Annotated in this window: 46 protein-coding genes, 2 tRNA genes, 3 rRNA genes and 3 pseudogenes (2 of these 54 cut by a window edge); 19 read left to right on the top strand and 35 right to left on the bottom strand. The window is 34.1% G+C overall.

Features of this window, described 5'->3' with window-relative positions:
- A protein-coding gene (locus tag EL082_RS04180; RefSeq protein ID WP_002466099.1) for an aminotransferase class I/II-fold pyridoxal phosphate-dependent enzyme crosses the window boundary here: on the top strand, window positions 1-1,253 show its 3' portion. It extends 34 nt beyond the left edge of the window; the window shows 1,253 of its 1,287 coding nt (coding positions 35-1,287); the start codon falls outside the window, past its left edge; it ends in the stop codon at window positions 1,251-1,253.
- Window positions 1,254-1,322: 69 nt separating this feature from the next.
- On the opposite strand, the gene EL082_RS04175 is transcribed toward EL082_RS04180, so the two are convergent.
- The 4 genes from EL082_RS04175 to groES form a co-directional block, all read right to left on the bottom strand.
- Complete coding sequence (locus EL082_RS04175; protein ID WP_002466124.1) at window positions 1,323-1,631, bottom strand: hypothetical protein; 309 nt, start codon at window positions 1,629-1,631, stop codon at window positions 1,323-1,325.
- 68 nt (window positions 1,632-1,699) lie between these two features.
- Window positions 1,700-7,675, bottom strand: a complete 5,976-nt coding sequence (locus EL082_RS04170) for a SasC/FmtB family protein (protein WP_126474882.1) — start codon at window positions 7,673-7,675, stop codon at window positions 1,700-1,702.
- Between the two features lie 328 nt (window positions 7,676-8,003).
- Complete coding sequence (gene groL, locus EL082_RS04165; RefSeq protein WP_002466275.1) at window positions 8,004-9,626, bottom strand: chaperonin GroEL; 1,623 nt, start codon at window positions 9,624-9,626, stop codon at window positions 8,004-8,006.
- Window positions 9,627-9,679: 53 nt separating this feature from the next.
- The gene (gene groES / locus EL082_RS04160) at window positions 9,680-9,967 is read right to left on the bottom strand and encodes a co-chaperone GroES (protein ID WP_002451577.1); all 288 of its coding nucleotides are present in this window, start codon (window positions 9,965-9,967) and stop codon (window positions 9,680-9,682) included.
- Window positions 9,968-10,141: 174 nt separating this feature from the next.
- On the opposite strand from groES, the gene mroQ reads away from it, so the two are divergent.
- The gene (gene mroQ, locus EL082_RS04155) at window positions 10,142-10,885 is read left to right on the top strand and encodes an intramembrane glutamic endopeptidase MroQ (protein ID WP_002466265.1); all 744 of its coding nucleotides are present in this window, start codon (window positions 10,142-10,144) and stop codon (window positions 10,883-10,885) included.
- Between the two features lie 60 nt (window positions 10,886-10,945).
- On the opposite strand, the gene EL082_RS04150 is transcribed toward mroQ, so the two are convergent.
- Window positions 10,946-12,562, bottom strand: a complete 1,617-nt coding sequence (locus tag EL082_RS04150) for an SdrH family protein (protein ID WP_002466266.1) — start codon at window positions 12,560-12,562, stop codon at window positions 10,946-10,948.
- Window positions 12,563-12,759: 197 nt separating this feature from the next.
- Between EL082_RS04150 and EL082_RS04145 the strand changes: the two genes are divergently transcribed.
- Window positions 12,760-13,386, top strand: coding sequence for a nitroreductase family protein (locus EL082_RS04145; RefSeq protein ID WP_002466261.1), 627 nt, complete (start codon window positions 12,760-12,762; stop codon window positions 13,384-13,386).
- Window positions 13,387-13,502: 116 nt separating this feature from the next.
- Complete coding sequence (locus tag EL082_RS04140; protein ID WP_002466274.1) at window positions 13,503-14,288, top strand: carbon-nitrogen family hydrolase; 786 nt, start codon at window positions 13,503-13,505, stop codon at window positions 14,286-14,288.
- 413 nt (window positions 14,289-14,701) lie between these two features.
- Here the strand turns inward: EL082_RS04140 and EL082_RS04135 are convergent, their stop codons facing one another.
- Entirely contained in the window at window positions 14,702-14,779 is a 78-nt protein-coding gene (locus EL082_RS04135) for a delta-lysin family phenol-soluble modulin (RefSeq protein WP_015364841.1), read from the bottom strand.
- Window positions 14,780-14,843: 64 nt separating this feature from the next.
- Here EL082_RS04135 and EL082_RS12020 point away from each other — a divergent pair.
- From EL082_RS12020 to agrA, 4 genes and pseudogenes are all read left to right on the top strand, one after another.
- Window positions 14,844-14,954, top strand: a pseudogene (locus EL082_RS12020) (accessory gene regulator AgrB); the annotation flags it as partial.
- Between the two features lie 4 nt (window positions 14,955-14,958).
- Window positions 14,959-15,099, top strand: coding sequence for a cyclic lactone autoinducer peptide AgrD (gene agrD / locus EL082_RS04125; RefSeq protein ID WP_002466272.1), 141 nt, complete (start codon window positions 14,959-14,961; stop codon window positions 15,097-15,099).
- Between the two features lie 29 nt (window positions 15,100-15,128).
- Window positions 15,129-16,418, top strand: coding sequence for a quorum-sensing sensor histidine kinase AgrC (gene agrC / locus EL082_RS04120; RefSeq protein ID WP_002466247.1), 1,290 nt, complete (start codon window positions 15,129-15,131; stop codon window positions 16,416-16,418).
- A gap of 12 nt (window positions 16,419-16,430) precedes the next feature.
- A complete protein-coding gene (gene agrA, locus EL082_RS04115; protein ID WP_002466277.1) occupies window positions 16,431-17,147 on the top strand; it encodes a quorum-sensing response regulator AgrA in 717 nt (238 codons plus the stop codon).
- A gap of 58 nt (window positions 17,148-17,205) precedes the next feature.
- Here agrA and EL082_RS04110 read toward each other — a convergent pair whose 3' ends face one another.
- The 7 genes from EL082_RS04110 to EL082_RS04080 form a co-directional block, all read right to left on the bottom strand.
- Window positions 17,206-18,162 (bottom strand): carbohydrate kinase family protein, encoded by a 957-nt coding sequence (locus tag EL082_RS04110; RefSeq protein ID WP_002466260.1) that lies wholly within the window; start codon window positions 18,160-18,162, stop codon window positions 17,206-17,208.
- Window positions 18,159-19,643 carry a sucrose-6-phosphate hydrolase gene (locus tag EL082_RS04105; RefSeq protein WP_049416233.1) on the bottom strand — a complete coding sequence of 495 codons (1,485 nt, stop codon included), beginning with the start codon at window positions 19,641-19,643 and terminating at the stop codon, window positions 18,159-18,161. Before EL082_RS04105 ends, EL082_RS04110 begins: the two co-directional genes overlap by 4 nt.
- Before the next feature lie 300 nt (window positions 19,644-19,943).
- Window positions 19,944-20,894, bottom strand: a complete 951-nt coding sequence (locus EL082_RS04100; RefSeq protein WP_002466257.1) for a LacI family DNA-binding transcriptional regulator — start codon at window positions 20,892-20,894, stop codon at window positions 19,944-19,946.
- A gap of 140 nt (window positions 20,895-21,034) precedes the next feature.
- On the bottom strand, window positions 21,035-21,259 hold the full coding sequence (locus EL082_RS04095) for a sulfurtransferase TusA family protein (protein WP_002466256.1): 225 nt from the start codon (window positions 21,257-21,259) through the stop codon (window positions 21,035-21,037).
- A gap of 12 nt (window positions 21,260-21,271) precedes the next feature.
- Window positions 21,272-22,360 (bottom strand): YeeE/YedE family protein, encoded by a 1,089-nt coding sequence (locus EL082_RS04090; RefSeq protein ID WP_002466270.1) that lies wholly within the window; start codon window positions 22,358-22,360, stop codon window positions 21,272-21,274.
- A 170-nt stretch (window positions 22,361-22,530) separates the two neighbouring features.
- Window positions 22,531-22,836 carry a hypothetical protein gene (locus tag EL082_RS04085; RefSeq protein WP_015364839.1) on the bottom strand — a complete coding sequence of 102 codons (306 nt, stop codon included), beginning with the start codon at window positions 22,834-22,836 and terminating at the stop codon, window positions 22,531-22,533.
- Between the two features lie 26 nt (window positions 22,837-22,862).
- The gene (locus EL082_RS04080) at window positions 22,863-23,507 is read right to left on the bottom strand and encodes a redox-sensing transcriptional repressor Rex (RefSeq protein WP_002466252.1); all 645 of its coding nucleotides are present in this window, start codon (window positions 23,505-23,507) and stop codon (window positions 22,863-22,865) included.
- 258 nt (window positions 23,508-23,765) lie between these two features.
- Between EL082_RS04080 and abc-f the strand changes: the two genes are divergently transcribed.
- Both abc-f and EL082_RS04070 read left to right on the top strand, forming a co-directional pair.
- The gene (gene abc-f / locus EL082_RS04075) at window positions 23,766-25,700 is read left to right on the top strand and encodes a ribosomal protection-like ABC-F family protein (RefSeq protein WP_049416229.1); all 1,935 of its coding nucleotides are present in this window, start codon (window positions 23,766-23,768) and stop codon (window positions 25,698-25,700) included.
- 350 nt (window positions 25,701-26,050) lie between these two features.
- Window positions 26,051-27,674: pseudogene (locus tag EL082_RS04070) on the top strand (MutS-related protein).
- Window positions 27,675-27,727: 53 nt separating this feature from the next.
- Here EL082_RS04070 and tsaD read toward each other — a convergent pair.
- The 4 genes from tsaD to tsaE are packed head-to-tail and all read right to left on the bottom strand — an operon-like array spanning window position 27,728 to window position 30,300.
- Window positions 27,728-28,765: a tRNA (adenosine(37)-N6)-threonylcarbamoyltransferase complex transferase subunit TsaD gene (gene tsaD, locus EL082_RS04065; RefSeq protein ID WP_002466263.1), complete on the bottom strand. Its 1,038-nt coding sequence runs from the start codon at window positions 28,763-28,765 to the stop codon at window positions 27,728-27,730.
- Window positions 28,758-29,222: a ribosomal protein S18-alanine N-acetyltransferase gene (gene rimI / locus EL082_RS04060; RefSeq protein WP_049416226.1), complete on the bottom strand. Its 465-nt coding sequence runs from the start codon at window positions 29,220-29,222 to the stop codon at window positions 28,758-28,760. The genes tsaD and rimI overlap by 8 nt, the downstream gene beginning before the upstream one ends.
- Window positions 29,195-29,857, bottom strand: a complete 663-nt coding sequence (gene tsaB, locus EL082_RS04055; protein ID WP_002466271.1) for a tRNA (adenosine(37)-N6)-threonylcarbamoyltransferase complex dimerization subunit type 1 TsaB — start codon at window positions 29,855-29,857, stop codon at window positions 29,195-29,197. The genes rimI and tsaB overlap by 28 nt, the downstream gene beginning before the upstream one ends.
- On the bottom strand, window positions 29,854-30,300 hold the full coding sequence (gene tsaE, locus EL082_RS04050; RefSeq protein WP_103286358.1) for a tRNA (adenosine(37)-N6)-threonylcarbamoyltransferase complex ATPase subunit type 1 TsaE: 447 nt from the start codon (window positions 30,298-30,300) through the stop codon (window positions 29,854-29,856). Before tsaE ends, tsaB begins: the two co-directional genes overlap by 4 nt.
- Before the next feature lie 442 nt (window positions 30,301-30,742).
- Here tsaE and ilvD point away from each other — a divergent pair, with 442 nt between their 5' ends.
- From ilvD to ilvA, 9 genes are all read left to right on the top strand, one after another.
- Complete coding sequence (gene ilvD / locus EL082_RS04045; protein WP_049416224.1) at window positions 30,743-32,431, top strand: dihydroxy-acid dehydratase; 1,689 nt, start codon at window positions 30,743-30,745, stop codon at window positions 32,429-32,431.
- A gap of 37 nt (window positions 32,432-32,468) precedes the next feature.
- Window positions 32,469-34,244: a biosynthetic-type acetolactate synthase large subunit gene (gene ilvB, locus EL082_RS04040; RefSeq protein ID WP_103286365.1), complete on the top strand. Its 1,776-nt coding sequence runs from the start codon at window positions 32,469-32,471 to the stop codon at window positions 34,242-34,244.
- The gene (locus EL082_RS04035; RefSeq protein ID WP_002452024.1) at window positions 34,244-34,486 is read left to right on the top strand and encodes an ACT domain-containing protein; all 243 of its coding nucleotides are present in this window, start codon (window positions 34,244-34,246) and stop codon (window positions 34,484-34,486) included. The genes ilvB and EL082_RS04035 overlap by 1 nt, the downstream gene beginning before the upstream one ends.
- 132 nt (window positions 34,487-34,618) lie before the next feature.
- Window positions 34,619-35,623 carry a ketol-acid reductoisomerase gene (gene ilvC, locus EL082_RS04030; RefSeq protein ID WP_049416218.1) on the top strand — a complete coding sequence of 335 codons (1,005 nt, stop codon included), beginning with the start codon at window positions 34,619-34,621 and terminating at the stop codon, window positions 35,621-35,623.
- A 21-nt stretch (window positions 35,624-35,644) separates the two neighbouring features.
- Window positions 35,645-37,180 carry a 2-isopropylmalate synthase gene (locus EL082_RS04025; RefSeq protein ID WP_002466264.1) on the top strand — a complete coding sequence of 512 codons (1,536 nt, stop codon included), beginning with the start codon at window positions 35,645-35,647 and terminating at the stop codon, window positions 37,178-37,180.
- A complete protein-coding gene (leuB, locus tag EL082_RS04020) occupies window positions 37,177-38,220 on the top strand; it encodes a 3-isopropylmalate dehydrogenase (RefSeq protein ID WP_049416216.1) in 1,044 nt (347 codons plus the stop codon). The genes EL082_RS04025 and leuB overlap by 4 nt, the downstream gene beginning before the upstream one ends.
- Window positions 38,221-38,235: 15 nt before the next feature.
- A complete protein-coding gene (gene leuC / locus EL082_RS04015; RefSeq protein ID WP_015364836.1) occupies window positions 38,236-39,606 on the top strand; it encodes a 3-isopropylmalate dehydratase large subunit in 1,371 nt (456 codons plus the stop codon).
- Window positions 39,607-40,176: a 3-isopropylmalate dehydratase small subunit gene (leuD, locus tag EL082_RS04010; protein WP_002466253.1), complete on the top strand. Its 570-nt coding sequence runs from the start codon at window positions 39,607-39,609 to the stop codon at window positions 40,174-40,176. It abuts the gene before it with no gap.
- Between the two features lie 12 nt (window positions 40,177-40,188).
- A complete protein-coding gene (gene ilvA / locus EL082_RS04005) occupies window positions 40,189-41,457 on the top strand; it encodes a threonine ammonia-lyase IlvA (protein ID WP_002466255.1) in 1,269 nt (422 codons plus the stop codon).
- 501 nt (window positions 41,458-41,958) lie between these two features.
- On the opposite strand, the gene rrf is transcribed toward ilvA, so the two are convergent.
- The 18 genes and pseudogenes from rrf to EL082_RS03910 all read right to left on the bottom strand — a co-directional run.
- Window positions 41,959-42,073 (bottom strand): 5S ribosomal RNA (gene rrf, locus EL082_RS04000).
- A gap of 70 nt (window positions 42,074-42,143) precedes the next feature.
- Window positions 42,144-45,065: ribosomal RNA gene (locus EL082_RS03995) — 23S ribosomal RNA — on the bottom strand.
- 378 nt (window positions 45,066-45,443) lie between these two features.
- Window positions 45,444-46,996 (bottom strand): 16S ribosomal RNA (locus EL082_RS03990).
- The 16S, 23S and 5S rRNA genes sit together here with 2 tRNA genes alongside, the layout of an rRNA operon.
- A gap of 118 nt (window positions 46,997-47,114) precedes the next feature.
- Window positions 47,115-47,188, bottom strand: a tRNA-Gly gene (locus EL082_RS03985).
- Window positions 47,189-47,211: 23 nt separating this feature from the next.
- Window positions 47,212-47,297 (bottom strand) — tRNA-Leu (locus EL082_RS03980).
- 274 nt (window positions 47,298-47,571) lie between these two features.
- Window positions 47,572-48,030 carry a SprT family protein gene (locus EL082_RS03975; protein ID WP_002466780.1) on the bottom strand — a complete coding sequence of 153 codons (459 nt, stop codon included), beginning with the start codon at window positions 48,028-48,030 and terminating at the stop codon, window positions 47,572-47,574.
- Window positions 48,023-50,173, bottom strand: coding sequence for a Tex family protein (locus EL082_RS03970; protein WP_015364835.1), 2,151 nt, complete (start codon window positions 50,171-50,173; stop codon window positions 48,023-48,025). The genes EL082_RS03975 and EL082_RS03970 overlap by 8 nt, the downstream gene beginning before the upstream one ends.
- Before the next feature lie 206 nt (window positions 50,174-50,379).
- A complete protein-coding gene (gene sigB / locus EL082_RS03965) occupies window positions 50,380-51,150 on the bottom strand; it encodes an RNA polymerase sigma factor SigB (protein WP_002451621.1) in 771 nt (256 codons plus the stop codon).
- Window positions 51,125-51,604, bottom strand: a complete 480-nt coding sequence (rsbW, locus tag EL082_RS03960; protein ID WP_049414624.1) for an anti-sigma B factor RsbW — start codon at window positions 51,602-51,604, stop codon at window positions 51,125-51,127. The genes sigB and rsbW overlap by 26 nt, the downstream gene beginning before the upstream one ends.
- 1 nt (window position 51,605) lies before the next feature.
- Complete coding sequence (locus tag EL082_RS03955) at window positions 51,606-51,932, bottom strand: anti-sigma factor antagonist (protein ID WP_002466754.1); 327 nt, start codon at window positions 51,930-51,932, stop codon at window positions 51,606-51,608.
- A 93-nt stretch (window positions 51,933-52,025) separates the two neighbouring features.
- Window positions 52,026-53,026: pseudogene (locus EL082_RS03950) on the bottom strand (SpoIIE family protein phosphatase).
- A gap of 322 nt (window positions 53,027-53,348) precedes the next feature.
- Complete coding sequence (locus tag EL082_RS03940) at window positions 53,349-53,711, bottom strand: type II toxin-antitoxin system PemK/MazF family toxin (protein WP_002451625.1); 363 nt, start codon at window positions 53,709-53,711, stop codon at window positions 53,349-53,351.
- Window positions 53,708-53,878 (bottom strand): type II toxin-antitoxin system antitoxin MazE, encoded by a 171-nt coding sequence (gene mazE / locus EL082_RS03935; protein WP_002451626.1) that lies wholly within the window; start codon window positions 53,876-53,878, stop codon window positions 53,708-53,710. Before mazE ends, EL082_RS03940 begins: the two co-directional genes overlap by 4 nt.
- A 91-nt stretch (window positions 53,879-53,969) precedes the next feature.
- On the bottom strand, window positions 53,970-55,118 hold the full coding sequence (gene alr / locus EL082_RS03930) for an alanine racemase (protein ID WP_015364834.1): 1,149 nt from the start codon (window positions 55,116-55,118) through the stop codon (window positions 53,970-53,972).
- Between the two features lie 51 nt (window positions 55,119-55,169).
- Window positions 55,170-55,544: a holo-ACP synthase gene (gene acpS / locus EL082_RS03925; protein ID WP_002466788.1), complete on the bottom strand. Its 375-nt coding sequence runs from the start codon at window positions 55,542-55,544 to the stop codon at window positions 55,170-55,172.
- 26 nt (window positions 55,545-55,570) lie between these two features.
- The gene (locus EL082_RS03920; protein WP_015364833.1) at window positions 55,571-56,074 is read right to left on the bottom strand and encodes a PH domain-containing protein; all 504 of its coding nucleotides are present in this window, start codon (window positions 56,072-56,074) and stop codon (window positions 55,571-55,573) included.
- The gene (locus EL082_RS03915) at window positions 56,061-57,587 is read right to left on the bottom strand and encodes a PH domain-containing protein (RefSeq protein ID WP_164553444.1); all 1,527 of its coding nucleotides are present in this window, start codon (window positions 57,585-57,587) and stop codon (window positions 56,061-56,063) included. Before EL082_RS03915 ends, EL082_RS03920 begins: the two co-directional genes overlap by 14 nt.
- Window positions 57,580-57,671, bottom strand: partial view of a PH domain-containing protein gene (locus EL082_RS03910; protein WP_002466763.1) — the 3' end only. The gene runs 382 nt beyond the window's last position; the window shows 92 of its 474 coding nt (coding positions 383-474); its start codon lies off the right edge, out of view; it ends in the stop codon at window positions 57,580-57,582. Before EL082_RS03910 ends, EL082_RS03915 begins: the two co-directional genes overlap by 8 nt.

Raw genomic sequence — 57,671 nt, 5'->3', positions numbered from 1 at the left:
TAAAACAATCAAATCCTGAAATCTTTTCAATGCTTTCAGATTTAGGGCAAAATATGTTTTATCCAAAAGGTATACTTTCTCAATCTGCTGAAGCAAAGAGCACTAAGTATAATGCAACAATAGGTATGGCAACCAATGATAAAGGTAAAATGTATGCCAATGCTCTAAATCAAATGTTTAATGAACTATCACCAGATGAAATTTTTCCATATGCGCCACCTCAAGGTGTTGAAGAATTGCGTGATTTATGGCAGGAAAAAATGTTAAAAGATAATCCTGATTTAACCAAAGAAGTCATGACAAGACCAATTGTTACTAATGCACTCACTCATGGACTTTCACTTGTCGCTGACCTATTCATTAATTCAGGAGATACTATTTTATTACCTGAGCATAACTGGGGGAACTATAAATTAGTATTTAACACACGACACAATGCAAATATTGATACTTATCCAATATTTGATAAAAATGGTCATTATACTACAGAAGCTTTAGTTAAATCTTTAGAATCTTATAATAAAGATAAAGTCGTAATGATTCTAAATTATCCAAATAATCCTACTGGGTATACACCTAATAATGAGGAAGTACAAACAATTGTCAAAGCTATCGAATCATTAGCAGCAAAAGGAACACAAGTTGTGGCAGTTATTGACGATGCATACTATGGATTATTTTATGAAGATGTCTACACTCAATCTCTATTCACTGCTTTAACAAATATTCACTCTAAAAATGTACTTCCAGTGAGATTAGATGGTGCAACTAAAGAATTCTTTGCGTGGGGATTCCGTGTAGGATTTATCACATTCGGTGTTGAGGACACACCTACTAAAGATGTTTTAGAAGCAAAAACTAAAGGACTAATACGTAGTAATATTTCAAGTGGTCCACTACCATCTCAAAGTGCTGTTAAACATGTCCTAAAAAATAATGATCAATTTAATAAGGAAATTGAACAAAATATAACTACATTACGAGAACGATATGAAGTAACAAAATCAGTCGTATATGCCGACCAATATCAATCTCATTGGCAAGCCTATGATTTTAATTCTGGTTACTTTATGGCAATTAAAGTTAAAGACGTAAATCCTGAAACATTACGTCAACATTTAATTGAAGAATATTCAATCGGTGTCATCGCATTAAATGAAACAGATATAAGAATCGCATTTAGTTGTGTAGAAAAAGATGATATTCCACATGTTTTTGATTCAATTGCTAAAGCAATTGATGATTTAAGATAATAAAACAAAAAGGTTAGACCACAAATTAAGTTGGTCTAACCTTTTTTTATACTATTTATATAATGAACTTTAGATAAATAGTAATAAAATAAATCCTATAATTGCTAATGAAAATGGTCCATAAGCTTTTAAGTTATCTTTAATTTTTAATCCTATAAAACCATCTATCAATTGAACTAGTGCCATTAAAAATGTCATAGCAAATAGAAACTGATGATTTATAAAGAATAATGTTGCAACGCATAATAATGCTATTGAAAAACTTCTAGCAAACGCATAAAGCGCATTCACTTGTTTAGTTTTAATACATGCATCGATTGCATAAAATAAACTTACTAACGAACTAATACTAGTAAAGATTGCGATAATAAAATACATAATAACTCCTTAAATTCTCTTTTTTAGTCAACATGTTATTAATATATTTTATTATATACCCTTTTATACTATAAGTCTTTTCTTTTCAAATTTAATTTACAAAGTATTAACCCTAAAAGTAATAAAACAATACTAGCGTTTCCTTTTTCATCGGTTTGTTTCTTTCCAGTATTCGGTAATTCTATTTTGCTTGCTTTCACCTGTTTCTTAATTACAGATTGCTTTTTAATATTTTCATTTTCAAATTCATAAACTGTATTTTCTTGTTTGTTGTAATTATCTAGGTCATAAACTAAACCTTTAAATTTCGGAATTATAAAATGAATAATTTCACTTTCATCGCTATTACCGAATTTACTACTTACTAGTAATTCTTTGAAATTTTGGGACATTCGATAATCAATTGTAACTATACCAGTTTTACGATCTATTTGAATTCCATTCATTTTCTTATTAAGTTTCCACTGATTAACAACTTTTGTCGCAATAAGTTCTTTATCAGTATTATTAGCCGAACTTATAATTTGTATTTTCATCTTATCTATTTTCCCATTTGGTTTAATAGAAACTGATTTTTTCTCTCTATCCCATGTGATTATTGGCGACATAGGTTTACTTTGTTTCACAGGGACATTAGTCACTATTTTTTCACTTGGATTACTATTACCATGGGTTTCACTCGCACTCACTTCACTACCGTTTTTGACGCCTTGGTAATTGACTGTTACTGTTCCACTTGTATTATCGATACTAATACCTACTGGCGTTTCACTTAATGTCCACTGATCGCCTGTTTTTGTTGCGATTACTTCTTTTGGATCGCCGTTTGGCGCAATATAATGCACTGTCATCTTATCTGCATTACTTTCTGGTGTAATTGTTACACTTGCGCTCGCTTCATCAGTTATGATTATTGGTGCTTTTGGTGTTGCTTCTTTCACCGGTACATTCGCTTTCTCTTCTGTACTTGCATCACTATTACCGTGACTCTCATTAGCTGTAACTTCACTTCCATTTTGAACGCCTTGATAATTCACTGTTACTGCTCCACTTGTATTATCGATACTGATACCTGTTGGGGTGTCATTTAACGTCCATTGGTTTCCTACTTTAGTTGCGACAACTTCCTTCGCTTCTCCATTTGGCGCTACATAATGAATTGTCATTTTATCTGCATCACTTTGTGGTGTAACTGTTACACTTGCACTCGCTTCATCTGATGTTATCACTGGTGCCATCGGCGTCGCTTCTTTCATTGGTACATTCGCTCTCGCATCTGGACTTGTGTCACTATTACCGTGACTCTCATTAGCTGTAACTTCACTTCCATTTTGAACACCTTGATAGCTTACTGTCACTGCTCCACTTGTATTATCGATACTGATGCCTGTTGTTGTCTCGTTTAGTGTCCATTGATTGTCTTTCTTTGTTGCGATTACTTCTTTTGAATCACCGTTTGACGCAATGTAATGCACTGTCATCTTATCTGATTCACCTTGCGGTGTTACAGTTACACTTGCATTTGCTTCATCTGGTGTTATCACTGGCGCCGTAGGCGTTGCTTCTTTCACCGGCACGTTCGATCTTGCTTCTGTACTCGCATTACTATTGCCTTGACTCTCATTAGCTGTAACTTCACTTCCATTTTGAACACCTTGATAGCTTATTGTCACTGCTCCACTTGTATTATCGATACTGATACCTGTTGGGGTGTCATTTAACGTCCATTGGTTTCCTACTTTAGTTGCGACAACTTCCTTCGCTTCTCCATTTGGCGCTACATAATGAATTGTCATTTTATCTGCATCACTTTGTGGTGTAACTGTTACACTTGCACTCGCTTCATCTGGTGTTATCACTGGCGCCATCGGCGTTGCTTCTTTCACTGGCACATTTGCTCTCGCTTCTGGACTTGTGTCACTATTACCGTGACTCTCATTAGCTGTAACTTCACTTCCATTTTGAACACCTTGATAGCTTATTGTCACTGCTCCACTCGCACTATCGATACTAATTCCTGTTGGGGTTTCATTTAATGTCCATTGGTTCCCTACTTTAGTTGCGATTACTTCCTTCGCATCTCCATTCGGTGCCACATAATGGACTGTCATCTTATCCGCATCATCTTGTGGTGTGACTGTTACACTTGCACTCGCTTCATCTGGTGTTATAACTGGCGCCACCGGCGTTGTTTCTTTCACTGGCACATTTGTTTGTACTTCTGGACTTACATCACTATTGCCATGTGTTTCACTTGCGCTTATTTCACTTCCATTTTGAACGCCTTGATAATTCACTGTCACTGCTCCACTTGTATTATCGATACTGATGCCAGTCGGTGTCTCATTTAATGTCCATTGGTTACCTACTTTAGTTGCGATAACCTCTTTTGGATCGCCATTTGGTGCTACATAATGGACTGTCATCTTATCTGAATCGCCTTGTGGTATGACTGTTACACTTGCACTCGCTTCATCTGGTGTAATTGTTGGCGCCGCTGGCGTCGCTTCTTTCACCGGTACATTTGCTCTTGCTTCTGGACTTGCATCACTATTACCATGTGTTTCGCTTACGCTTACTTCGCTGCCATTTTGAACGCCTTGATAATTCACTGTCACTGCTCCACTCGTATTATCGATACTAATTCCAGTCGGTGTCTCTTTTAATGCCCATTGGTTACCTACTTTAGTTGCGATAACTTCTTTTGGATCTCCATTTGGCGCAATATAGTGCACTGTCATCTTATCCGATTCACCTTGTGGTGTGACTGTTACACTTGCACTCGCTTCATCTGATGTTATCACTGGCACCATCGGCGTTGTTTCTTTCACTGGCACATTTGCTCGCGCTTTTGTACTTATGTCACTATTACCATGCGTTTCACTCGCACTGACTTCGCTGCCATTTTGAATACCTTGATAGCTTACTGTCACTGCACCACTCGCATTATCTATACTAATTCCTGTTGGCGTCTCATTTAATAACCACTGATTACCTGTTTTTGTTGCGATAACCTCTTTTGGATCGCCATTTGGTGCTACATAATGGACTGTCATCTTATCCGAATCACCTTGTGGTGTTACCGTTACACTTGCATTTGCTTCATCTGGTGTTATCACTGGCGCCATCGGCGTCGCTTCTTTTAATGGCACGTTTGCTCTTGCTTCTGTACTCGAATCACTGTTGCCATGACTCTCATTAGCTGTGACTTCACTTCCATTTTGAACACCTTGATAGCTTACTGTCACTGCTCCACTTGTATTATCTATACTGATGCCAATCGGTGTTTCATTTAATGTCCATTGGTTCCCTACTTTGCTTGCGAGAATCTCTTTTGGATCGCCATTTGGTGCTACATAATGGACTGTCATCTTATCCGAATCACCTTGTGGTATGACCGTTACACTTGCATTTGCTTCATCTGGTGTAATTGTTGGCGCCGCTGGCGTCGCTTCTTTCACCGGGACATTTGCTCGTGACTCTGGACTTGTATCACTATTTCCGTATTTTTCTGTAGAAATAACCTCGCTACTATTTTGAATACCTTGATAGCTTACTGTTACTGCTCCACTTGTATTATCTATACTGATGCCAGTCGGTGTCTCATTTAATGTCCACTGATCGCCTGTTTTTGTTGCGATTACTTCTTTTGGATCGCCATTTGGTGCTATATAATGGACTGTCATCTTATCCGAATCACCTTGTGGTGTTACCGTTACACTCGCGTTCGCTTCATCTGGTGTTATCACTGGCGCCAATGGTGTATCTTGTTTTAAAGGAACATTTTTTCTTACTTCATCACTTGGATCACTATTCCCGCTTGTATCATATGCGGAAACTTCACTACCGTTTTGTACACCTTGATAATTGACTGTCACTGAACCGTTTCTATTATCAATACTAAAACCTGTTGGGATGTCATTCAATCTCCATTGATTTCCTGCTTTAGTAGCAATAACTTCTTTCGCATCTCCATTCGGACCAATGTATTGCACTGTCATTTTATCAGTATCTCCTTGTGGAGTAACCGTTAAACTTGCATTTTCTTCATTAGTAGTCATTACTGGTATAGAAGGCGTAAGCCGTTTAAGTTTGATTTTTTCATGTTCAATTTCAGTAGTAATTTGATTGATAAAATCTTGGTTTTTTCTATCAGCCATTGGCACATTATTGTTTGCTTCATCTAAAATAGCTTTTGCTTCATCAAGTTTTAATTTTAAATTATTAACTGAAACTGTTGTATAATCGGCTTCATTAATTGTATCCAAATATTGTTTCGTATCATTATATTTGTTTCTTAAGTCTTCTTTATACATTAATATCGCAACTTGTTGTTGTTCTACTTCATCTATACCTGATTTTTGTCTATCATCTCCTCGAAATGAAGCATCTGTTCTATAAGTTACATTTCCATCTAAATCTACAATACTTGGTTTCACAGCTGGAAAATCAACTGTATACGATATCGTTTTAGTAGTTCCAGCTGATACTTTTCCTGCATTAAGAGTTAATATACTCGTTGCCTCATTATAGTTTGTACTTGCGTTTGTTGCAGAAACAAATTTTGTTCCTTGAGGTAACGTTACTCGATAAATAGTTTCATTTGAGCTTGTATGGCCTTTATTTTCAAGGATTACTGTAATCGTGCCACGTGCATAATTTGAAGTTGATGAATCACTCGTAAAATCGTATTTGACTTCAGTTACTCTAGATACAACATAAGCACCACTATTAACATTAACCCTACTAACAGCACCACCATACATGTAATTTGGATTATCTCCAAAACCATACGCACTACTAGTTTGGTTAGAAGTTAATGTGTATGAATTTGAAATTGGAATAAAAGATAGTCTTACTCTATCAACATCACTCGGTATATTAATCATGAGATTAAGTTTTCCAGTTGGGTATTTACCCATACCATTTATTTGTTTATCAAATAATACTCGATTACCGTCTGGTGTAGTAATTTTGGCTTTAACACCAGGCCAAGCATTTATTGTTGCCAAAGCTGATGATATGAAATCTACGACTAATTCTGAATTATGTGCAACATCAATATCTTGATAAATACCAGCTACTCTAGGATCAGGTACACGTCTTTCAAATCCATCTGTAGTTCTTGCTAGTACGACACCATAAGGAGCAGAACTATCACTCATAAATGTTGGGTAGTTTCTAACTCTAGTAGTCATTACAATTGGAAATTCTTTATCTGGATCTGTAGATAAACTCGTCCATCCTATAACATCTTTAACAACCGTTAAGCTTGTATTTTGATTGGGCAAATTCCCTCCAGATACTTGATCAAAGTGTCCGTTAATGACACCTGTATTAGTTTCATTGTATTTTAAAGGGTCATTACTGTTTTGATTAGGTACAGCCCTAAAACTTGTACCTCTTGGTTGTCGAACTACTTGAGAATGTTGATTATTGCTTGATGGCTCTGAATTGGTTGCAGGTACACCTTTATTGGCATTTTGCTTTTTAATAGTAAGAACTTGATCGTTATTCTTTTTTCTTTTTAATTTAGATGCACTGTTAATAAAATTTCTGTAATAGCCATCTATTTCTGCTTGAGTAGATTGCTTTTGTAAAAATTGTTCAGCATTAGAAATATCATGATTAAATTCTTTTATTGATTCATCTGTTTTATCATCTAAATTTATTTTTTTATACTGTTGAATTAATTGTTTTAATTGTTCATTATTTCCACTTATTGATTGTTCAGAAGTCACCTGTTTATCATCCATTATTGGCGTTGCTTCATTGTTAGTATTATTTGGTATTTCATTTATTATTTCGCTATTTTGATTAAGTTGTTTCTCATCTTGCTTATCTTTAACTACTTTACTATTTGTATAATTAAATTCTATTTCATTAGGTTGATTGATTTCTGCTGCATTTGCAATATTGGAATGTCCAAATAGTAAATACAAAGAAGCTATAGTTATACTTGTTACGCCATACCCTTTTAATTTTCTAATGGAAAAATAGTTTATTTTTTTATTTTCTTGGTTGTCTTTTCTAGGGTGTTTCAATTATGACTTCCTCCTTATTATTTGATTGTCAAAAAAGAATTATGCTCTAATTCAAGCCAACACATTGCTGATGAATTAAAACATTTATTTATAAAAATCACAATAAATAATATAACATTTAAGAAGTGGTGTCACAACTATTTTATTCTATGTGTTTTTTTGCTATTTTATTTGAAAAAGTTGTTATTATTTTTAATAACTAGCTTGAAAACGCATAATTTTTGATAAATAAAAAACTTTCTAGTGGAAGTTATCACTAGAAAGTTTTTATTATCATTATGTCTAATTTATGAAGGTTTTATCAATCGATCTATGCGATGGCGTGAACTTACATCATACCAGGCATGCCGCCACCCATTCCAGCTTGATCTGATTGATCTTTTTCTGGAATTGTTGCTACTACAGCTTCAGTTGTCAAGAACATTGCTGCTACACTTGCTGCATGTTGTAATGCTGAACGTGTTACTTTGGTAGGGTCTACAATACCTTCTTCTAGCATATTAACCCATTCATTTGTTGCTGCATTGAATCCAATGCCTGCATCTGCATTTTTAAGACGTTCTACAATAATGGAACCTTCTAAGCCCGCATTTTCTGCAATTTGTCTAACCGGTGCTTGCAATGCTTTTAAGACAATATTAACGCCTGTTTCAACATCGCCAGTTGCATCAATTTCGCTTACTTTTTTATAAATATTTACTAACGCTGTTCCACCACCAGCAACGATACCTTCTTCAACAGCTGCTCTAGTTGAGTTTAAAGCATCTTCAATGCGTAATTTGCGTTCTTTTAATTCAGTTTCACTAGCAGCACCTACTTTGATGACTGCCACACCACCGGCTAATTTAGCAAGACGTTCTTGTAATTTTTCTCTATCGAAGTCAGAATCAGTTTCTTCAATTTGTGCTTTGATTTGGCTAACTCTTGCATCGATATTATTTTCATCACCGTCTCCATCAACGACAGTCGTATTATCTTTAGTTACTTCAACTTTATTAGCGCTACCTAACATATCAATTGAAGCATCTTTTAATTCTAATCCTAAATCATCTGTAATGACTTGTGAACCTGTTAAAATTGCTAAGTCTTCTAACATTGCTTTACGACGATCACCAAATCCTGGTGCTTTAACTGCTACTGCTGTAAAGGTACCTCTCATACGGTTTAATACAATATTAGTTAATGCATCGCCTTCTACTTCATCTGCTACAATTAAAATTGGACGATTAGATTGAACCACTTGTTCTAATAAAGGTAAAATATCTTGGAAAGAAGAAATTTTCTTATCAGTAACTAAAATATATGGGCGTTCTAACTCCGCAATCATTTTATCTGAGTCAGTGACCATATATGGTGACTGGTAACCTCTATCAAATTGCATACCTTCTACAACTTCCAATTCAGTATTAAAGCCACTAGATTCTTCTATAGTAATAACACCATCATTACCCACTTTTTCCATAGCTTCTGAAATATATTTACCAATTTCTTCATCTGCTGCAGAAATGGCACCTACTTGAGCAATTTCATTTTTATTTTCTACTTTTTGAGAAATTTCATGTAAAGCTTCAACTGCTACTTGAACTGCTTTATCAATACCTTGTCTTAAACCTACAGGGTTTGCACCACTAGTTACGTTTTTTAGACCTTCTTGAATCATTGCTTGTGCTAATACTGTTGCAGTTGTAGTACCATCACCAGCAATTTCATTTGTTTTGTTAGCTACTTCTTGAACTAATTTGGCACCCATATTTTCATACGGATCTTCTAATTCAATTTCTTTCGCAATTGTAACACCATCATTTGTAATTAATGGTGCTGTATATTCTTTATCTAATACAACATTGCGTCCTTTTGGTCCAATTGTCACTTTCACAGCATTTGCCAATTTATCTACACCACGTAACATTGCTTGACGTGCGTCTTCTGAGAATTTTAAATCTTTAGCCATTATGTCTAACCTCCAGTATTGTCAATCTTCTTACTTTTTATAATACGTTTATTTTATGCTTCAATAATTGCTAAAATGTCGTCTTCATTTAATACGATGTATGTTTCATCGCCACGTTTAACTTCTGTTCCTGCATATTGTTGGAATACAATTGTATCCCCTTCTTTTACTTCAGGAGCAACTCTAGAACCATCGTCTAATAAGCGACCTTTTCCAACTGCTTTAACGATGCCTTCATTTGATTTTTCTTTAGCACTATCTGTTAATACGATACCACTTTTAGTTGTTTGTTCTTGTTCTTTTCTTTCAATAATCACACGATTTCCTAATGGTTTAAGCATGATTGTTCCTCCTTGTTGAGTACGAATTTTAGCACTTAAACTTTTAGAGTGCTAAACTACTTTTATAATAATCAAATTTGGTCAACATTTCAAGCAGGACGTCTTTGAATTTATTTTGTACATAATGATTTTTTACGATAAAATAAACTATAAACAGAAAATCGGAGGTCCAATATGAAAAGATTTTGGGTGTCATTATTAACAGTATTAATTTATGCCTTAGCTCAATTTTTACCAGGCATGTTATTACGAAGTGGATTAATCCATCCAGAAAAAGGTATGGAAACAACTCAATTTATGATATATACACAAGTATCATTATTTATTATTGCTGCTATATTAATCATATTAATTAACTTATATATTAAAAATCCCACTCGATTGGAAGCAGGTCATAAAGAACCTAAACGATACATCATCAGTTGGGCATTACTTGGATTTTGTATCGTCATGGTATATCAAGTTGTTGTGAGTTTAATTTATACACTTGTTTTAGGACAACAACAACAAAGTCCTAATACTGAGCGATTAATGGCTATTGCTAAACAAATGCCAGTCTTTATTATATTAATTTCAGTTGTTGGTCCAATTTTAGAAGAATATGTATTTAGAAAAGTACTTTTTGGTGAATTATATAACGCTATCAAAGGTAATCGTATCGTTGCCTTTCTAATAGCTTCCATTGTGAGCTCACTTCTTTTTGCATTAGCACATAATGATATTAAATTCTTACCTATGTATTTCGGTATGGGAATGTTATTCTCATTAGCTTATACATATACAAATAGAATCGCTATACCAATCGGCATTCACATGTTACAAAACGGTACTGTTGTTATTATGCAAGTCTTCGGTGGTGACGCGCTTAAAAAAGTACAAGAACAAGCCAACTTTATCATCCATCTTATATTTAATTAAATATAAATTAATAGAGCCAGTCACTCACAAAGTGATTGGCTCTATTTTATTAATATCATTTTATTGAGCACCTTCATCATGCTTACGACGTTTTAGAAGAAATGCAATGATTACACCAATGAAGATTGCAACCATACTTCTACCTAACGTCATTAGTAATCGATTCGTTTTCTGCTCTTTTTGATAACTTTCTTTCTGTTGATTTGACGTACTTATTTTATCATCACTATGATTTTTGAAAGCACTTTTATCACTTGATTCTTTATCTTCAGGTTTCTTCAAATCAGGCATAGATCCTATATCACCTGTAATTAAAGCTAAAACTTGATCATCTAAGTTTTTATAATATTTCTTTGAATCTAATGGATTAAAATATTGAAATCTAAAATAATTCGATGACTGTTGTAATGAATTTAAATATTGATTTCCACTAAAAGTTTCTTTTCTAAAAATATTGTAAATGTCCTTATCTGAAACAGCACCATTAGAGTTATCAAGTCGATGAATTTGATTAATCACAAATGGATTATATTTGTATGAACCTTCGGCTAAAGAGTTAAATCTTCTTATTAAAGATTGTTGATTTGATGTATGCTCAAAGCCTTTTTGATTGTTGAAAATCGTATCCGGTCTTTGCCACATAAAACGATTGCTATCATAATTAGGTGTATTAGATTGTGACTGATAATGTGAATTTGATTTTCTCACAGGACCTAAAACTTGATTTTGAGAATCGTATCGAGGCATTAATTGAACTGAATTATGATTAGAATTCTGATATTGATCATTTTTAATATTTTGGTTATTTGTATTTTGCCAATGATTGGGTCTTTGATAATTTGGTTGCCCTTGATGCGTAGAACCTGGTCCATTAGTTTGATGCGTTGAATTATCTACACCAGGATATTGTGAGTTTCCATCTTGTGATGACTGGTGACCATGATTTGTAGGCGGTTGATGATTGCCTGGTTTAGATGGTTGATGATTATTTTGGCCTGAACCCGGTTGCCTGTTCGAATTGCCATCATTTTGGTTAGATCCTGGTTTATCTGTATTGTTAGAGCCGTTAGGTTTGTCTTGTCCATTTTGATTTGAATTATTACCATCAGTTGTTCCATTATCATTATTATCTTTATCATCTGGCTTTGAACCCGGTTTATCTTGGTTTGAATTAGAATCTTGATTGCCATCTGCCCCATCATTCTTGTCATCATTAGGTTTATCTTGACCATTATCGGTCTGATCCTGACCATCTTGATTTCCAGGGTTGTCGTTGTTATCAGCAGAGCCACCGTTTGAATCAGAGTTATCATTTGAATTAGAACCATCATCTTGTCCTGAATTTTGATTATCATCTTTACTACCGTCTGAAGTATTATTATTTGGATTATTTTGATCTTGGTTAGATGGATTTGAATCATCTTGATTAGAATCAGAAGGTTGAGATGTATCCTTTTTATCATCAGTTGATGGTTCATTATTGTTACTATCATTTGTTGTATTATCAGTATTATTCTGATTATTGTTATTCTGATTTGAATCACTTGTTTGAGTTGTATCTGATTGAGGTGGCTTATTTGAATTATCAGCAGCAAAAACTGACGGATTTAGAAATGATGTGCTTAATATTAATGCAAATCCAGGTAACATTAATTTATGTTTTAACTTTTTCTGCATCAAAAGTCACCTCCTATTATTATTTCTTTACTAAACTAAGTATATATAAAGTAATCAAAGAATGCATTGATATATGTTTATTGATAAAAAATATTAATATTTTTGAAATTTTCCAGTAATTATTAGTTTATTTTATCGAGTATAATATTTATACTTAAGATATAAATAGTTATTAACTATAACAAAGGAGATTGATTATGGGTTTATTTAATAAAAAGAACAATGACGTTTCATTTAATGACGCTATGGAGCAAAGACGCACAATATACAATTTAGAAAGTACTATTTCAATTGACGATTCAGAGTTAGAAGAGTTAATTGCACATGCAGTTAAACATGTACCTTCAGCATTCAATTCTCAATCTACTCGTATCGTTTTATTATTAAATGATAAAAATGAAAAATTCTGGGAAAACACAAAAGCTATTTTAAAAGAAACAATGGGTCCAGACCGTGATTTTGAACCTACACGTCAAAAAATTGATAACTTCAAACATTCATACGGAACGATTCTTTACTATGAAGATCAAGATGTTATTACAGGATTACAAGAAAAAATGCCAAACTTCTATGACAATTTTGAAATTTGGTCTAATCAAACAAATGCTATGCATCAATATGCTATATGGACTGCATTAGCAACTAAGGGCATCGGTGCTTCATTACAACATTATAATCCAATCGTTGACGAAGCAACTGCAAATGAATTTGGCATTCCTAAAACATGGAAATTAGTAGCTCAAATGCCATTTGGTAATGTACGTGAGCAAGCTGGCGAAAAAGATATTAAACCAGTTGAACCTCGTTTCCTTATTAAAAAATAATTGAATCATTAAAACTCTGAGTGGGTGTAATTTTCGTACAGAAATTACCCCACTTTTTTGCTATCTATAATTAATTTTAGTATCTTATAATTAATCATTTAAGAGGAGTGATATATATGAAAGTTCAACTATTTCAAATATATATCGAATATGGACAATCTGAGAAAAATATGGCAAAAATTGAACAATGGTTTGAAGATAAATTAGAAAGCGACACAGATGTTGTAGTTATCCCTGAAATGTGGAACAACGGCTATGCGTTAGAGAAATTAAATGATTTAGCAGATGAAAACCTAAGAAATAGTTTGCCATTTATTAAGAATCTAGCTCAAAGGTATCAAGTTGATATTGTTGCCGGCTCTGTATCAAATAAAATTGATCGAAATATTTATAATACAGCCTTTACAGTATCATCAAGTGGTAAATGTATTAATCATTATAATAAAATTCATTTAGTTCCAATGTTAAGAGAACCTGATTTTATGTCACCCGGTGTGAATGTTCCTGAACCTTTTGCATTATCTGATGGGACTTTGGCGACTCAAATTATTTGCTATGACCTTAGATTTCCAGAATTACTGCGATACCCTGCTCGTAGTGGCGCAAAAGTAGCATTTTATGTTGCACAATGGCCAACAGTAAGATTAAATCATTGGCTCGCTTTACTAAAAGCACGCGCAATTGAAAATGACATGTTTATTATAGGTACAAATAGTTGTGGTAACGACGGACAAACAGATTATGCTGGGCACTCTATTGTTATCAATCCTAATGGTGAAGTCATTGGAAGTTTAGAAAGTGAAGAAGATGTTCTAAGTGTAAATATAGATATTAACGAAGTAACAAAACAACGACAATCAATTCCAGTATTTGATAATCTTAAACTTGATTTATATAAGTAATAAAAGAATCATTCCCACTCGATGAGACTCATTGAGTGGGTTTTGTCACATATAAGAATAAGCCGTGAGCTTGGGAGGGGCTCACGGCTTTTGATAACTTATTATTAAGGGAATGTTTTTACAGTTATTTTTTCAATCTATTTTTTTGGGGATGTTATTAATTATGAAAAAATTTTAGTGAATTTATCTCTTTTTATAATGATAAATTGAATGTTGTTTTACGATAGCTTACATGTTAGAAAAATACCTAATTAAAGGTAGCTAAGAATAATACGTAACACTGAGTCCAAGGAAAACTACAGTCATATTAGTAAATGTTTGGTCACCTACTAATGTTGCAAGTTATTAAGTTGGGATGGCTTAATAACTCACCTTTTATACGAAGAAAACAAAGTTACAATGAATTTCTACTATTATTTAGTGAATTTTTTTACTGTATCTAAAATCCATTTTACAAAATCACCAATTGTTGAAATGATATCTGCAGTCATTGAAATCACTCCTTCCATTTGAATTATTGTAAATCCTAAATACTCATCTGTAGTTTACATGTTATTAGTATTAATATCGTTTATAATTAAAGAGCCATATTCACAATTAATTTTATTTGGAATTATTGTTGAATCAATTACATTATTACCTATCTTTTTCCCTAAGGAGGATTAACATTATGGAATTTTTAGTCAATTTATTTTTTAAATTTTTCACTTCAATCATGGAATTTGTTGGTTTTGTAGCTGGTTATAGTCCTTGTACTAACTTCTTTGATGAGCCAGAAGTACCTAGCGAATTAACTAAGATATACGAATAACATCATTTAATTTAGAAAGCGTGTATTAAATGGAATTAATCAATAATATACCGTTTGCTATTTTGCAATTAATTTTATACTTTTGGGTTACAAAATTAATATCGTTTATCAAATATACAAGAAGAGATTATTTTATCATCATAGGGATTATAATCTCTTCTCTTGTATTATACGAATTATTTGGTACGAAATCTTTACTATTTGTAGTAATATCTAGCCTAATTTTCTTATATAGGAAAATTAAATTTTATTCTATTTTGGCTGTTTTAATTACTTCATTGATAATGTATTTGAGCAACTTCACTACTTTAGTATTGTACGTAACAGTTTTAGATAAAATCACTGATACATATATACTACTTACAATATACATGCTAGTATTTTTTATAGTTTCTTTGATAACTTCTCTAGTTCTGAGATTTTTATTACAAAAACTAAAAACATCATACCTTTCAATGAATAAAACATATAATATTATCATCGCCTTAGTATTAGTAATATCGTTTGTATTTTTTTACTCTTATTCTTTAGTTAATACTTCTGCATTCGAAAGCTTAAGAAGTTATGGAATTATTTTTGTTGGTTTAATTATCTTTTTAAGCATCATTATTTTCATTCTTTCAATGTTCACTTTACGTGAAATGCGTTATAAACGTAATCTTCAAGAGATTGAAACGTATTATGAATATACTTTGAAAATTGAATCTATTAATAATGAAATGCGTAAGTTTCGACATGACTATGTCAATATTCTTTCTACGATGTCCGAATTTATTCGTGAAGACGATATGCCAGGCTTACGTCAGTATTTCAATGAACAAATTGTACCGATGAAAGATAACTTAGAAACACGTTCACTTAAACTTAACGGTATTGAGAAGCTTAAGGTCCGTGAAATCAAAGGTCTTATTACGACGAAGATTCTTCAAGCTCAAGAGAAAGAAATCGCGATTAGTATTGAAGTGCCCGATGTGATTGAACGCATTGATATGAATACGATAGAATTAAGCCGTATTATTGGTATTACATTGGATAATGCGATTGAAGCATCAGAATCATTAGAAGATGCCCTTATTCGTATCGCCTTTTTCAAAGAAGATGAATCAGTAACGCTTATTATCATGAATAAATGTAAAGATAGCATTCCTCGTGTGCATGAACTATTTGAAGAAGGTTTTTCTACAAAAGGTGATAATCGAGGTTTAGGTTTATCTACACTTAAAGAAATCACTGATAATAATGATAATGTATTATTAGATACAGTCATTGAAAATGGCTTTTTTATTCAAAAAATAGAAATAATCGATAAAGAATCATAAGGATGTGAAATCATGAAAATATTCATTTGCGAAGATGATCCAAAACAACGAGAAAATATGGCTTCAATTATTAAAAATTATATTATGATTGAGGAAAAGCCTATGGAGCTTGCTCTCGCAACTGATGATCCTTATGAAGTGCTTGAGCAATCCAAAAATATGAATGACATCGGTTGTTATTTCTTAGATATTCAACTTGAAGCTGATATAAATGGTATTAAATTAGGTAGTGAAATTCGAAAACATGATCCTGTAGGTAATATCATTTTTGTAACAAGTCATAGTGAATTAACGTATCTCACTTTCGTTTATAAAGTGGCTGCAATGGATTTTATATTCAAAGATGATCCTGCAGAACTGAAAACACGTATTATCGATTGTTTAGAAACAGCTCACACAAGACTTAAATTATTATCTAAAGAAAGTAATGTAGAAACAATAGAGTTAAAGCGTGGTAGTAATTCAGTTTATGTACAATATGACGATATTATGTTTTTCGAATCATCTAGTAAATCACATCGTTTAATTGCACATTTAGATAATAGACAAATCGAATTTTATGGTAACCTTAAAGAATTAAGTCAATTAGATGACCGTTTCTTTAGATGTCATAATAGCTTTGTGATTAACCGAAGAAATATTGAGTCAATTGATTCTAAAGAACGCATTGTCTATTTTAAAAATAAAGAGCATTGTTATGCATCAGTTCGTAATGTCAAAAAGATATAATTCCATTATTAATATAAATAAACAACCATCCGTCAGTGTAAAACGGATGGTTGTTTTATTACGCGTTATCAATTTCTTCTAATGTAGGAATACTTTCAATGGCACCATATTTTGTCGTTACTTTTGCTGCAACAAGGTTACTAAATTGCAAGATTGATTCACCCTGTTGTTTAAATAATGACTCTATCGCCATATCTTGTTGTATTAATATTTGGCTTATTACAGCACCTATAAAGGCATCTCCAGCACCAGTAGTATCGATAGCTTTGACTTTAAAGCCTTCATGATGTTTAACTGTACCATCTTTCAAATAGATTGAGGCTCCCTTAGCGCCTCGAGTATAAATTACCGCTTCAACATTGCCTACAAATAGCGATTCAATCGCTTTAGATTCATCTTGCTCTCTCGTAATAAATTCAATTTCTTCATCTGAAACTTTAACGACATGTGCTTTAGGTATAAATGTCAATATAGCGTTACGACAATCCTCTTTATTATCCCATAAAGGTAAGCGAACATTAGGATCAAAAACAATGGTTCCTTGATGTTGATTAAATTTCTCGACCATTGCCAAATGTGCTTGTTTCATAGGGCTATCTACTAAATCAACCGAGCAGAAATGTAAAACATCACCCTTACCCACGTCTAAATCTTCAATATTTTGAGCTTCATATAACATATCTGCAGATGGTTTCCGATAAAATGAAAAGTCTCTTTGTCCGTCTGCCTTTAAACTTACAAATGCGAGTGCTGTATTCGCCTCATCTGTTCTCTTAATATAATCAGTACCAACACCAATTTGATTCAGTGTCTCAACGATAATATCTCCAAATGCATCATTGCCAAGTTGCGTTATCATTTCAGCTTGTGCACCTAACTTTTGAACTGTACAAGCAACGTTGCAAGGTGCACCTCCTACTTGACGAGAAAATTGTTCAACGTCTTTAAGTGCAGTATCAGTTACTGTTGGCATAAAATCTATTAACGCTTCACCTATTGCGAATAAACGTCTCATGAAAGATCACCTTTCAACTTATATTTTGTAAATTGTAGATAGACTTGTCCTGATTCTGTCGAAGTCTTAATACCAGTTGCTTCCTCTGAAGGGAATATTCTTGATGTTAAGACACGTTCACCGTCATTACAAAAAATCTCTATACTAGAGGTATCAACAAAGATTCGTAATTGTGTTAAGGTTGAATCCAGTTTTGTACTACGTGTTGTGCCTTCTACATTGCCTGGTAATACACCGCTATCAGTTCGATCAAGTGTCACTTTATTGTCTCTTTTATTATATGAAATCATTGTCGATTGATATCTTGATGTTCTTAACTCAAAATAAATTTCAGATGCATCATTTTCCAAAATATCAATGATTAATTCGTATTGTTTACCCTCATATGGATGTAACTTGGTTGTAAATTTATTAGCGTAACCTAAAGCTGTTTCTTTGTTATATCTTAATTTTTCTAAGCTTTGAATAGGTCTTTGTTTCAACTTACCATTTTCAATATTTAATACTCTTGGAATAGTTAAACAATGTGCCCAACCTTCTTCATCTGTAGGATATGTTGTGTCTGGTAATCCCATCCAACCAATTAAGATACGTTGACCATTTTGGTCGAGAAATGTTTGTGGCGCATAAAAATCAAAACCTCTGTCCAATTCTAAAAATGATTGATGATCAAATTCTAACGTATCTAGATTTAAATCACCCATAATATAGCCAGATTGATAAATATTACGATACTTATCTTCATCACTATCAAGACCTTGTGGACAAAACATGATGACATCATGGCCATCTAGTTCAAAGTAATCAGGACACTCCCACATATAACCAAACTGATTTAATGATGTTTTAATTTCTCCTTGGAAATGCCAATTCACAATATCTTTCGAACGATATAATAATAATCTACCAAATTCATCCATAGTTTGCGCACCTAAAATCGCATAAAATTGATCCTCAACTTGAAATACTTTTGGATCTCTAAAATGACTTGTATAGCCTTCCGGTTGTTGGCTAATGACAGGTTTAGGAAATTTCTCTACTGATCCGTCAGCTTTCATTCTAGCAATCATTTGGGATGAATGTCTTTGCCATGCATGATCACGGTGATTTCCAGTGTACATATAATATAAATGGCCCTGATATTCAAAAGCACTTCCGCTATAAACGCCATGACTATCGAATTTAGTATCTGGACTTAGTATCACACCTTGTGGTTCGAAATGAACCAAATCGTCACTTGTATAATTAAACCAATACTTTAAACCATGTACCGCACCTAAAGGGAACCATTGATGTGACACATAATATTTTCCATCAAAATAAATTAAACCGTTGGGATCATTTAATAAACCCGTTTCTGGTTGAATATGAAAAGTTTGTCTATACGGAGATAGTTTTACTTGTTGTTTTAAATTTAGTAATTTATCGCTATCAGCATCTTCTATTCGTTGATAGCGTTCTTCTTTAGTCCATTCAGTCATTCATATCCCCCTATTTTATAGTAATCTTTTAAGTATATGGGGTTAAGTTTATTCATAATAAAGTGCCACTTATACATGTAATTTTGTTCAATTATAAATATTAAACAAAAGTCGAAACTATATGCTAAGTCATATGCGTTTCTAAAAATGTATGTCTTTATCATTGTCTTCCCCAACTTGCATTGTCTTTAGAATTCCTCATCGAAATCCTTTATACTTGGGCTACTTGAGCCGGTAAGAATGATGCTTCTATTTTATCATTTCTACTGGTATCGGTTCCATATAATTTGAATATATTCTTCATAATTTCACTGGTATCACAATGGTTTCTTCAATAGCTTCACCCTTTATCAATTGTCTAACTTCAAGCATGGCACGTTGTCCCGCTTCAAAATAATTAAACTGTATCGTTCGAATAATTGGTGAAACTATTTGTGTCATAGGGTCTCCACCAAATCCATGAATCATTGTTGGTTTTAATAATTGATCTGAATTAAAACTATATTTATGAATAGCCAATGCAATCGCATCGGTCGCACCTATAATGACGTCAGCATCATTGATCTTTGTTAACGTTTGTTCAATGTCTTGTAATGCTTCTTCATATTTAAAAGAGGTTTCAAATATATCTGGTTCAATTTGATATTTTGATAAGCCGTCGACTAATCCATTTCTTCTATGTACACCCACTGCAATGTCTTTCTCAGTAACACTAAAAAATACAACACGTTGTGGTTGGTTTTGACCTACCCACTCACCCACTTTTAATCCTGCTTGATAATCATCATGCGTGATGCTATGTAATCCAGGGTATTCTTGTCCAACTATAATGACAGGTACATTAGCTTTATCAATTACTTCCAAGTGTTTATTAGTAATATCGGTTGCCATTAAAATGATTGCATCCACTTTACTTCGAGATAAAGTTTCAATTGCTTCTATTTCCGCATCCATATGTAAACCAGTGTAGTTTAGTAGTAATTGATAGTTATGTCGTTGGCATTGATCTACTATACCTTTGACTGTTTCATCAACAGCGTAAGAGTTCATCCTTGGAATAATTGCACCTATAATACGTGTTTGAGTCGCTCTTAGACTTTGTGCAAACTGATTCGGTTGGTAGTCATGTTCATTAATAATTCTACTTAATTTTATACGCGTCTTTTGACTTACAGATCCATTATTTAAATACCTAGAAACTGTACTTTTAGATACACCTGCTAATTTTGCGATATCCGATATATTTTTCATAAAAGTTACTCACCCATCATATTTTGGAAAACTTATATTTATTCTATCATACATGTAATCGCTTTAAATACTATTTTCTAGTTCTTTGAAATGAAAAAGAGCACCCTATGTAGGATGCTCTGTCTATATTTATCAGTACTTTACGCTTTTTGAACAGTAATTGTCCAAGATGCATCACCGAGTTGTTCATAATTAGTAACAGGGTAACCATTTTCTGCCGCCCAATTAGGGATTGCCTCAGTTGCCTGTGTACAATCAAAATCAATTTTTAATTCATCGCCAAGATCTAATTCAGTCATTTTCTTTTGTGCTTCAATTAATGGGAAAGGACAAACCATCCCAACTGTACCTAATTCATATACCATTATAAATCCTCCTTACGTCGTTTGCGTTTGTTGTTTAACTGTTGTTTGTTGTTTTTTAGTCGATTGTTGTAATTGTTTCATAGGTTTAATAAAAATAAAGTAACTCATAAACCATACACCTAGAATCATTGAACCTAAGCCAATCCAACCTTGCCAACTCATTGTTGCCGTTTCAACTAAACCGTTACCGATTGAGCAACCACCTGCAACAGAGGCTCCAAAGCCCATTAAAATACCACCTATTGCACTATTTCTAATTGTTTTCTTATCTGGTAAACGCCATTTGAATTCTTTTGAACCTTTAGCAGCAATGTAGGAACCAAGGAATATACCTACAACTAAAAATGCGCCCCAATCAATGAGTTGAGTATTTCCAGTAATTAAGAAATTAACAATATTTGCTGAAGGCGTCGTAATTCCTAATCCATAATCTCTACCAGTAGAACTACTCATTGGCCAAGCTAATAATGCGATTAATCCAACTGCAATTGCTGCTACAAATGGATGATACCTTCTTTCAAATAAATAATGTCTTAAACCTGTATACTTTTGTTTTAATTTAGGAACTGCTACTTTAGGTTTTTTAAGTGTTTTAGTCACCAATATTAAAGTAATAATCGTTATAAGAATGACTAAAATCCAATTTGGAATATGCAATGTATCTGCCATACTAGCATTTTCATTTGTAGGTTGGTTAATTACTTTTAGAACTGGTGATAAAATACCTGTCTTAGTCATAGCACTTGTTAATGCATATAAAATAAGTGCAATCCAACTACCTATTAAACCTTCTCCTGCTCTATAATATGTTCCAGTAGCACAACCGCCTGCTAATACGATACCTATGCCAAAGACAAAAGAACCGATAACTGTACCAACAATTGGAAATGTATGTGCTGGAACATTAACTAAGCCTAAACTTGTTAAAATGAATAAACCAATACTTTGAACTGTAATCGCAACAAGCAAAGCATAAAACATTTTATTACTTTTTTGTACATACATATCTCTAAAACCGCCTGCTAAACAAAAGCGAGTTCGTTGCATTACGAATCCTAATAGTACACCGACAATCAAACCGCTTATAATCATCCAAACCATATTTTCACCCTTTTCCGATATAAATACTAAGTTATTTTACAGGATAAAGTGTTATATTTCAAGTTCACTATCTAAATTAGTTCTCCCAATGCATATCTTTATTGAATGTAGTTTTCACTTTACTAAAAAATAGTACACCTCTTTAAGATGTACTATTAAATATCGCTATTTTAAAGCGCTTGTATTTCATTTATATGATGAACTAACGTTTGTATGTCTTTTGATTTAAAATGACTGAATTTATACCAAGTTTGGTTATAATAAATAAATAATTTATGTCCTAGTAATCCCTTACGTACTTGGTAACGAATTATTTTTTTTACATCAATATCTAAATTTAAAGGATTATGATTTGTATAATATGACTTGAATATTAGTGTATGCTCGTTCAAAACCAATTGTCCGGGAATGTATATCAATGTAGGTAAATGAGCTTTATACATACAACTTACTTGAATCAAAAATTTACCATTCATAAAGAGTCCCCCTAATGACCAATATGCTATTTCATTGATTCATCATAATTTCTCATAAAGAATAGTAAGGACTGTAATTCAATACCTAAATCAATATGATGTACTTGAACATCATTTGGTGTACTTACTCTTGCTGGCGTAAAATTCATAATTCCTTTAATACCAGATTCAACAAGTTCGTCTGTAACACTTTGAGCAACATGTTCAGGAGTAGTGAGAATGACTACATCAATATCTTGTTTTGATAACGTTTGTTTTAAAGTCTTGCTATCTTTAACAACTACACGGCCTACTTGTTCACCGATGACATCTTGATTCACATCAAATGCTTCTGTAATTGTCATTTCATCGTGAATTGAAAAGTTATATGTTAATAATGCTCGACCTAAGTTACCTACACCAACAATTGCAATTTTAATATCATTACTACCACTAATTTCAGCTTTAAAAAATTCAATTAAACTATCTATATTATAGCCATAACCTTTTTTACCTAATTCGCCAAAATATGAAAAATCTCTACGAATCGTAGCTGAATCTATTTGTAATGCTTCGCTAATAGCTTTAGAATTAACACGGTCAATACCTTTAGTTTTTAGATTACTAACAAATCTATAATATAACGGTAAACGTTTTAAAGTTGCTCGAGGAATTTTAACGTTACTTGCCATTTTATTTGTCTCCCTTCGACACTAAACGGTTTCAATTTAATTTTATGTATATATGTTTGCAACAATAAAAATCCAAATAATTGTTTACAATGAATACTTGCTAATTATACATTAATAAAATTTAAAAATAAATATCCTAGTTTCAAGACACAGCTTAATACTGTAAAATAAATATTAATATGATAAACAAATATTTAAACATATCAAACTATATGTATAGTTTATAATGATATCGCATATTTAGAAAGGTGAAGTCGGATGATACTTTTACAACTTAATGACATCTCTAAATCGTTCGTTGGTGAAGATATCTTTACTAACGTTGATTTTGAAGTAAAAACAGGCGAACGTATAGGTGTTGTTGGACGAAATGGTGCCGGTAAATCAACACTTATGAAAATCATTGCTGGCGTTGAAGATTATGATAGTGGTCATATTTCAAAGATTAAAAATCTTAAGATGGGCTATTTGACACAACAAATGACACTAGACTCTAACGCCACTGTATTTGAGGAAATGTCAAAACCATTTGAACATATAAAAAATATGGAATTATTAATCAAACAAGAAACCGATTGGTTAGCTGCACATGCAGATGCGTATGATACCCCTACTTATCAAGCACATATGGAAAAATATGAATCTTTATCAAATCAATTTGAGCAACTAGAAGGTTATCAATATGATAGTAAAATTAAAACAGTTCTTCATGGGTTGAATTTTAATGAAGATGACTTTAATAAACCTATTAATGACTTCAGTGGTGGTCAAAAAACAAGATTATCACTGGCACAAATGTTGTTAAATGAACCAGATTTATTATTACTTGATGAACCTACCAACCATCTTGATTTAGAAACCACAAAATGGTTAGAGGATTATTTACGCTACTTTAAAGGTGCAATTGTCATTATCAGTCATGATAGATATTTCTTAGACAAAATCGTTACACAAGTTTATGACGTCGCTTTAGGTAGCGTCAAACGATATATTGGTAATTATGAACAATTTATTCAACAAAGAGATAAATATTATGAAAAACGTATGCAAGAATATGAAAAACAACAGGAAGAAATTAAAAGATTAGAAACATTTGTAGAAAAAAATATTACAAGAGCTTCAACAAGTGGCATGGCAAAAAGTCGTCGTAAAACCCTAGAAAAAATTCAACGTATAGATAAACCTATGATTGATGCAAGAAGTGCCAATATCCAGTTTGGATTTGATAGAAATACCGGAAATGACGTCATGCATATCAAACAATTAGAAATTGGTTATGATGATACCCCTATTACTAAACCTATTAATATGGAAGTATCCAAAGGCGATCACATTGCAATTATAGGGCCAAATGGTGTCGGTAAAACCACTTTGATTAAAACCATTGCTCAAAGACAACGTCAACTCGGTGGCGAAGTCACATTTGGTGCTAATTTGAAAATTGGTTACTATGATCAAAAACAAGCTGAATTCAAATCAAATAAAACCATTCTAGATTATGTGTGGGACCAATATCCAAATATGAACGAAAAAGATATTCGAGCAGTATTAGGACGCTTTTTATTCGTACAAGACGATGTCAAAAAAATCATCAATGATTTATCAGGTGGTGAAAAAGCAAGACTACAACTAGCCTTGTTAATGTTACAACGTGATAATGTACTTATTTTAGATGAGCCTACCAATCACCTCGACATAGATTCAAAAGAAATGTTAGAACAAGCTTTAGAGCATTTTGCAGGTACTATAATATTTGTATCCCATGATAGATATTTCATCAATCAATTAGCCAATAAAGTATTTGACTTAGATCATGATGGTGGCAAAATGTATCTTGGTGACTACCAATATTATATTGAAAAAACAGAAGAAGCTGCTGCTCTAAAAGCTAAAGCGGAAAGTGAAATTGAGTCTACAAATAACCCAAGCACCAAACAGAGATCGACATCATCATATGAAAATCAAAAACAACGTCGTCGCGAACAACGCAAAATAGAACGTGAAATCGAGCAACGTGAAGCTATCATCGAATCATGTGAAGCAAAGATCGAAGACATTGATTATCAACTTACACAACCTGATGTTTATAGTGATCCTATTAAATCCAATGAATTAGCGGAATTAAAATCAAACACCGAACAAGAATTAGAACAAGCAATGATGGAATGGGAAGAATTACAAGAAAAATTATAAATAACTATTATTTTACTAGACATTAAAAAGTAGAGTTTCTACTTTTTAGTGCCTTTTTTCTATCGTTTTATTGATTATTATTAACAATGATTATTGCCTATATGAAAGCTATCCACAGAGTTATCCTAGTTATCCACAAGTAATATGTAACTATTTTTAAAAGTTATTCAGATGAAAATATACTATATCCACAAAAATTAACACCACTTATCCACAAGTTGTGCACTTATTGTTGATAAGTACGCATGTTCCCTATTGACATAACTTCTAACTTCTCATTATTATCATTGATTGTTTCATATTAAATGATATGAAATAATTAAAATAACTATACATAAAGGAGTTTTTCAATGGACGATGTACAGTTATTTTTATTATTTGTATTAGGCGTTATTATTTTAACCACCGTCGTTAGTATTATTACATCAATCGTCAATAGAAGACAGTTCATTAATAAAATTAACGGCTTATGGCCTAATCAAGAAAAGATAGAAAAATTTATTAGGCCAAATGCGAAATATGATTATCAATTTCAAACTTATAGTGATCATTATAATGAACATCAACTTGTCGATGACAAAACTTGGTCTGACTTAAATATGGATGCCTTATTTCAAAGTATGAATTTCAATTTCACAGCACTTGGTGAAATGCGTTTATATGCTACTTTACGTAGGATGTATAAAGTAAACAATAAAATATTACTTAAACGTTTTAAAGAAGATACATCGTTTAGGAATCAAGTTTCATTACGGTTAGGTTTAGTAGGTAAAAGTGTTTATCCCCATTTTCCCGATCAACTCACACCTATTAAGTGTCAAAAAATATTTATGCTAGCACCATTATTACCGATTATCGCTTTAATTTATACATGCTTTGATGCGTCAAATGGCATTCTGATATTCGTCATAGCTTGCATGATCAATATCATTTTATCGGTCAGTTTAAAACGAACATTTGAACAAGATTTAAAAACCATTTTTTATACTGCTTATATTTTAAAACAGTGTTAAAAATCTTACTGAGATAGAGGGAACACCACAAGTAGACGTCAATTTCAATCACTTTAAAACTGCACGTTATTTGAGTGGTATATTAGCCAAAATCGAAAGCGTAGACTTAGCATCAGCCTTTGTTTTATTGATTAAAACTATATTTATGTTAGATTATCTAATTTTCCATACTATTCAGCATAGTTACTATAAATACATAAATGAAGTATTAAAATGCTATGATTATATAGGCCATTTAGATAATCATTATGCCATTGCTTTATATCAAGAGACATTGCAAGAATATTGCGAACCAGAAATCATTCAATATAGTAATACTCATCAACAATTATGTAAATTTAATCAACTTGTACATCCATTAATCAACAATGCTATTCCAAATGATTTAAATCTCAATCGAAATATTTTATTAACAGGCTCGAATGCGTCTGGTAAATCAACCTTCATGAAGACTGTTGCACTTAATCTTATTTTGGCTCAAACAATTGACACTGCGACAGCCTCTCAATTTAAATATGTGCCTGGATTAGTATATACATCAATGGCTAATGCTGATGACGTCTTATCAGGAGATAGTTATTTTATGGCTGAACTAAAATCAATTCGTCGTTTATTCAATATTTCTACGGAGAATCAAGTATACTGCTTCATTGATGAAATATTTAAAGGAACCAATACTACGGAACGTATTGCCGCTTCCGAATCAGTATTAACCTATTTATCTCATCTGCCTAATTACTACGTATTAGCAGCAACTCATGATATTGAATTATCAAATTTATTAAATATATCTTTTACAAATTACCACTTTAATGAATCAATTAAAGATGATTCCATTGCGTTTGACTTTAAAATCAAACCGGGTAAAGCTAATACAAGAAATGCAATCGAATTGTTAAGACTGACACAATTTCCTTCTGATATTTATGAACGTGCCAAACAACAAGTTAAGGATATATAATAAAAAGTCAGTAGTACGAGAATATATTTAATCTCGCACTACTGACTTTTTAATTATGATAAGGTTTCAATTGAAAAATCTTCAATATCAATGTTATTTTTTCCGTTCATTGACATATCACTACGAATGCCTGCTAAATAAAGATAATGACCTGCTGCACCAATCATCGCTGCATTGTCAGTACATAATTTCGGTGTAGGTATGGTTAATTGAATTTGATTGTCTTCACATTGTTTAGCAATACTTTCTCTTAGCCCACGATTACTTGCCACACCACCAGCAACGATTAATCGTTTAACATTATACGCTTTGCAAGCATGTATAGCTTTAGTCGTTAACACTTCAACAACACTGTTTTGGAAGCTTGTAGCAACATTTTCTGGTACAATCTCTTGTCCTTTTTGACGTTGATTATGCAATTGATTAATAACTGCGCTTTTTAGCCCACTAAAACTAAAATCATAACTTCCCTTTTCTAACCAAACTCTAGGAAATTGATACGTATCTTCACCTTTAGCTGCTAATTGATCAATTTGAGGTCCACCTGGATAGGGTAAATCAATGGTACGTGCTACTTTATCATATGCTTCACCTACAGCATCATCTCTTGTTTCACCTATGACTTCAAAATTTAAATGATTCTTCATATAAACCAATTCTGTATGACCACCAGAAACGATTAAAGCCATCAATGGAAATGTTAACGGTGTTTCTAAATGATTCGCATAAATATGTCCTGCAATATGGTGAACTGGTATTAACGGTAAATCATATGCAAATGCAAGTGCTTTTGCCGCATTAATACCTATGAGCAACGCACCTATAAGTCCAGGCCCTTGAGTTACAGCAATAGCATTGATATCATTCATAGTCACATTTGCAGTTTGTAAAGCGGTATCTATTGTCGTCGTAATCCCTTCGACATGGTGACGACTAGCAATTTCAGGTACTACACCGCCAAAGCGCTTATGACTTTCAATTTGGCTTAACACTGTATTAGATAATATTTCTGTACCATTTTTTATAACACTTACACTTGTTTCATCACAACTTGTCTCTATTGCTAAAATTAATGTCTGTTGCTTATTCACGTAAATTCACCCACATGACTAATGCATCCTGCCCTTCTCCATAATAATTTTTTCGTTTTCCACCAAATTGAAAACCTAAATTTTGATAAACATGTTGAGCGACTGTATTATCCACTCTTACTTCTAAACTCATTACATCACATTGATGACTTGCATAATTCATGACATATTTTAATAACAATTGTCCTAAACCATATCCTCTAAAATGCTCTGAAATGGCAACTGTTGTAATTTGTGCTTGATCAATAACAACCCATAACCCTAAATATCCAATAATCGCTTGATTAAATTCTATAACAAAATAATTAGCAAACTCATTCTTTACGATTTCATGATAAAATGCATCAATTGACCACGAACTATCATTGAAACTGCTTCTTTCAATGTCAAAGACTGCTGGAACATCATCTTTATTCATTCTTCTAATATTTAATTGTTCTTCTGTTGGTCTATCCAATTTCTTTCCGCCTCAGTTATTTTATGATATTTAGGAACAAAACTATGGATATCAGTGGGCTCGGTAATTAAATTTTTCATGACTGACGCTTGTGGTAATTGATTAATCCCCTCACCATCTATTAAATGTGCTAATTTAACTGTATCTTCACCGATATATACATAGGGTTGATTAAGTTCATGTAATTTCTGCTTCAAGTCATTAATTGAAATATATTGATCATCTAATACAGTTTCTAATAACCCATTTTTTTGTTGATATATCCCTGCATATACCGCTTCACGTCTTGCGTCAAAAATGGGTACTAAAAGTTTGTTATTCTCGTTAATAGTTGCTGCCAAAGCTTTTAATGACGAAACGCCATATAATTTACAATTTAATACGTAGGCAAGCGTTTTAGCAGTCGTCACACCAATTCTTAATCCAGTATATGAACCAGGACCTTCAGCAACTACGATACCATCGAGATCATTTTTTGACATACTACTTTCATTAAATAAACGTTGAATCATAGGCATTAGTTGCACTGAATGATTCGTCTTTGTATTGTTGGTAATTTCAGCAAGAACATCATTGCCGTCTGTTAATGCGACAGACAAAGGCTGATTGGACGTATCTATCAATAACAATTTCATTGTTCTAACGCCTCCTTCATAACTTCATAATGTTCTCCTTTAGCTTCTATCTTGATGTGCCGACTTGTTTCATCAATCACTTCAATATTTATTGTCAGTGATTCATTAGGTAATAAATCCTCAATAAATTGGCTCCATTCAATTACTGTTAACGCATCATCTTCAAAATATTCATCAAACCCTAAATCTTCATCCGAATCTTCGAGTCTATAGCAATCCATATGGTGTAACTTTAAATTTGTACCTTTGTAAGATTTAATAATATTAAATGTAGGTGAATTGATTGTTCGTTTAACACCCAAAGCTTCACCTATAAATTGAGTGAATGTTGTTTTACCTGCACCTAAATCTCCATTAAGTAAAATTAAATCTCCAGGTTGAACTAGTGCCACCAATCTTTTAGCAAATTGTTTCATTTCATTTTTATCTTTAATACTAATCATAGGTCATTCTCCTATTTTCTTTTTAACTACTCAAGAAATATATTAACTTAATTAGTGTAACAAATTTTGTCTTATATTTCTTCGTAAATATTTTTAACAAAATAGATTTAGAATTGTAAGAAAATTCTAAATTATCATTGACATCATTTTCGGCTTATAGTAAATTAAGTTTATAAATTTTAAAACAATTCAAACTATTTAGAATAAATAACCATTCAACGAAAGGAGTATAATAAAATGAGACATTATACAACTCAACATTCAACGACAACTTCAAATATTATTATTTTATTATACTCTCAAGGGCTCGAACTTTAGTAATTATTTCATTTACTAAATGTTTAAGTCCTATTTGTAATTGAATGGGACTTATTGAACGTCCCAATAACCATTGGGACGTTTTTTATTTTCTTATAGTACAAAAAATACGGGGGAATTTATTATGCGAAGCGACATGATCAAAAAAGGAGATCACCAAGCTCCAGCAAGAAGTCTTTTACATGCTACGGGCGCTCTTCAAAATCCAACAGATATGAACAAACCTTTCGTAGCTATCTGTAATTCATATATTGATATTGTTCCTGGACATGTTCACTTAAGAGAATTAGCTGATGTTGCAAAAGAAGCTATTCGCGAGGCAGGTGCCATTCCATTTGAATTTAATACCATTGGTGTAGATGACGGTATTGCGATGGGTCATATTGGAATGAGATATTCTTTACCTTCAAGAGAAATTATTGCTGATGCTGCAGAAACTGTCATCAATGCCCACTGGTTTGACGGTGTATTTTATATTCCAAACTGTGACAAAATCACACCAGGCATGCTACTAGCAGCTGTTAGAACTAATGTACCTGCAATTTTTTGTTCAGGTGGTCCAATGAAAGCTGGTTTATCTGCTCAAGGTAAAGCATTAACATTATCTTCTATGTTTGAAGCGGTTGGTGCATTTAAAGAAGGTTCTATTTCTAAAGAAGAATTCTTGGATATGGAACAAAATGCTTGCCCTACTTGTGGTTCATGTGCAGGAATGTTCACTGCTAATTCAATGAACTGCCTCATGGAAGTACTTGGTTTAGCATTACCTTATAATGGTACGGCCTTAGCTGTTAGTGACCAACGCCGCGAAATGATTCGTCAAGCTGCATTTAGATTAGTAGAAAATATCAAAAATGATATTAAACCTAGAGATATTGTTACCAAAGAAGCGATAGATGATGCATTTGCACTTGATATGGCTATGGGTGGTTCTACAAATACTGTATTACACACATTAGCAATTGCTAATGAAGCCGGCATTGAATATGATTTGGAACGTATTAATGAAGTCGCTAAAAATACACCTTACTTATCTAAGATTGCTCCAAGTTCTTCATACTCAATGCATGATGTACACGAAGCTGGTGGTGTACCCGCAATTATCAATGAATTAATGAAAAAAGAAGGTACATTACATCCAGATAGAATTACAGTAACCGGAAAAACTTTAAGAGAAAATAATGAAGGCAAAGAAATTAAAAACTTTGATGTTATCCATTCACTCGAAAATCCATACGATAAAGAAGGTGGTTTATCTATCTTATTTGGTAATCTGGCTCCTAAGGGTGCAGTTATCAAAGTTGGTGGTGTTGATCCTTCAATTAAGACATTCACTGGTAAAGCGATTTGCTTTAATTCACATGATGAAGCAGTTGAAGCCATTGATAATCATACAGTAAGAGAAGGTCATGTGGTCGTTATCAGATATGAAGGACCAAAAGGCGGACCAGGCATGCCAGAAATGCTAGCCCCTACTTCTTCAATTGTCGGTAGAGGATTGGGGAAAGATGTAGCCTTAATCACAGATGGTCGTTTTTCAGGCGCAACACGAGGCATTGCAGTAGGACATATTTCCCCTGAAGCCGCATCTGGTGGTCCGATTGGACTCATTCGAGATGGTGACGATATCACAATCGATTTAACAAATCGTACTCTAAATGTTGATCAACCTGAAGAGGAATTATATCGTCGTAGAGAACAATTAGAACCATTTAAAGCAAAGGTTAAAACTGGTTATCTTGCACGTTATACATCATTAGTAACAAGTGCCAATACTGGAGGCATTATGCAAGTACCTGAGAACCTTATCTAAATAATAGGAGTTGATTTTAATGACTAAACTTAGTGATATGTCAGAACATAATACGGAAACATCGAACCAACCTGTAGATACCATGAAAGTTGCTGAATCTAGCAAACCTGAATATATGAAGACTCAGACTATCAATGAGATGCGTCCTGGTTCTGAGTTATTAGTTGAAGCACTTCAAAATGAAGATGTCGATTTTATCTTTGGTTATCCAGGTGGTGCTGTATTATCTTTATATGACACATTTTATGACGGTAAAATAAAACATATTTTAGCCAGACATGAACAAGGTGCAACGCACGCTGCTGAAGGATATGCGCGAATTTCTGGTAAAACTGGTGTGGTAGTTGTAACAAGTGGTCCTGGAGCTACGAATGCTATTACGGGTATCACTGATGCTCATAGTGATTCATTACCATTAGTAGTCTTTACAGGACAAGTCGCAACACCAGGTATTGGTAAAGATGCTTTCCAAGAAGCAGATTTATTATCAATGACCGCTCCTATTACTAAACAAAATTATCAAGTAAAAAAAGTGGAAGATATTCCTAGAATCGTTCACGAAGCATTTCACGTAGCCAATTCTGGTAGAAAAGGTCCAGTAGTCGTAGATTTCCCTAAGGATATGGGCGTATTATCTACCAATGTAGGACTTTCTGATGATATCGATTTACCAGGTTATCAAGTTAATACTGTAGCCAAATCAAGTGATATTAACACGTTAGTCAAATATTTAAATGATTCTAAAAAGCCTTTAATTTTAGCAGGTGCTGGTGTCAATCATTCAAAATCAAATGAATTACTCACTCAATTTGTTACTCAACATCAAATCCCAACTGTCACAACACTTTTAGGGCTCGGTGCTATTCCTTACGAACATCCCCTATTTTTAGGTATGGGAGGTATGCACGGTTCATACGCAAGTAATATGGCATTAACCGAGTGTGACTTATTAATTAACTTAGGTAGTCGATTTGATGATCGCCTTGCCAGTAAACCAGATGCTTTTGCGCCTAATGCTAAAGTGGTTCATGTAGATATAGATCCTTCAGAAATCAACAAAATCATAGCCACTGATTTAGGTATTGTGGCAGATTGTAAAAATGTGCTAGAACAACTTGACACAGCTCAAGTTAATGTTCCATCGCATGATGAATGGTTACAATACTGTCAATCAAATAAAGCAAATCACCCATTTAAATATGAAAAAGAAGACAAAGACATCTTTTGTAAACCTCAAGAGGCAATAGAATATATTGGTAAAATCACAAATGGTGATGCCATTGTCACAACAGATGTGGGTCAACACCAAATGTGGGCAGCTCAATTCTATCCATTCAAAACTCACAGTCAATGGGTAACTAGTGGCGGTCTAGGTACTATGGGATTCGGTATTCCATCTGCCATTGGTGCACAACTCGCTTCACCAGATAAAACAGTCGTTTGTTTCGTCGGAGATGGTGGATTCCAAATGACAAATCAAGAAATGGCACTTTTACCAGAATATGGTTTAAATATTAAAATCGTCCTTATCAACAACGGTACATTAGGTATGGTTAAACAGTGGCAAGATAAGTTCTTTAAGCAACGATTTTCACATTCAGTATTTAATGATCAACCTGATTTCATTAAAATGTCAGAAGCTTATGGTGTTAAAGGATTCTTAATTGATCAACCCGAGCAACTTAAATCTAAACTTGATGAAGCATTTAAGTATGAAGGACCAGCACTTATTGAAGTCCGTATCTCTCCTATTGAACCAGTTAATCCAATGATTCCAAGTGGTAAAGCTAATAATGAGATGGAGGGGTATTAATGAAACGACATTTAAAATTTGAAGTAATGAACCAAGTAAGCACCTTAAATAGAATTACTAGTGCATTCGTCAGATTGCAATATAATATTGAAGAATTACATGTCAAAAAACGTGACGATAATCCTAATATTTCTGATATGGAACTTATTGTTAATATTGAGGATGAAGACGTATTAAATATTTTATTAAATAAATTACAACAACAAATAAATGTTTTAAACGTAGAACAATACTCTGCTTAATATAAATGGAAAAACATCGATGCGCTAGTGTTCTAAAAAAGCATAATAACCGAACAGCTATCATCTAATGTTTATTACTCACATCAATTTTCGGAATATTGCTAATTTTTAATTATTTTGGAGGAATGTATTATGACAACAGTTTATTATGATGAATCAGTAAAAACAGACGCTTTAGAAGGTAAAAAAATTGCAGTGATTGGTTATGGTTCACAAGGCCATGCTCATGCACAAAACTTAAAAGATAACGGATATGATGTTGTTATCGGTATCCGTCCAGGCCGTTCTTTTGATAAAGCTAAAGAAAATGGTTTCGATGTATATCCTGTAGCAGAAGCAACGAAACAAGCTGACGTTATCATGGTTTTAATTCCAGATGAAATCCAAGGTGACGTATATAAAAAAGAAATTGAATCTAATCTAGAAGCTGGTAATGCCCTTGCATTTGCTCACGGTTTTAATATTCACTTTGGTGTTATTCAACCCCCTGCAGATGTTGATGTCTTCTTAGTTGCACCAAAAGGACCAGGCCACTTAGTTAGACGTACATTTGAAGAAGGTAGTGCTGTACCATCATTATTTGGTGTTCAACAAGATGCTACAGGTCATGCAAGAGATATTGCACTAAGTTACGCAAAAGGTATCGGATCTACAAGAGCTGGTGTAATTGAAACAACATTTAAAGAAGAAACAGAAACAGATTTATTTGGTGAACAAGCTGTGCTATGTGGTGGTATCCACAAATTAATTCAAAGTGGATTTGAAACATTAGTAGAAGCTGGTTACCAACCAGAATTAGCCTATTTTGAAGTATTACATGAAATGAAATTAATCGTTGATTTAATGTATGAAGGCGGAATGGATAATGTACGTTATTCAATTTCTAATACTGCAGAGTATGGTGATTATGTATCTGGTCGTCGTATCATCACACCAGATGTCAAAGACAATATGAAAGCTGTTTTAACAGATATTCAAAACGGTAAATTTGCTAATAGTTTTGTTGAAGATAATAAAAACGGATTTAAAGAATTTTATAAAATGCGTGAAGAACAAGCCGGTCATCCAATTGAAAAAGTGGGACGTAAATTACGTGATATGATGCCATTTATTAAATCAAAAAGCATTGAAAAGTAATGGATTAAGGAGTTGATTAAAATGAGTAGCCATATTCAAATATTTGATACCACTCTTAGAGATGGTGAACAAACACCTGGAGTGAATTTCACATTCGATGAACGTTTAAAAATAGCACTACAACTTGAAAAATGGGGTGTAGATGTTATCGAAGCTGGCTTTCCTGCTTCTAGTACAGGTAGTTTCAAATCAGTGGAAGCTATTTCTAAAGCCTTAACAACAACTGCTGTTTGTGGTTTAGCTAGATGTATCAAGTCTGATATTGATGCAGTCTATGAAGCAACAAAACATGCTGCTAAACCTCTAGTACATGTCTTTATTGCGACATCCCCTATTCATCTAGAGCATAAATTGAAAATGTCTCAAGAAGAAGTTTTAGATTCTATAAAAGAACATGTCACTTATGCTAAGCAATTATTTGATATCGTTCAATTCTCACCTGAAGACGCAACACGAACAGATATGGATTTTTTAATACAAAGTGTACAAACAGCTGTTGATGCTGGTGCAACCATTATTAATATTCCTGACACTGTAGGTTTTAGTTACCCAAATGAATATGGACAAATTTTTAAAACTTTAACTGAATCCGTTCAATCTGATAATGAAATTATTTATAGTTCACATTGTCACGATGACTTAGGTATGGCGGTGTCTAATAGTCTAGCTGCTATTGAAGGTGGCGCGAGACGTGTAGAAGGTACTGTAAATGGTATTGGCGAGCGTGCTGGTAACGCAGCACTAGAAGAAGTCGCTTTAGCACTATATATTCGTAAAGATCATTATGGAATAGAGTCACAAATTGAGTTAAAAGAAACTAAGAAAACTTCTGACTTAATTTCTCGTTATGCAGGTATTCGTGTACCAAGAAATAAAGCTATCGTAGGACAAAATGCATTCAGTCATGAATCTGGTATACATCAAGATGGTATTCTTAAACATCGTGAAACATATGAAATTATGACGCCTCAATTAGTTGGTGTTAGTACTACAGAATTACCTTTAGGAAAACTTTCAGGTAAGCACGCCTTTGCTGAAAAATTAAAAGCATTAGGCTATGACATTAATCCAGACGATCAAATTAATTTATTTAAACAATTTAAATCTATTGCTGATAAGAAAAAATCGGTTTCTGACCGCGATATTCATGCTTTAATTCAGGGCTCAGAACATGAACAAAGTGCGATTTATCAACTAGAAGCATTACAACTTCAATTCGTTTCTAATGGACTTCAAAGTGCAGTTGTTGTAATTAAAGATAAAGATGGCAGCATTTATCAAGACTCAAGTATTGGTACAGGTTCTATTGTCGCAATTTATAATGCAGTTGATCGTATCTTTAAACGTGAAACAGAATTAATCGATTATCGCATTGATTCCGTTACAGAAGGAGCAGATGCTCAAGCAGAAGTACATGTTAATCTTGTAATCAACAATAAAGAAGTCAATGGTATAGGTATTGATCACGATATTTTAAAAGCTTCATGTAAAGCTTATATTGAGGCACATGCAAAATACGATGCAGACGCTAAAGAGAAAGAAGGTATCCAATCATGACCTATAATATCGTTGCTTTACCTGGAGATGGCATAGGCCCAGAAATACTAAATGGGAGTTTAGAAGTTCTAGAAAAAATTAGTCAAAAATATCATTTTGAGTATCAAGTAGATACACATCATTTTGGAGGAGCTGCCATAGATGTCTATGGCACACCTCTTACAGATGAAACTTTAAAGGCTTGTCAAAATGCTGATGCGATATTATTAGGTGCTATCGGAGGTCCTAAATGGACTAATCCTAACGTACGTCCAGAACAAGGATTATTAAAATTAAGAAAGTCACTTAATTTATATGCTAATATTCGCCCTACTATTGTGACTGATGGCACGAGCCATCTTTCACCTCTCAAACAAGATAGAGTTGAAGGTACTGATTTAGTTATTGTTAGAGAATTAACAGGTGGTTTATATTTTGGAGAACCACGTGAATTAACTGATCATCATGCACTAGATTCTTTAACTTACACACGTACTGAAATTGAACAAATTGTTAGAGTCGCATTTGAAATAGCGCAGCAACGACATAAGAAGTTAACGTCAGTCGATAAAGAAAATGTACTTGCTTCAAGTAAACTTTGGAGAAAAACGGTAGAGGAAGTAAAACATGATTATCCAGATGTAGAAGTAGAATATTTACTCGTAGATGCCTGCAGTATGCATTTGATTACACGTCCAACACAATTTGACGTCATTGTCACTGAAAATTTATTTGGAGACATCTTAAGCGATGAAGCTTCGGTCATTCCAGGTTCTTTAGGATTATCTCCATCAGCTAGTTTTGGTAAAGATGGAACAAGATTATATGAACCTATTCATGGCTCTGCACCTGATATTGCTGGTCAAGATAAAGCCAATCCTTTTGGAATGATATTATCTTTAGCAATGTGTTTACGTGAAAGTTTCAATGAAATTGAGACAGCTAAAGAATTAGAGAACAATGTATATCAACTCATTAGAGATGGAAAATGCACAGCCGATTTAGGCGGTACGTATACTACATCACAAATTATTAAATTTTTAAAAGAATTTTATACTTAAGGGAGGCGTCATCTTATGGGACAAACACTATTTGACAAAGTATGGGATAAACATGTCTTGCATGGAAATGTAGGTGACCCTCAATTATTATATATTGATTTACATTTGATACATGAAGTAACATCACCACAAGCGTTTGAAGGATTGAGAATTCAAAATAGACGCTTACGACGTCCCGATTTAACTTTTGCTACATTAGATCATAATGTCCCAACAGTAGATATTTTTAATATCAAAGATGAAATTGCAAATAAGCAAATTACCACGCTACAAAAAAATGCAAAAGACTTCGGTGTACACATATTTGATATGGGATCAGATGAACAAGGAATCGTGCATATGGTTGGACCTGAAACTGGACTAACACAACCAGGAAAGACTATTGTATGTGGTGATTCTCATACTGCTACACATGGCGCTTTTGGTGCCATAGCTTTTGGTATCGGAACGAGTGAGGTAGAACATGTATTTGCTACACAAACGCTTTGGCAAACTAAACCTAAAAATTTGAAGATTGATATCAATGGAAAATTACCTAAGGGTGTATACGCTAAAGATATTATTCTTTACCTTATTAATCAATACGGTGTAGATTTTGGTACTGGTTATGCTTTAGAGTTCACTGGTGAAACAATCAAAAGCCTTTCAATGGAAGCTAGAATGACAATATGTAATATGGCTATTGAGGCAGGTGCAAAATATGGAATCATGCAACCAGATGAAACTACATTTGAATATGTAAAAGGTAGACCTTATGCTGACAATTTCGAACGCTCAATATCTGAATGGAAACAACTTTATTCTGATAAAGATGCTATTTTTGACAAAGTCATTGAAATGGATGTTTCAGAATTGGAACCTCAAGTAACTTGGGGCACTAATCCTGAAATGGGCGTTAATTTTAATACCCCATTCCCTGAAATTAAAGATTCTAATGACGAACGAGCTTATCAATACATGGGACTTGAACCAGGACAAAAAGCTGAAGATATTGAATTAGGTTATGTATTTTTAGGTTCATGTACTAACGCTAGAATTACTGACTTGATCGAAGCTAGTCATATTGTAAAAGGCAATCATGTGCATCCTAATATTACTGCTATTGTTGTTCCAGGATCACGAACAGTAAAAAAAGAAGCAGAATCAATGGGACTTGATAAAGTATTCAAAGAAGCTGGATTTGAATGGCGTGAACCAGGTTGTTCAATGTGTTTAGGTATGAATCCGGACCAAGTACCTGAAGGCGTACATTGTGCATCAACAAGTAACCGCAATTTTGAGGGTAGACAAGGTAAGGGAGCAAGAACTCATCTCGTCTCCCCTGCTATGGCCGCTGCAGCAGCAATTAATGGACGATTTGTTGATGTTAGAAAGGTGGTCGTTTAGATGGATATCAAACCAATTACAACTTATCAAGGTAAAATTGTACCTCTCTTTTACGATAATATTGATACAGATCAAATTATTCCAAAAGTTCATTTAAAACGGATTTCAAAAACTGGTTTTGGTCCATTTGCTTTTGATGAATGGCGTTATTTACCAGATGGAAGCGATAATCCAGACTTCAATCCAAACAAACCTGAATATCAAGGTGCTAGTATTTTAATCACTGGAGATAATTTTGGCTGTGGTTCAAGTAGAGAACATGCTGCTTGGGCATTAAAAGACTATGGTTTTAGTATTATCATTGCTGGAAGTTATAGTGATATCTTTTATATGAATTGTACTAAGAATGCCATGCTCCCTATCGTTTTAGATAAACCTTCACGTGAACATCTAGCATCATTCAAAGAGATCACAATAGATTTACCTAATCAAACTGTATCATCAACAGAACAAACCTTCCACTTTGATATCGATGAAACCTGGAAGAATAAGCTAATCAATGGTCTTGATGATATTGATATTACTTTACAATATGAAGATTTAATTGAAAAATATGAAAAAGTACATTAAGGTGGGAAAATTATGACAGTAAAAACAACAGTTTCAACCAAAGATATCGACGAAGCTTATTTACGTCTTAAAGATATAGTTAAAGAAACGCCTTTACAATTAGATCACTATTTATCTCAAAAGTATGATTGTAAGGTATATTTAAAAAGAGAGGACTTGCAATGGGTACGCTCTTTTAAATTGCGTGGTGCGTATAATGCTATTTCAGTCCTATCTGATGACATTCAAAGTAAAGGGATTACATGTGCTAGTGCTGGAAACCATGCTCAAGGCGTGGCCTACACAGCAAAAAAACTTAATCTAAAAGCTGTCATTTTTATGCCAGTCACAACACCATTACAAAAAATTAACCAAGTTCAATTCTTTGGAAATGGTAATGTTGAAATTAAATTAACTGGTGACACATTTGACCATTGTTTAGCAGAAGCGCTTGAATATACTAAACAAAATAATATGACTTTTATTGATCCATTTAATAATGTTTATACTATTGCAGGTCAAGGTACATTAGCTAAAGAAATGATTACACAATCTCGCGAGGAAAATATCAATTTTGATTATTTATTTGCAGCTATTGGCGGTGGTGGTTTAATTTCAGGTATCAGTACTTATTTTCATGACTATTCTCCACAAACTAAAATCATTGGTGTAGAACCTGCTGGAGCTAGTAGTATGTATGAATCTGTAGTAGTTAATAACAAAATTGTAACATTAGAAAACATTGATAAATTTGTAGACGGTGCATCAGTTGCTAGAGTTGGTGATATTACATTTGAAATTGCTAAATCTTTCGTACATGACTATGTGCAAGTGGATGAAGGTGCAGTTTGTTCAACAATCCTAGATATGTATTCTAAACAAGCAATTATTGCAGAACCTGCTGGAGCGCTAAGTGTAGCAGCATTAGAAGACTATCGAGAATTAATCAAAGGCAAAACAGTAGTTTGCATCGTAAGTGGTGGGAATAATGATATTAACCGTATGAAAGAAATTGAAGAACGTTCATTATTATACGAAGAAATGAAACATTATTTCATTCTTAATTTCCCTCAAAGACCTGGTGCACTTAGAGAATTCGTTAATGATGTACTAGGACCACAAGATGATATCACTAAATTTGAATATTTAAAGAAATCATCTCAAAATACTGGTACTGTAATTATCGGTATTCAACTTAAAGATCATACAGACTTACAACAATTAAAAGAAAATGTAAATCAGTTTGATTCTTCAAACATTTACATTAATGAAAATAAAATGCTATATTCATTATTAATTTAAACTAGACGAAGCTATGTAAACTTGCATGGCTTCGTTTTAGTTTCTACTTTCAACTATTAGATAGACTAAGCTCGTTACGCTCATTCTTCAATTCATCGTCTAAACGCATTTGCTCTGCGTTGACTTTCTTATTTTAAACATAAAAAAAGAGACCTTGCGGTCTCAATGTGGCTCATCGCATCCTATTATTTGCCTGGCATGGGCTATTGATCTTAATAGCTCATGCTATTAAGTAAGTAAAACATGTGATTTTCAATCACTGTTTTGCTTTAGAACGTTAGTCTGCTACCTTCGGCGCTAAGGACCTTTTTCAACTTGAGAGAAATACGCTTATACTTCTTCATTTTCATCTCTCACTTACTCACTTAGCTCGACTAAGCTCGTTGCACTCATTCTTCAATTCATCGTCTAAACGCATTTACTCTGCGTTGACTTTCTTATTTTAAACATAAAAAAAAGAGATCTTGCGGTCTCAATGCGGCTCATCGCATCCTATTATTTGCCTGGCAACGTCCTACTCTAGCGGAACGTTAGTCCGACTACCATCGGCGCTAAGGAGCTTAACTTCTGTGTTCGGCATGGGAACAGGTGTGACCTCCTTGCCATTGTCACCAGACAAATGGAATGTATTATACATTCAAAACTAGATAGTAAGTAAAATGATTTTGCTTCGCAAAACATAAATTTTGATTAAGTCTTCGATCGATTAGTATTCGTCAGCTCCACGTGTCACCACGCTTCCACCTCGAACCTATTAACCTCATCATCTTTGAGGGATCTTATAACCGAAGTTGGGAAATCTCATCTTGAGGGGGGCTTCATGCTTAGATGCTTTCAGCACTTATCCCGTCCATACATAGCTACCCAGCTATGCCGTTGGCACGACAACTGGTACACCAGAGGTATGTCCATCCCGGTCCTCTCGTACTAAGGACAGCTCCTCTCAAATTTCCTACGCCCACGACGGATAGGGACCGAACTGTCTCACGACGTTCTGAACCCAGCTCGCGTACCGCTTTAATGGGCGAACAGCCCAACCCTTGGGACCGACTACAGCCCCAGGATGCGATGAGCCGACATCGAGGTGCCAAACCTCCCCGTCGATGTGAACTCTTGGGGGAGATAAGCCTGTTATCCCCGGGGTAGCTTTTATCCGTTGAGCGATGGCCCTTCCATGCGGAACCACCGGATCACTAAGTCCGTCTTTCGACCCTGCTCGACTTGTAAGTCTCGCAGTCAAGCTCCCTTATGCCTTTACACTCTATGAATGATTTCCAACCATTCTGAGGGAACCTTTGAGCGCCTCCGTTACCTTTTAGGAGGCGACCGCCCCAGTCAAACTGCCCACCTGACACTGTCTCCCACCACGATAAGTGGTGCGGGTTAGAAAGCCAACACAGCTAGGGTAGTATCCCACCAATGCCTCCACGTAAGCTAGCGCTCACGTTTCAAAGGCTCCTACCTATCCTGTACAAGCTGTGCCGAATTTCAATATCAGGCTACAGTAAAGCTCCACGGGGTCTTTCCGTCCTGTCGCGGGTAACCTGCATCTTCACAGGTACTATGATTTCACCGAGTCTCTCGTTGAGACAGTGCCCAAATCGTTACACCTTTCGTGCGGGTCGGAACTTACCCGACAAGGAATTTCGCTACCTTAGGACCGTTATAGTTACGGCCGCCGTTTACTGGGGCTTCGATTCGTAGCTTCGCAGAAGCTAACTACTCCTCTTAACCTTCCAGCACCGGGCAGGCGTCAGCCCCTATACATCACCTTACGGTTTAGCAGAGACCTGTGTTTTTGATAAACAGTCGCTTGGGCCTATTCACTGCGGCTCTTCTGGGCGTTAACCCTAAAGAGCACCCCTTCTCCCGAAGTTACGGGGTCATTTTGCCGAGTTCCTTAACGAGAGTTCGCTCGCTCACCTTAGAATTCTCATCTTGACTACCTGTGTCGGTTTGCGGTACGGGCACCTGTTATCTATCTAGAGGCTTTTCTTGGCAGTGTGAAATCAACGACTCGAGGAAATAATTTCCTCTCCCCATCACAGCTTGACCTTATGAGTGCCGGATTTGCCTAACACTCAGTCTTACTGCTTGGACGTGCAATCCAATAGCACGCTTCGCCTATCCTACTGCGTCCCCCCATCGATTAAAACGATACTAGGTGGTACAGGAATATCAACCTGTTATCCATCGCCTACGCCTGTCGGCCTCAGCTTAGGACCCGACTAACCCAGAGCGGACGAGCCTTCCTCTGGAAACCTTAGTCAATCGGTGGACGGGATTCTCACCCGTCTTTCGCTACTCACACCGGCATTCTCACTTCTAAGCGCTCCACATGTCCTTGCGATCATGCTTCGACGCCCTTAGAACGCTCTCCTACCATTGTCCTACGGACAATCCACAGCTTCGGTAATATGTTTAGCCCCGGTACATTTTCGGCGCAGTGTCACTCGACTAGTGAGCTATTACGCACTCTTTAAATGATGGCTGCTTCTAAGCCAACATCCTAGTTGTCTGGGCAACGCCACATCCTTTTCCACTTAACATATATTTTGGGACCTTAGCTGGTGGTCTGGGCTGTTTCCCTTTCGAACACGGACCTTATCACCCATGTTCTGACTCCCAAGTTAAATTGATTGGCATTCGGAGTTTGTCTGAATTCGGTAACCCGAGAAGGGCCCCTCGTCCAAACAGTGCTCTACCTCCAATAATCATCACTTGAGGCTAGCCCTAAAGCTATTTCGGAGAGAACCAGCTATCTCCAAGTTCGATTGGAATTTCTCCGCTACCCTCAGTTCATCCGCTCACTTTTCAACGTAAGTCGGTTCGGTCCTCCATTCAGTGTTACCTGAACTTCAACCTGACCAAGGGTAGATCACCTGGTTTCGGGTCTACGACCAAATACTAAACGCCCTATTCAGACTCGCTTTCGCTACGGCTCCACATTAGCTGCTTAACCTTGCATCAAATCGTAACTCGCCGGTTCATTCTACAAAAGGCACGCCATCACCCATTAACGGGCTCTGACTACTTGTAAGCACACGGTTTCAAGTTCTTTTTCACTCCCCTTCCGGGGTACTTTTCACCTTTCCCTCACGGTACTGGTTCACTATCGGTCACTAGAGAGTATTTAGCCTTAGGAGATGGTCCTCCCAGATTCCGACGGAATTTCACGTGCTCCGTCGTACTCAGGATCCACTCAAGAGAGTATATATTTTCGACTACAGGATTATTACCTTCTTTGATTCAACTTTCCAGATGATTCGTCTAATATATACTTTTGTAACTCCGTATAGAGTGTCCTACAACCCCAACAAGCAAGCTTGTTGGTTTGGGCTCTTCCCGTTTCGCTCGCCGCTACTCAGGGAATCGATTTTTCTTTCTCTTCCTCCGGGTACTAAGATGTTTCAGTTCTCCGGGTCTGCCTTCTGATATGCTATGTATTCACATATCGATAACATGACATAACTCATGCTGGGTTTCCCCATTCGGAAATCTCTGGATCAACGCTTACTTACAGCTCCCCAAAGCATATCGTCGTTAGTAACGTCCTTCATCGGCTTCTAGTGCCAAGGCATCCACCGTGCGCCCTTAATAACTTAATCTATGTTTCCATCCTACAGAAAACGCGTTATTAATCTTGTGAGTGTTCTTTCGAACACTAGCGATTATTTCTTATGAATTCAAGCTTTAAAACTCTAATTCACTCGGTTTTGCTTGGTAAAATCTATTTTACTTACTTATCTAGTTTTCAATGTACAAGTTCTATTTCCAGTCAAGCGTTTGCATACTGTTTTGTTATCATTACTTTAAATACTCATTTACTCTAGTAAACTCCGCTTTAAAGTAACTCAACGCATTGTCTGCGAATCGCTTTCTTTGAAAAAGAAGATATGTGAATGTTATATAAACATTCAAAACTGAATACAATATGTCAATGTTATTCCTCATCTTCTACGAAGATGTTCCGAATATATCCTTAGAAAGGAGGTGATCCAGCCGCACCTTCCGATACGGCTACCTTGTTACGACTTCACCCCAATCATTTGTCCCACCTTCGACGGCTAGCTCCATAAATGGTTACTCCACCGGCTTCGGGTGTTACAAACTCTCGTGGTGTGACGGGCGGTGTGTACAAGACCCGGGAACGTATTCACCGTAGCATGCTGATCTACGATTACTAGCGATTCCAGCTTCATGTAGTCGAGTTGCAGACTACAATCCGAACTGAGAACAACTTTATGGGATTTGCTTGACCTCGCGGTTTAGCTGCCCTTTGTATTGTCCATTGTAGCACGTGTGTAGCCCAAATCATAAGGGGCATGATGATTTGACGTCATCCCCACCTTCCTCCGGTTTGTCACCGGCAGTCAACTTAGAGTGCCCAACTTAATGATGGCAACTAAGCTTAAGGGTTGCGCTCGTTGCGGGACTTAACCCAACATCTCACGACACGAGCTGACGACAACCATGCACCACCTGTCACTTTGTCCCCCGAAGGGGAAGACTCTATCTCTAGAGCGGTCAAAGGATGTCAAGATTTGGTAAGGTTCTTCGCGTTGCTTCGAATTAAACCACATGCTCCACCGCTTGTGCGGGTCCCCGTCAATTCCTTTGAGTTTCAACCTTGCGGTCGTACTCCCCAGGCGGAGTGCTTAATGCGTTAGCTGCAGCACTAAGGGGCGGAAACCCCCTAACACTTAGCACTCATCGTTTACGGCGTGGACTACCAGGGTATCTAATCCTGTTTGATCCCCACGCTTTCGCACATCAGCGTCAGTTACAGACCAGAAAGTCGCCTTCGCCACTGGTGTTCCTCCATATCTCTGCGCATTTCACCGCTACACATGGAATTCCACTTTCCTCTTCTGCACTCAAGTTTTCCAGTTTCCAATGACCCTCCACGGTTGAGCCGTGGGCTTTCACATCAGACTTAAAAAACCGCCTACGCGCGCTTTACGCCCAATAATTCCGGATAACGCTTGCCACCTACGTATTACCGCGGCTGCTGGCACGTAGTTAGCCGTGGCTTTCTGATCAGGTACCGTCAAGATGTGCACAGTTACTTACACATTTGTTCTTCCCTGATAACAGAGTTTTACGATCCGAAGACCTTCATCACTCACGCGGCGTTGCTCCGTCAGGCTTTCGCCCATTGCGGAAGATTCCCTACTGCTGCCTCCCGTAGGAGTCTGGACCGTGTCTCAGTTCCAGTGTGGCCGATCACCCTCTCAGGTCGGCTACGTATCGTTGCCTTGGTAAGCCGTTACCTTACCAACTAGCTAATACGGCGCGGATCCATCTATAAGTGACAGCAAAGCCGCCTTTCACTATTGAACCATGCGGTTCAATATGTTATCCGGTATTAGCTCCGGTTTCCCGAAGTTATCCCAGTCTTATAGGTAGGTTATCCACGTGTTACTCACCCGTCCGCCGCTAACGTCAAAGGAGCAAGCTCCTTATCTGTTCGCTCGACTTGCATGTATTAGGCACGCCGCCAGCGTTCATCCTGAGCCAGGATCAAACTCTCCATAAAAAATTATGATGTTTGATTAGCTCATAAAACTAAATTAATTATTGTAACTTTCGTTACATTATTGGAATTAACGTTGACATATTGTCATTCAGTTTTCAATGTTCATTTAATTAAATTTTGGAGCGGGTGATGGGAATCGAACCCACAACATCAGCTTGGAAGGCTGAGGTTTTGCCATTAAACTACACCCGCATATATAATTTTAAAAGTTATTTTGGTGCGGCCGAGAGGACTTGAACCTCCACGGGATTTCTCCCACTAGGCCCTCAACCTAGCGCGTCTGCCATTCCGCCACGACCGCTGGCAAAACGCATTCAAAAGTTTATCGATTTCTCAATAGCATAATAAATTGTAAATCATTTATTAAACAATGTCAATAACTTTTTAACATGAAATTAACAAAATTAATCATCTTGTAATGTTTGCTCATTTATTAACGCAACGTTATTTATAATAAATCATCGTAAAAGTAATGTCAATACTTATATGTGATATTAATAGAGGACACTAAATAATTTTTCTTATTAGTGCCCTCATTCTAGTTCATATCCAATTTATTTTTACTGTACGATGGCTTACTTAATCTTTTTTCTATCTAACTTTAATTTACCACCACATTTACCACATCTCATGATACTTACATTCACTCTTTTTATTCTTAAATACTTCGTCTTACATTCGGTACAGATATATTCATAATTAGCACGTTCTTCATAAGAATGCGTTGGTGTGCAAAATCTTGGTGCACCAACTTTCGTACTTAAGCTTTTAAAATCTCGATCTTTATGTTTATAACCTTTACCTAAAATATGCAAATGATAATGGCAAAGTTCATGTTTTACAATATCAATAATAGCTTTTTTACCATAATGCTCATATTGCTTGGGATTAATTTCTATATCATGTGATTTAAGTAGATATCTTCCACCTGTTGTTCTTAAGCGCCTATTAAAATACGCATTATGTTTAAAGGGTATTTTAAAATACTTTAAGGAAAGATCACATACTAAACTTTGTAATTCCTGATTATTCATGTGGATTTATCATTGTCAATGATACTTTATCTTTTTGCTTATCTATGTTAAGTATCCAAACATCGACAATATCTCCTACACTTACAATGTCCATTGGGTTCTTAACGAATTTTTTAGATAGTTTTGATACATGTACAAGTCCATCTTGTTTGACACCAATATCAACAAACGCGCCAAAATCTACTACATTTCTTACAGTACCACTAAGTTTCATTCCTTCAGATAAATCCTCAATTGATAAAACATCGGATTTTAAAATTGGTGTTTCAAATTCATCACGAGGATCCCTATTTGGTGCTTTTAAAGATTTAATAATATCTTCTAATGTTGGTTTTCCTATATTTAATTGGTTAGCAATTTCATGTGTATCAATGGAATCTAATGTCTTTTTTAATGTTTCACTACCTAAATCTTCAACTTTAAGATTTAACTGGTTAAGTAATTGATATGTTACATCATAACTTTCTGGGTGAATAGATGTATTATCTAACGGTTCTGTACCATCTACAATTCTCATGAAACCAATACTTTGTTCGAATGTTTTGGCACCTAAACGTTTAACTTTAGCTATATCTTTATGATGTTTAATAGCACCATTTTCTTCTCTATATTCTATTAGATTTTGGGCAATTTGTGATGAAAGTCCTGACACATATTGTAGTAGTGAACGAGAAGCTGTATTAACATCCACGCCGACTTGGTTTACCGCTGTTTCAACAACAAATGTTAGTGCCTTTTCTAATTCTTTTTGGTTAACATCATGTTGATATTGTCCAACACCTATTGATTTTGGATCTATTTTAACTAATTCACTTAAAGGATCTTGTACCCTTCTACCAATTGAAACAGCACTTCTTTCTTCGACTTGGAAATCAGGAAATTCTGCACGTGCAATTTCTGATGCTGAATATACTGAAGCACCTGCTTCGTTTACTATGATGAATTGGACTTTAAGATTAAATTTATTAATAACATTAGCGATGAATTGTTCTGTTTCTCTACTAGCTGTCCCATTACCAATTGCAATTAATTGAACATCATAATCATTAATCATTTTTACTACTATTTTCTCAGCTGTATCTGTTTTATTTACTGGTGGATGTGGATATATCACATTCTTAGCCACGAATGTTCCATATGGATTAATAACTGCTAGTTTACAACCCGTTCTAAAAGCTGGATCTACGCCTAGTATTTGTTTTCCTTTCATTGGCGGTTGTAAAAGTAAATTTCTCAAATTCTCACTAAAAACATCTATAGCATGATTTTCAGCTTTTTCTGTTAAGTCACCTCTGATTTCACGTTCAATAGATGGCATTATTAATCTCTTAAGACTATCTTTAATTGCGTCTCTTATAATAGCTGTCGCTTCAGTTTCTCTTTTTATTTCTTGTTTTTCTATGTCTTTTTCTACTATTTCTGTATCAAATTCTATTTTTACAGATAATATTTTTTCTTTTTCTCCTCTATTAACCGCTAAAACTCTGTGATTAGCTATCTTTTTAATCGGTTCAGCATAATCATAATACATAGAGAATATTTCTTTTTCATCTTCAGCTTTTTTCTTTTTAGTAGTTACAATTTGTCCTTGTTGATATACATTTTTTAATATTCTTGAACGATATTTAGGATTATCAGAAATTTGCTCTGCAATGATGTCTTGGGCACCCTGAATGGCTTCTTCAACGCTTTTTACTTCTTCGTTAAGGTAGGTTTGTGCTTTTGTTTGAACCTTTTCGTCAAGTTCAGATTGTAATAGCCATTTAGCTAAAGGTTCTAAACCTTTTCTTTTTGCCTCTGTTGCACGTGTTTTTTTCTTTTGTTTATATGGTCTATATAAATCTTCAACACGTTGTAATTTAGTTTGCTTAAGAATATCATTTTTTAATTCATGAGTTAGCATTCCTTGTTGCTCAATACTATGAATAACTTCTTCTTTTCTTTTTTGTAAGTTAACCATATATTGATATTCATCTGAAATTTGTTTAATTTCTACTTCATCTAAACCGCCAGTTTGTTCTTTACGATATCTAGCTATGAATGGAACGGTATTTTTATCTTCTAATAGTTTCAATACTGAAGTAATTTGCTTTTCTGTAAAATTATATTTTTCGATAATTGATTTTATTAAATGATTGTCCATAGTTCTACCACACTTTTTCTTTAATTTATCTTTTTATTTTAACATAGTTGCTTTCTGTAATAATAAAATCCTGATACTTATATATGGTACTATAAGGTTAAAAAAATAAGATTACTATTTCTTTAGCAGTACATCACATAATTGTGAAACATCTAACTAAAGAAATAATAATCTAATAATTAATATTTTTATCTATTTTTTAATAACTATTGTTTAGCTGCTTCTTGCAACTTTTTAATAGCAGTTCGCTGTAATCTAGACACATGCATTTGACTTAGTCCTATACGCTCACCAGTTTCTTTCTGACTTAATCCTTCAATGAATGTACACTGAATGATTTCTTTTTCTCGGTCAGATAAGATTGGTAAAATTCTTTCTAGTATCATGCGCTTTTCTGTAAGATCATAGTTATCATCTTGTTGACCCATAATATCTAGTAACGTAACCGTAGACCCATCTTTATCCGCTTCTATTGAATGGTCTACACTTAATGCATTGTAACTTTGGCCCATTTCCATTGCTTCAAGTACTTCTTCATCTGTAACTTCCAAACGAGCAGCAATTTCACTTATTGAAGGTGAACGTTCTAATTCATTTGTAAGTTCATCACTTACCTTCTTTATGCGCGGCCCTATTTCTTTTATGCGTCTAGGTACATGAACACTCCATGTTTTATCTCTTAAATACCTTTTTATTTCACCAATTACAGTTGGTACTAGGAATGCTTCAAATTTTCGATCAAATGACAAATCAAATCTATTTATAGCACCTATTAAACCAACCATTCCCACTTGAACTAAATCTTCATGATGTGATTGACCTTTAGAATATTTATAAGCTAAAGATTCGATTAGTTTACGATAATGCCTTACTAACTTATCTTGAGCTCCACTATTTTGGTCTTCTTGGTGTTCTTTAATCCATTGGTTAATCTGTTCAGGTGATACATCATTAACTGATTTCGACTCTTTCGTCATTATTTCGCACCTGCTCTTTTTTTATATACTTAATCATACTTATTGTAACACCAGACTCTTTATAAACAGTTACTTCATCCATCAGTGACTCGATTAAGAATAACCCTAATCCACCTTCACGTAAGAAATCTATATTTTCGTTATCATTATAAGGTCCTAAATTAGATTTAGTTGTCTCATAATCAAAGCTTTCACCCTGATCTGAAATCACAATTTTAATTTTATCTTCAAAGACTTCAAAGCACAAATTAATCATACCTGTTTTAGGATTATGTTTGTATGCATGTTTAACTGCATTCGTGACTGCTTCACTTACTGCAATTTTTGAATCTTCTATATCATCGTAAGATGCACCTGCTCTAGTAAACACACCAGACAGTGTTAATCTAATTAGACTTACATATTCGGCAGAAGCTGGTAACCGCATTTCAATATAGTCTTGTTTTGATTGCATGTTACTCTACCTCCGTTCCTTCATTAACATGCATTAAATCTTTTAATCCGGTAATATCAAATAGTCTTCCAATACGGTCAGAAACGCCTAAGATATATAAATCTTTACCGTTTTGATTTAATGCTTTAAGTGTACCTACAAAAAGACCCAAACCTGTTGAGTCCATATAACTAACATTCGCTAAATTTACATGAATATCATGTGTACCTTCCTGTCTCATAGGTACTAACACTTCTTCTAATTCAGGTACTGTATAAACATCTAATTCTCCGCCAACTTTAACTTCATAATATGTATCATGTGTGACAGTTTCTATATTAAGATTCATTTGGTTACACTCCTAATTGTATTTCAAATCTACAGTTTTCTATTCAAGAATAATTATACCCAAAGTTCACATTACTTAATCATAAAATAAAATTTAATTTACTCTTTTAATAATTAAAATAGTCATATCATCTTTTTATTAGGATTTTGTACTTTTAATATTGCTTCGTAAATAATTTGAACAATATCTTGAGGGTGCATATGTTTATATTTCTTGATTAAATTTAATAAGGTATCTTTCTTAATGAATTCGCCTTTTTTATTTCTTGCTTCTGTTACGCCATCAGTAAAGATAATCACCAAATCATCAATATAGATTGGAATTTCCTGTTGACTATATCTTGTTTGTTGGTTAACACCTAAAACACGGCCTCTTACTTCTATCTCTTGAAACTCTTCTGTCTCTGCTCTATATACATAACCTGGTTCATGACCAGCTGAACTACAATATAATAAATGGTTCATCTCTTCATATAAACCATAAAACATCGTAACAAACATATTCTGGTTGACGTTTTTTTCTACAACCCTATTGAGCCTCTTTAATCCTTCACTTGGCAATTGAGAATGTCCATATGAGTCCATTCCAAACTTTATCATGCTCATTGCTAAAGCAGCCGGTATTCCTTTTCCAATGACATCTGCAACTGCAAAACTCATAGTGCCATCATTATGGTCAATTAAGTTAAAATAGTCTCCACTCACCTTTTGTGCTGCAACTGATATCACACCAATTTGAATACTATCAAATTGAGGAATATCTGTTTTCAACATAGTTTGTTGAAGTCGAGAAGCTAAATCTATTTCTTTATCGTGGTATTGTAGTTTATTCACTAATTTTTGATAATCTCTATAACTATAACCAAAGCCTTTAACAACTTCTTGTAGTACATCTAAAGTATCAAGCGCTTCATGATCAGTAACGTCTAATGAAGATATATAATTTTTATGTATTTCAACAATATCTTCTGGCAAAATATCCTTTTTTATAACTTCATTAGTAAATTCTTCACACTTTTTTATTAATTGAGTTTTATTATTCGTGCTTAAACTTTCATCAATTAATTTTTTATAATCTTTTTTAAATTCTTCCACGATTTTGCCTCCTCAATACAACTTCAACGCTCAATTTCTAACGTTCATTCAAAATATCTTTTTTTATTAGTTAAAAACCTAAAACTTCTATACATCTAAAAAAGACTTTAGGGATGGAATACCTAAAGCCGTAAAACTTAAGACATCCTTTTATAATAAATAATACTTCGAAATAACTATCATTGCTCATAATATGTTAAAAATTCAAGGCTCAACGTGATAAATAAATCTCTTTTTATACATTTAAGCAGTTGTAATTATTATAAAGTTATTGTCTTTTATTTCATTATTTTATTTGTATTGGAATAATACATACAATTAATTATGTCTTAGAATGATTGAAATTATGTAAACCTAGACTAATGTCTAGGGCGTAATCTACTTCTTTCATTTTGTTATCAGACAAATATGTGAGTTTTTCTTTTAAACGATTTTTATCTAAAGTACGAATTTGTTCTAATAAAATAACTGAGTCCTTATCAAGTTTGTACTTTTTCTTTTCAATTTCAACATGTGTAGGTATCTTAGCTTTATTAATCCTTCCAGTGATTGCGGCAACAATAACAGTAGGACTATATTTATTACCTGTGTCATTTTGGATAATGACGACGGGTCTTACTCCCCCTTGTTCTGACCCTTGAACAGGTGATAAATCTGCTAGATAAACATCTCCTCTTCTAATCATTCATTCTTAGCGTTAGAAGTTAAATATGTTTCATTGCAATCGCACGCTTCACATTCAATAGGAAAAGCTTCGGTTGCTAGGGAGAGATTTAAATCAGCCATTTGTGCATAACCTTCTTTTAAAGATTGCTCTAAACTGTAACTTCTATTTTGATTAAAAGATAACATACAAAGAACCTCCATCTGATTCCAAAAGTTGCATTATTAAGATTTCTTAATTTAACTTAATAATAACAAATTTTGAAAACAGTGACTATACTTATTTTAATAATTCATTAGTTATCTCTGTATTATCTTCTATGTGATAAATGCGAGGTAATCGTCTTGATAAATTGCATAAAACTTCATAATTTATTGTATCTTGCTGCTTAGCTAATGCTTCAACTGATTGGTCTGTGTCCACATGGTTATCTAATAGGATTACTTTATCTCCGACTTTTACTGTATCAGGAATTTTGACCATCGTTTGATCCATACATACTCTTCCTATTACTTCGCATTGATGACCATTCACGTTTACACATGATCCTTGCATTGAACGTAAATAACCGTCTGCATAACCAATTGGTAATACTGCTATTCTCGTTGGTTCCGTTGCAGTATAAGTACTTCCATAACTTACAGAGTCTCCAACATTTAATGTTTTAGTTTGTACAATTTCACTTACTAACTGTGCGCTTGGTTTCAAATGTACTTTTACATTTTCTTTAACATATTCTGAAGGGTAATATCCGTAAAGAGATATACCTAAACGAATTGCATTGCAGAACTGACCATCCATTAATAGAGCCCCTGCTGAATTTTGAGTGTGTATATAAGTTGGTTTTTCTACTTGTTCTACTAGTTCTTTAAATTTTTGATATTGTGTAGCCATCGAATCTCCAGGTTCGTCAGCACATGCAAAATGAGTATATACGCCTTCAAATACAAGTTGATCATATTTGCTAATAATATCTACAACCTCTTTGTATTCTTCAACATCCTTCATACCTAGTCTACCCATACCTGTATCAAGTTTTAAATGTAACCAAAGTGCTTTTTCATTTTCATCTGATATATTCTTAATTGATTCTTTTAACCATGATTTTGAAGGGACTGTCAATGCGACACGATGTTGTATAGCTTTATTAATATCTTTAGGTGGAATTACACCTAAAATTAAAATTTTAGCTTTAATGCCATGCATACGTAACTCTATTGCTTCATCTAATGTTGCCACTGCAAAAAATGAAGCACCATTTTCCATTAGGTGTTGCGCAATTCTAACACTACCTAAACCATAACCATTAGCTTTAATAACTGATATAACAGTCTTATTAGCATGCAATTTATCAAATGTTTGATAATTAGATAAAATTGCATTCAAATCTATATTTAAATACGTCGATCTATAAAATTTTTCTGACATAATGTCATTGCCTCCTTTAAAACCTAACAAAGCGAATACAAATAAGTTAGCTTACACATCATCATTATTATCTTGTTTTTCTAAAAGAACTTGACTCATCGCATAATTTTCAGTATGGGTAATACTCACATGAACTCGAAAACCACTATAGTCTATACATGGTTTCCCAAGATGATCGTTATAGCAGTTGATATCATGAAATGCAATAGTTTTCCCTAAACCAGTTCCTAGGGCTTTACTAAATGCTTCTTTAGTAGCAAATCTCCCTGCAAGATACTCAATCTTTCTTTTTTGTTGTGAAAAACCATTAAATTTAATTTGCTCTTCTTTAGATAGAATACGTTCAACAAACTTTTGCTTTTGCTTATTATAAACTTTTTCAATTCTCTCAATTTCTATTAAATCTAATCCAATTCCATATATCATAGGACGCCTCGTTATCTTTTATCATTCTATTCTTTTAATTTTACATCATTTTGATTCAGATTTTCACTATTTCGTCTTTCTTTAATTAAATGTTTGATTTCTTCGGCTTTATCTTTGTTTATAAGTAATAATTCAGAGTTGCCACCTGCTGTTGATAAAGTGACTGTAGCTAATCGAAATTTTCTCATAATAAAGCCTTCACTTATATCAATATTTTGAATTCTAAAAAACGGTATAATATTAGTATTGATAAAGACAATCCCTGTTCTCACATGTATTTCATTATTCTTTATTAAATATCTAAAATTCTTATATCTAAATGTTGGTATGATGAATAACAATGTAATACTGCATATAATTAAAAGTGTTAGACCTCCAATAGCGATTGACTTATTATCAGTTAAATGTAAAAACTTCCAATTTAAAATGAGTATGCATATCAAAACAAGTAAAAGTATGATCAACCCTATTGAATTTGCTAAAATCATAGATTTCTTAGCATTACTATCCATGTAATTATAATTCGACACGTTGATCACCTCCGACATACCATGTTTTAAGGTTTTCTATTGACTTTTCATCTAAGAATTTTAATCCAATAGTTTGATTTGTAGCACCTTTAGAAATTAAAAAATTGAAATGACCTAAATGATTTCTTATTAAAAACGGATGCGCTTTGATTTCCATCCCTATAATTTTATCGTATTTTACATAGTATCTTTTAATAGTAAACAAATTAACTTTCTGTATAGTCAGTTCGTCATTTTCAACCTGAAATCCAGATAAACGAATATAAAGGAATGCCTTAATAATTAATGCTAAAATAATAACTCCTATTATTAAAAGTGCCCAAGTTGACCAATAATAAAACCCCATGCTACCAATTAAAATCAATATCAGCGAAGGTATTAAAAAGTGTCTATGGAATCCTCTCCAAGACATACCTTTGCGTGCAGGTTTGAAATCCATTTCTGGAATTAATGCTTTAATTATTCCATATGCCTCTTTACGTTTAATGAAAGGAATAATCATTATGTTTCCACCTATAGTAGAATCATCTTCCATCTTCTCTTCAAAATCACTCGTAATCAATACATGTATAGCTGTATAACCGAATAATTTTCTTATATATGATTGATGCTCGACGACTGCTTGAATACGATCTGACGGTACTGTTAAGTTCTTTTTAGTAAACAAACCATATTGAATTTTTAACTGATGATTCTCTTGAGATAATGTATATCCAAAATATCTAATGAAATTGATAAGTGCACCTATGATATAACTCGCAACTAAAATCACTCCAATGATAATACTTACAATTAATGCGATAGCATTAGCTAAATGAGTTATTTCTTCAGTAATACTCTTCCACGGAATAATATTGGACATGCTGCCTATAATAGGTGAAATGGTTGCTATTGCTATTCCTATAGCACCACTTGTTAATGACATTAAAATTAAATCTTTAATTGACAATTTAAATACTCGACGCTTTTTTGATGACTTATCAAAAGATTCATTATTATGTAATTCATTATATTCATCAGTATTATTAAAACTATTGTTATCTATTTCAGTTTGGGAATCTGCTAATGTCACCTGGATATCTTTGATTGTTTGTTCTAATTCAATACTTTGTGATTTGGATATAGTTGATAACTCTATCCCGTCACTTGGTGTTTTAATTTGTAATTGAACACCACCTACGATTTGATTAATCATACTTTGTGATGTATCTACAGATTGAATACGACTAATATCTAACTCTTTACGTTCTTTGTTAAATATGCCCGTCGTTAATATAAAGTGGTTATTTTCGATCCAATATCTTGTTTGATAAACTTTCAATATTTGTCCAATAAATGATATTAAGAAAAATAATGACAACACTGCAGGTACAATATATTCACGAATATTTGTGAAATCAAAGTCTTTAAAGTTAAAAACTAAAAAGACAATAATAACAATAATATTTTGTTTAAAAGCTTCAATTAAGCCTGAAATATAAGAAATAGGATGTAATTTTTGCAGGCTAAACATCATATTCAGCTCCCCTCAATTGACTAAAAATTTGTTCTTCTATATATTCCGCTTCCGTTTCCGATACAAATGGTAGTTCAATAA

It is taken from the genome of Staphylococcus warneri, from assembly GCF_900636385.1.
In the GTDB taxonomy this organism is placed as follows: Bacteria; Bacillota; Bacilli; order Staphylococcales; family Staphylococcaceae; genus Staphylococcus; species Staphylococcus warneri.
The sequence above is the reverse complement of the archived record's forward strand: the minus strand, read 5'-3'. Positions and strand labels throughout refer to the sequence as shown.

Excerpts from the sequence above, each read along its gene's own strand:
- groES (WP_002451577.1), bottom strand. The coding sequence starts at position 9,967 with ATGCTTAAACCATTAGGAAATCGTGTGATTATTGAAAGAAAAGAACAA.
- agrD (WP_002466272.1), top strand. The coding sequence starts at position 14,959 with ATGGAATTTTTAGTCAATTTATTTTTTAAATTTTTCACTTCAATCATG.
- EL082_RS03915 (WP_164553444.1), bottom strand. The coding sequence starts at position 57,587 with ATGTTTAGCCTGCAAAAATTACATCCTATTTCTTATATTTCAGGCTTA.
- EL082_RS04145 (WP_002466261.1), top strand. The coding sequence starts at position 12,760 with ATGGGTTTATTTAATAAAAAGAACAATGACGTTTCATTTAATGACGCT.
- EL082_RS04080 (WP_002466252.1), bottom strand. The coding sequence starts at position 23,507 with ATGGCAAGTAACGTTAAAATTCCTCGAGCAACTTTAAAACGTTTACCG.
- EL082_RS04095 (WP_002466256.1), bottom strand. The coding sequence starts at position 21,259 with ATGGTATATGAATTAGGTACAGTTGGGATGGTTTGTCCTTTCCCATTA.
- EL082_RS04150 (WP_002466266.1), bottom strand. The coding sequence starts at position 12,562 with ATGCAGAAAAAGTTAAAACATAAATTAATGTTACCTGGATTTGCATTA.
- ilvA (WP_002466255.1), top strand. The coding sequence starts at position 40,189 with ATGACAGTAAAAACAACAGTTTCAACCAAAGATATCGACGAAGCTTAT.
- leuB (WP_049416216.1), top strand. The coding sequence starts at position 37,177 with ATGACCTATAATATCGTTGCTTTACCTGGAGATGGCATAGGCCCAGAA.
- EL082_RS04140 (WP_002466274.1), top strand. The coding sequence starts at position 13,503 with ATGAAAGTTCAACTATTTCAAATATATATCGAATATGGACAATCTGAG.
- abc-f (WP_049416229.1), top strand. The coding sequence starts at position 23,766 with ATGATACTTTTACAACTTAATGACATCTCTAAATCGTTCGTTGGTGAA.
- ilvC (WP_049416218.1), top strand. The coding sequence starts at position 34,619 with ATGACAACAGTTTATTATGATGAATCAGTAAAAACAGACGCTTTAGAA.
- agrA (WP_002466277.1), top strand. The coding sequence starts at position 16,431 with ATGAAAATATTCATTTGCGAAGATGATCCAAAACAACGAGAAAATATG.
- mroQ (WP_002466265.1), top strand. The coding sequence starts at position 10,142 with ATGAAAAGATTTTGGGTGTCATTATTAACAGTATTAATTTATGCCTTA.
- EL082_RS03940 (WP_002451625.1), bottom strand. The coding sequence starts at position 53,711 with ATGATTAGAAGAGGAGATGTTTATCTAGCAGATTTATCACCTGTTCAA.
- EL082_RS04085 (WP_015364839.1), bottom strand. The coding sequence starts at position 22,836 with ATGAATGGTAAATTTTTGATTCAAGTAAGTTGTATGTATAAAGCTCAT.
- EL082_RS03955 (WP_002466754.1), bottom strand. The coding sequence starts at position 51,932 with ATGAATCTTAATATAGAAACTGTCACACATGATACATATTATGAAGTT.
- EL082_RS03975 (WP_002466780.1), bottom strand. The coding sequence starts at position 48,030 with ATGAATAATCAGGAATTACAAAGTTTAGTATGTGATCTTTCCTTAAAG.
- mazE (WP_002451626.1), bottom strand. The coding sequence starts at position 53,878 with ATGTTATCTTTTAATCAAAATAGAAGTTACAGTTTAGAGCAATCTTTA.
- ilvB (WP_103286365.1), top strand. The coding sequence starts at position 32,469 with ATGTCAGAACATAATACGGAAACATCGAACCAACCTGTAGATACCATG.
- sigB (WP_002451621.1), bottom strand. The coding sequence starts at position 51,150 with ATGACGAAAGAGTCGAAATCAGTTAATGATGTATCACCTGAACAGATT.
- leuC (WP_015364836.1), top strand. The coding sequence starts at position 38,236 with ATGGGACAAACACTATTTGACAAAGTATGGGATAAACATGTCTTGCAT.
- groL (WP_002466275.1), bottom strand. The coding sequence starts at position 9,626 with ATGGCTAAAGATTTAAAATTCTCAGAAGACGCACGTCAAGCAATGTTA.
- ilvD (WP_049416224.1), top strand. The coding sequence starts at position 30,743 with ATGCGAAGCGACATGATCAAAAAAGGAGATCACCAAGCTCCAGCAAGA.
- EL082_RS04025 (WP_002466264.1), top strand. The coding sequence starts at position 35,645 with ATGAGTAGCCATATTCAAATATTTGATACCACTCTTAGAGATGGTGAA.
- EL082_RS04105 (WP_049416233.1), bottom strand. The coding sequence starts at position 19,643 with ATGACTGAATGGACTAAAGAAGAACGCTATCAACGAATAGAAGATGCT.
- EL082_RS04135 (WP_015364841.1), bottom strand. The coding sequence starts at position 14,779 with ATGACTGCAGATATCATTTCAACAATTGGTGATTTTGTAAAATGGATT.
- EL082_RS04110 (WP_002466260.1), bottom strand. The coding sequence starts at position 18,162 with ATGAGACGTTTATTCGCAATAGGTGAAGCGTTAATAGATTTTATGCCA.
- EL082_RS04175 (WP_002466124.1), bottom strand. The coding sequence starts at position 1,631 with ATGTATTTTATTATCGCAATCTTTACTAGTATTAGTTCGTTAGTAAGT.
- EL082_RS04100 (WP_002466257.1), bottom strand. The coding sequence starts at position 20,894 with ATGAAAAATATATCGGATATCGCAAAATTAGCAGGTGTATCTAAAAGT.
- agrC (WP_002466247.1), top strand. The coding sequence starts at position 15,129 with ATGGAATTAATCAATAATATACCGTTTGCTATTTTGCAATTAATTTTA.
- rsbW (WP_049414624.1), bottom strand. The coding sequence starts at position 51,604 with ATGCAATCAAAACAAGACTATATTGAAATGCGGTTACCAGCTTCTGCC.
- acpS (WP_002466788.1), bottom strand. The coding sequence starts at position 55,544 with ATGATATATGGAATTGGATTAGATTTAATAGAAATTGAGAGAATTGAA.
- leuD (WP_002466253.1), top strand. The coding sequence starts at position 39,607 with ATGGATATCAAACCAATTACAACTTATCAAGGTAAAATTGTACCTCTC.
- tsaE (WP_103286358.1), bottom strand. The coding sequence starts at position 30,300 with ATGATTAGTATTAAAGATAAAAATGAAATGAAACAATTTGCTAAAAGA.
- EL082_RS04035 (WP_002452024.1), top strand. The coding sequence starts at position 34,244 with ATGAAACGACATTTAAAATTTGAAGTAATGAACCAAGTAAGCACCTTA.
- EL082_RS03970 (WP_015364835.1), bottom strand. The coding sequence starts at position 50,173 with ATGGACAATCATTTAATAAAATCAATTATCGAAAAATATAATTTTACA.
- alr (WP_015364834.1), bottom strand. The coding sequence starts at position 55,118 with ATGTCAGAAAAATTTTATAGATCGACGTATTTAAATATAGATTTGAAT.
- EL082_RS04090 (WP_002466270.1), bottom strand. The coding sequence starts at position 22,360 with ATGGTTTGGATGATTATAAGCGGTTTGATTGTCGGTGTACTATTAGGA.
- tsaB (WP_002466271.1), bottom strand. The coding sequence starts at position 29,857 with ATGAAATTGTTATTGATAGATACGTCCAATCAGCCTTTGTCTGTCGCA.